Origin of the sequence: Collinsella sp. UBA1693 (genome assembly GCF_002320115.1) — a bacterium.
GTDB lineage: Bacteria > Actinomycetota > Coriobacteriia > Coriobacteriales > Coriobacteriaceae > Collinsella > Collinsella tanakaei.
In genome coordinates, this window is the sequence record NZ_DCJT01000011.1 from 72,652 (window position 1) to 130,059 (window position 57,408).

The 57,408-nt window shown below is 58.3% G+C and carries 55 protein-coding genes and 2 tRNA genes (1 of these 57 only partly in view); 54 read left to right on the forward strand and 3 right to left on the reverse strand.

Annotated elements, in window-relative coordinates; genetic code table 11:
* Window positions 1-245 precede the first annotated feature (245 nt).
* The 21 genes from B3H65_RS07835 (at window position 246) to B3H65_RS07935 (ending at window position 18,372) form a co-directional block, all read left to right on the forward strand.
* The gene (locus B3H65_RS07835) at window positions 246-863 is read left to right on the forward strand and encodes a hypothetical protein (RefSeq protein ID WP_117680417.1); all 618 of its coding nucleotides are present in this window, start codon (window positions 246-248) and stop codon (window positions 861-863) included.
* 54 nt (window positions 864-917) lie between these two features.
* Window positions 918-992, forward strand: a tRNA-Val gene (locus B3H65_RS07840).
* 69 nt (window positions 993-1,061) lie between these two features.
* The gene (locus tag B3H65_RS07845; protein ID WP_286684798.1) at window positions 1,062-3,071 is read left to right on the forward strand and encodes an ABC-F family ATP-binding cassette domain-containing protein; all 2,010 of its coding nucleotides are present in this window, start codon (window positions 1,062-1,064) and stop codon (window positions 3,069-3,071) included.
* Window positions 3,058-3,357: a hypothetical protein gene (locus B3H65_RS07850; protein ID WP_117680419.1), complete on the forward strand. Its 300-nt coding sequence runs from the start codon at window positions 3,058-3,060 to the stop codon at window positions 3,355-3,357. Before B3H65_RS07845 ends, B3H65_RS07850 begins: the two co-directional genes overlap by 14 nt.
* Window positions 3,358-3,372: 15 nt before the next feature.
* Window positions 3,373-4,041: a site-2 protease family protein gene (locus B3H65_RS07855; RefSeq protein ID WP_009140263.1), complete on the forward strand. Its 669-nt coding sequence runs from the start codon at window positions 3,373-3,375 to the stop codon at window positions 4,039-4,041.
* A 92-nt stretch (window positions 4,042-4,133) separates the two neighbouring features.
* A complete protein-coding gene (locus B3H65_RS07860) occupies window positions 4,134-4,934 on the forward strand; it encodes a segregation and condensation protein A (protein WP_117680421.1) in 801 nt (266 codons plus the stop codon).
* Window positions 4,935-4,939: 5 nt separating this feature from the next.
* Window positions 4,940-5,677 carry an SMC-Scp complex subunit ScpB gene (gene scpB, locus B3H65_RS07865; protein ID WP_009140265.1) on the forward strand — a complete coding sequence of 246 codons (738 nt, stop codon included), beginning with the start codon at window positions 4,940-4,942 and terminating at the stop codon, window positions 5,675-5,677.
* A complete protein-coding gene (locus B3H65_RS07870) occupies window positions 5,670-6,452 on the forward strand; it encodes a pseudouridine synthase (protein ID WP_286684799.1) in 783 nt (260 codons plus the stop codon). The genes scpB and B3H65_RS07870 overlap by 8 nt, the downstream gene beginning before the upstream one ends.
* A 98-nt stretch (window positions 6,453-6,550) precedes the next feature.
* Window positions 6,551-7,234 (forward strand): (d)CMP kinase, encoded by a 684-nt coding sequence (cmk, locus tag B3H65_RS07875; RefSeq protein ID WP_286684800.1) that lies wholly within the window; start codon window positions 6,551-6,553, stop codon window positions 7,232-7,234.
* Window positions 7,231-7,959 carry a lysophospholipid acyltransferase family protein gene (locus B3H65_RS07880; protein ID WP_286684801.1) on the forward strand — a complete coding sequence of 243 codons (729 nt, stop codon included), beginning with the start codon at window positions 7,231-7,233 and terminating at the stop codon, window positions 7,957-7,959. Before cmk ends, B3H65_RS07880 begins: the two co-directional genes overlap by 4 nt.
* A 3-nt stretch (window positions 7,960-7,962) precedes the next feature.
* Window positions 7,963-8,814, forward strand: coding sequence for a 4-hydroxy-3-methylbut-2-enyl diphosphate reductase (locus B3H65_RS07885; protein ID WP_286684802.1), 852 nt, complete (start codon window positions 7,963-7,965; stop codon window positions 8,812-8,814).
* On the forward strand, window positions 8,811-10,244 hold the full coding sequence (locus B3H65_RS07890) for a DUF512 domain-containing protein (protein WP_286684803.1): 1,434 nt from the start codon (window positions 8,811-8,813) through the stop codon (window positions 10,242-10,244). The genes B3H65_RS07885 and B3H65_RS07890 overlap by 4 nt, the downstream gene beginning before the upstream one ends.
* A gap of 27 nt (window positions 10,245-10,271) precedes the next feature.
* Window positions 10,272-11,609, forward strand: coding sequence for a ribosome biogenesis GTPase Der (gene der, locus B3H65_RS07895; RefSeq protein ID WP_009140271.1), 1,338 nt, complete (start codon window positions 10,272-10,274; stop codon window positions 11,607-11,609).
* An 8-nt stretch (window positions 11,610-11,617) separates the two neighbouring features.
* On the forward strand, window positions 11,618-12,310 hold the full coding sequence (gene plsY / locus B3H65_RS07900; RefSeq protein ID WP_117680428.1) for a glycerol-3-phosphate 1-O-acyltransferase PlsY: 693 nt from the start codon (window positions 11,618-11,620) through the stop codon (window positions 12,308-12,310).
* A gap of 5 nt (window positions 12,311-12,315) precedes the next feature.
* Window positions 12,316-13,323, forward strand: a complete 1,008-nt coding sequence (locus tag B3H65_RS07905) for an NAD(P)H-dependent glycerol-3-phosphate dehydrogenase (protein ID WP_117680429.1) — start codon at window positions 12,316-12,318, stop codon at window positions 13,321-13,323.
* 13 nt (window positions 13,324-13,336) lie between these two features.
* Window positions 13,337-14,014, forward strand: a complete 678-nt coding sequence (gene rpe, locus B3H65_RS07910; RefSeq protein WP_117680437.1) for a ribulose-phosphate 3-epimerase — start codon at window positions 13,337-13,339, stop codon at window positions 14,012-14,014.
* Between the two features lie 18 nt (window positions 14,015-14,032).
* Window positions 14,033-15,205, forward strand: a complete 1,173-nt coding sequence (locus B3H65_RS07915; protein WP_286684804.1) for a cysteine desulfurase family protein — start codon at window positions 14,033-14,035, stop codon at window positions 15,203-15,205.
* Window positions 15,206-15,208: 3 nt separating this feature from the next.
* The gene (locus tag B3H65_RS07920; protein WP_286684805.1) at window positions 15,209-16,015 is read left to right on the forward strand and encodes a Nif3-like dinuclear metal center hexameric protein; all 807 of its coding nucleotides are present in this window, start codon (window positions 15,209-15,211) and stop codon (window positions 16,013-16,015) included.
* Window positions 16,012-16,728, forward strand: coding sequence for a zinc ribbon domain-containing protein (locus B3H65_RS07925; protein ID WP_286684806.1), 717 nt, complete (start codon window positions 16,012-16,014; stop codon window positions 16,726-16,728). The genes B3H65_RS07920 and B3H65_RS07925 overlap by 4 nt, the downstream gene beginning before the upstream one ends.
* Entirely contained in the window at window positions 16,728-17,984 is a 1,257-nt protein-coding gene (gene coaBC / locus B3H65_RS07930; protein ID WP_286684807.1) for a bifunctional phosphopantothenoylcysteine decarboxylase/phosphopantothenate--cysteine ligase CoaBC, read from the forward strand. The genes B3H65_RS07925 and coaBC overlap by 1 nt, the downstream gene beginning before the upstream one ends.
* A 311-nt stretch (window positions 17,985-18,295) precedes the next feature.
* Window positions 18,296-18,372: transfer RNA gene (locus B3H65_RS07935), tRNA-Pro, on the forward strand.
* A 45-nt stretch (window positions 18,373-18,417) separates the two neighbouring features.
* Here the strand turns inward: B3H65_RS07935 and B3H65_RS07940 are convergent.
* A complete protein-coding gene (locus B3H65_RS07940; RefSeq protein ID WP_286684808.1) occupies window positions 18,418-19,116 on the reverse strand; it encodes a M15 family metallopeptidase in 699 nt (232 codons plus the stop codon).
* 328 nt (window positions 19,117-19,444) lie between these two features.
* Here B3H65_RS07940 and B3H65_RS07945 point away from each other — a divergent pair, with 328 nt between their 5' ends.
* Window positions 19,445-20,140, forward strand: coding sequence for a response regulator transcription factor (locus tag B3H65_RS07945; RefSeq protein ID WP_286684809.1), 696 nt, complete (start codon window positions 19,445-19,447; stop codon window positions 20,138-20,140).
* A gap of 43 nt (window positions 20,141-20,183) precedes the next feature.
* Window positions 20,184-21,404 carry a sensor histidine kinase gene (locus tag B3H65_RS07950; RefSeq protein WP_286684810.1) on the forward strand — a complete coding sequence of 407 codons (1,221 nt, stop codon included), beginning with the start codon at window positions 20,184-20,186 and terminating at the stop codon, window positions 21,402-21,404.
* A 165-nt stretch (window positions 21,405-21,569) separates the two neighbouring features.
* On the opposite strand, the gene rpmB is transcribed toward B3H65_RS07950, so the two are convergent.
* The gene (rpmB, locus tag B3H65_RS07955; RefSeq protein ID WP_009140283.1) at window positions 21,570-21,758 is read right to left on the reverse strand and encodes a 50S ribosomal protein L28; all 189 of its coding nucleotides are present in this window, start codon (window positions 21,756-21,758) and stop codon (window positions 21,570-21,572) included.
* A gap of 527 nt (window positions 21,759-22,285) precedes the next feature.
* On the opposite strand from rpmB, the gene pyrR reads away from it, so the two are divergent.
* The 14 genes from pyrR to B3H65_RS08025 all read left to right on the forward strand — a co-directional run bounded on the left by pyrR (window position 22,286) and on the right by B3H65_RS08025 (window position 35,897).
* Window positions 22,286-22,870, forward strand: a complete 585-nt coding sequence (gene pyrR, locus B3H65_RS07960; protein WP_009140284.1) for a bifunctional pyr operon transcriptional regulator/uracil phosphoribosyltransferase PyrR — start codon at window positions 22,286-22,288, stop codon at window positions 22,868-22,870.
* Window positions 22,871-22,874: 4 nt separating this feature from the next.
* Complete coding sequence (locus B3H65_RS07965) at window positions 22,875-23,819, forward strand: aspartate carbamoyltransferase catalytic subunit (protein ID WP_009140285.1); 945 nt, start codon at window positions 22,875-22,877, stop codon at window positions 23,817-23,819.
* Window positions 23,803-25,092, forward strand: a complete 1,290-nt coding sequence (locus B3H65_RS07970; RefSeq protein WP_286684811.1) for a dihydroorotase — start codon at window positions 23,803-23,805, stop codon at window positions 25,090-25,092. The genes B3H65_RS07965 and B3H65_RS07970 overlap by 17 nt, the downstream gene beginning before the upstream one ends.
* Before the next feature lie 130 nt (window positions 25,093-25,222).
* The gene (locus B3H65_RS07975) at window positions 25,223-26,017 is read left to right on the forward strand and encodes a dihydroorotate dehydrogenase electron transfer subunit (protein ID WP_286684812.1); all 795 of its coding nucleotides are present in this window, start codon (window positions 25,223-25,225) and stop codon (window positions 26,015-26,017) included.
* Window positions 26,011-26,937, forward strand: coding sequence for a dihydroorotate dehydrogenase (locus tag B3H65_RS07980; RefSeq protein WP_117680129.1), 927 nt, complete (start codon window positions 26,011-26,013; stop codon window positions 26,935-26,937). The genes B3H65_RS07975 and B3H65_RS07980 overlap by 7 nt, the downstream gene beginning before the upstream one ends.
* Window positions 26,931-27,656, forward strand: coding sequence for an orotidine-5'-phosphate decarboxylase (gene pyrF, locus B3H65_RS07985; protein ID WP_009140289.1), 726 nt, complete (start codon window positions 26,931-26,933; stop codon window positions 27,654-27,656). Before B3H65_RS07980 ends, pyrF begins: the two co-directional genes overlap by 7 nt.
* A gap of 193 nt (window positions 27,657-27,849) precedes the next feature.
* On the forward strand, window positions 27,850-28,158 hold the full coding sequence (mihF, locus tag B3H65_RS07990) for an integration host factor, actinobacterial type (protein WP_009140290.1): 309 nt from the start codon (window positions 27,850-27,852) through the stop codon (window positions 28,156-28,158).
* Window positions 28,159-28,728 carry a guanylate kinase gene (gene gmk, locus B3H65_RS07995; RefSeq protein WP_040362091.1) on the forward strand — a complete coding sequence of 190 codons (570 nt, stop codon included), beginning with the start codon at window positions 28,159-28,161 and terminating at the stop codon, window positions 28,726-28,728.
* Window positions 28,729-28,733: 5 nt separating this feature from the next.
* Window positions 28,734-29,015: a DNA-directed RNA polymerase subunit omega gene (locus tag B3H65_RS08000; protein WP_117680127.1), complete on the forward strand. Its 282-nt coding sequence runs from the start codon at window positions 28,734-28,736 to the stop codon at window positions 29,013-29,015.
* Between the two features lie 5 nt (window positions 29,016-29,020).
* Complete coding sequence (thiI, locus tag B3H65_RS08005; protein ID WP_117680126.1) at window positions 29,021-30,271, forward strand: tRNA uracil 4-sulfurtransferase ThiI; 1,251 nt, start codon at window positions 29,021-29,023, stop codon at window positions 30,269-30,271.
* 238 nt (window positions 30,272-30,509) lie between these two features.
* Complete coding sequence (locus B3H65_RS08010; RefSeq protein WP_286684813.1) at window positions 30,510-31,199, forward strand: helix-hairpin-helix domain-containing protein; 690 nt, start codon at window positions 30,510-30,512, stop codon at window positions 31,197-31,199.
* A gap of 347 nt (window positions 31,200-31,546) precedes the next feature.
* The gene (locus tag B3H65_RS08015; RefSeq protein ID WP_286684814.1) at window positions 31,547-33,538 is read left to right on the forward strand and encodes a DNA internalization-related competence protein ComEC/Rec2; all 1,992 of its coding nucleotides are present in this window, start codon (window positions 31,547-31,549) and stop codon (window positions 33,536-33,538) included.
* Window positions 33,539-33,582: 44 nt separating this feature from the next.
* A complete protein-coding gene (gene holA / locus B3H65_RS08020; protein ID WP_286684815.1) occupies window positions 33,583-34,539 on the forward strand; it encodes a DNA polymerase III subunit delta in 957 nt (318 codons plus the stop codon).
* 392 nt (window positions 34,540-34,931) lie between these two features.
* On the forward strand, window positions 34,932-35,897 hold the full coding sequence (locus B3H65_RS08025) for a hypothetical protein (RefSeq protein WP_286684816.1): 966 nt from the start codon (window positions 34,932-34,934) through the stop codon (window positions 35,895-35,897).
* Between the two features lie 76 nt (window positions 35,898-35,973).
* Here B3H65_RS08025 and rpsT read toward each other — a convergent pair whose 3' ends face one another.
* A complete protein-coding gene (gene rpsT, locus B3H65_RS08030) occupies window positions 35,974-36,237 on the reverse strand; it encodes a 30S ribosomal protein S20 (RefSeq protein WP_286684817.1) in 264 nt (87 codons plus the stop codon).
* 202 nt (window positions 36,238-36,439) lie between these two features.
* Here rpsT and lepA point away from each other — a divergent pair, with 202 nt between their 5' ends.
* From lepA to B3H65_RS08115, 17 genes are all read left to right on the forward strand, one after another.
* A complete protein-coding gene (lepA, locus tag B3H65_RS08035; protein ID WP_286684818.1) occupies window positions 36,440-38,248 on the forward strand; it encodes a translation elongation factor 4 in 1,809 nt (602 codons plus the stop codon).
* 12 nt (window positions 38,249-38,260) lie between these two features.
* The gene (dusB, locus tag B3H65_RS08040; RefSeq protein WP_286684819.1) at window positions 38,261-39,289 is read left to right on the forward strand and encodes a tRNA dihydrouridine synthase DusB; all 1,029 of its coding nucleotides are present in this window, start codon (window positions 38,261-38,263) and stop codon (window positions 39,287-39,289) included.
* 2 nt (window positions 39,290-39,291) lie between these two features.
* Window positions 39,292-40,530, forward strand: coding sequence for a radical SAM family heme chaperone HemW (gene hemW / locus B3H65_RS08045; RefSeq protein ID WP_286684820.1), 1,239 nt, complete (start codon window positions 39,292-39,294; stop codon window positions 40,528-40,530).
* Window positions 40,531-40,644: 114 nt separating this feature from the next.
* Window positions 40,645-41,745, forward strand: a complete 1,101-nt coding sequence (locus B3H65_RS08050) for a DnaJ domain-containing protein (protein ID WP_181973388.1) — start codon at window positions 40,645-40,647, stop codon at window positions 41,743-41,745.
* Window positions 41,746-41,830: 85 nt separating this feature from the next.
* Window positions 41,831-42,982: a molecular chaperone DnaJ gene (gene dnaJ / locus B3H65_RS08055; RefSeq protein ID WP_117680117.1), complete on the forward strand. Its 1,152-nt coding sequence runs from the start codon at window positions 41,831-41,833 to the stop codon at window positions 42,980-42,982.
* Between the two features lie 9 nt (window positions 42,983-42,991).
* Window positions 42,992-44,341, forward strand: a complete 1,350-nt coding sequence (locus B3H65_RS08060; RefSeq protein WP_286684821.1) for a MiaB/RimO family radical SAM methylthiotransferase — start codon at window positions 42,992-42,994, stop codon at window positions 44,339-44,341.
* Between the two features lie 10 nt (window positions 44,342-44,351).
* Entirely contained in the window at window positions 44,352-45,353 is a 1,002-nt protein-coding gene (locus tag B3H65_RS08065; protein ID WP_117680115.1) for a PhoH family protein, read from the forward strand.
* Entirely contained in the window at window positions 45,337-45,846 is a 510-nt protein-coding gene (gene ybeY, locus B3H65_RS08070) for an rRNA maturation RNase YbeY (RefSeq protein ID WP_286684822.1), read from the forward strand. The genes B3H65_RS08065 and ybeY overlap by 17 nt, the downstream gene beginning before the upstream one ends.
* A gap of 8 nt (window positions 45,847-45,854) precedes the next feature.
* Window positions 45,855-46,232 (forward strand): diacylglycerol kinase family protein, encoded by a 378-nt coding sequence (locus B3H65_RS08075; protein ID WP_009140307.1) that lies wholly within the window; start codon window positions 45,855-45,857, stop codon window positions 46,230-46,232.
* Between the two features lie 12 nt (window positions 46,233-46,244).
* A complete protein-coding gene (era, locus tag B3H65_RS08080; RefSeq protein ID WP_009140308.1) occupies window positions 46,245-47,330 on the forward strand; it encodes a GTPase Era in 1,086 nt (361 codons plus the stop codon).
* An 18-nt stretch (window positions 47,331-47,348) separates the two neighbouring features.
* On the forward strand, window positions 47,349-48,101 hold the full coding sequence (gene recO / locus B3H65_RS08085; protein ID WP_286684823.1) for a DNA repair protein RecO: 753 nt from the start codon (window positions 47,349-47,351) through the stop codon (window positions 48,099-48,101).
* Between the two features lie 149 nt (window positions 48,102-48,250).
* Window positions 48,251-48,529 (forward strand): 30S ribosomal protein S15, encoded by a 279-nt coding sequence (gene rpsO / locus B3H65_RS08090; protein ID WP_286684824.1) that lies wholly within the window; start codon window positions 48,251-48,253, stop codon window positions 48,527-48,529.
* A 137-nt stretch (window positions 48,530-48,666) separates the two neighbouring features.
* Entirely contained in the window at window positions 48,667-50,910 is a 2,244-nt protein-coding gene (locus tag B3H65_RS08095) for a polyribonucleotide nucleotidyltransferase (protein ID WP_286684825.1), read from the forward strand.
* A gap of 266 nt (window positions 50,911-51,176) precedes the next feature.
* Entirely contained in the window at window positions 51,177-52,853 is a 1,677-nt protein-coding gene (locus B3H65_RS08100) for a ribonuclease J (RefSeq protein ID WP_286684826.1), read from the forward strand.
* A 151-nt stretch (window positions 52,854-53,004) separates the two neighbouring features.
* Complete coding sequence (locus B3H65_RS08105; protein ID WP_286684827.1) at window positions 53,005-55,641, forward strand: FtsK/SpoIIIE family DNA translocase; 2,637 nt, start codon at window positions 53,005-53,007, stop codon at window positions 55,639-55,641.
* Window positions 55,641-57,041 (forward strand): helix-turn-helix domain-containing protein, encoded by a 1,401-nt coding sequence (locus B3H65_RS08110; protein WP_286684828.1) that lies wholly within the window; start codon window positions 55,641-55,643, stop codon window positions 57,039-57,041. Before B3H65_RS08105 ends, B3H65_RS08110 begins: the two co-directional genes overlap by 1 nt.
* 38 nt (window positions 57,042-57,079) lie before the next feature.
* A protein-coding gene (locus B3H65_RS08115) for a YajQ family cyclic di-GMP-binding protein (protein ID WP_009140315.1) crosses the window boundary here: on the forward strand, window positions 57,080-57,408 show its 5' portion. The gene runs 169 nt beyond the window's last position; only the first 329 of its 498 coding nucleotides appear in the window; its start codon is at window positions 57,080-57,082; its stop codon lies off the right edge, out of view.

Sequence of the window (57,408 nt, forward strand, 5' to 3'; positions counted from 1 at the left end):
ATCCCCCTCGTCTCCACCCAAGAAATTTCAAGAGTCGGAAGTTCGCTTTCGACTCTTTTTTTGTTGATAAAGATCCTCTACTCGGGCACATTTCGCCTTGCGGCGGATTCTCTTGCATCGCGGCAATCGTCCACGCTTCGTTTGTGTAACCGAGGTGTTCCGTGGCGTGTCTAAAAGGGGAGAACCCGGGGCACTTCTGATAAACTCGATACGATATAAATCAGCAGTCTTTAAAGGGGAAGAACATGGACCCCGCGCCGTCACATGGATACAACACACATTCCGGTGCCCAACAGGTGCTGAGGTTCGTCAGCAAGCTTTATCTTGCTTGGTATGTGCTCTCCGCGTTTGTCGCCATCGTCTTCTTGGCGTTTTACCTGTTGACCGGTTTTGATATCACGGACTTCTCCAGCGCCGTGGCGCCCACGCGACAGGCTGCGCTTGCAAGTGGTGCCGTCTTTCTGGTCGATCTTGTGTTCAACATTGTCCTCGCCATCGCCGCATTGCATTGCGCCGACCATCCCAGGTTCGCCAAGCGCTTCCGTATCCTCGCGATCATCCTTGTGATTCTTAGCGCGGCCTCTTGTGCGCACAATGCGGTGAGTGGGCAGCTTGCCAGCGTTGCCTCTTCGTTGTACAGCCTGTTTATCAACGGGCTATTGCTCTACCTAGTTACGCAGGTAAAGAAAGACCAGCTTGCTGGTACGGCGTTTGACGTATTCGACCTTCAACGTACGCCTACGGGCAAGGTTCTTCGTACCGATCGACAGGTTGCTCGCGCTATCGAGCGCGGCGAGATTCCCGTTGTCAATCCTTCCTCGTCCACAACCTTGTCCACAAACGCGACAAGATTCCAAAAATAGTTGTTGGCGTATTTGGAATCCCATGGTAATATTCTTTCTGCTGAAAAGCGCTAAGGGCGATTGGCTCAGTGGTAGAGCACATCCTTCACACGGATGGGGTCACAAGTTCGAATCTTGTATCGCCCACCAGAACTTAATGGGGACCCGGGAGACCGGGTCCTTTTTTCTTATTGGTCAAAGTGCGAAGGTGATGGATACATGATTCTCCTTGCAGACAAGATCGAGAAAAGCTTTGGCGCCCGCGTGCTGTTCTCCGGCGCCACGCTTCAGATCAATGCCGGCGAGCGCTATGCGCTGGTTGGACCAAATGGTGCCGGCAAGACCACCATGCTCAAAATCATCATGGGCCAGGAGTCTCCCGATTCAGGCTCCGTGCAATATGCCAAGGACGTTAAGGTGGGCTATCTCGAGCAGGAGACCAAGCTTGCCTCCGACACGTCCATCATTCAAGAGGTGATGGCATCGGCCGAGGAGATTCGTCGAATGGGCGAGCGCGCCGAGGAGCTTCAAGTGCGCATCGCAGAGGCTTCTCCAGACGATAATTTGGATGAGATGCTAACCGAGTACGGTCGCGTTCAGGACCGCTTCGAGCATCTTGGCGGATACGAGCTGGAGAGCAACGCTCGTCAGATCCTCGCGGGCTTGGGTTTTCGCGTAGAGGATTTCGATAAGCCGTGCTCTGAATTCTCTGGCGGTTGGCAGATGCGCATCGCGCTGGCGAAGCTCTTCTTGCGCAGGCCGGACCTTCTATTGCTGGACGAGCCGACCAACCACTTGGACCTCGAGAGCGTCCAGTGGCTGCGCGGCTTCATCGCGAACTACGAGGGCGCCGTTCTCATTGTCAGCCACGACCGCGCCTTTATGGACGCCTGCGTGGACCACGTCGCGGCTTTGGAGAACCGCCGCGTAACGGTGTACACGGGCAACTATTCGTCCTATCTTAAGCAGCGCGAGGACAACCTTGAGCAGATGCGCGCCAAGCGAGCCGCCCAGGAGCGCGAGATCGCCCATATGCAGGTCTTCGTGGATAAGTTTCGCTATAAGCCCACCAAGGCGGCGCAGGCTCAAGAGCGTATGCGCCGTATCGAGCAGATCAAAAGCGAGCTTGTCATTTTGCCCGAGGGCCACAAGCATGTAGACTTCAAGTTTCCCGATCCCCCGCGCTCCGGAGACATGGTTGCGGCGCTTGAGGGTGTGAGCAAGTCCTATGGCGACAAGCGTATCTATAGCGGTATAGATCTCAAGCTCTACCGCGGCGACCGCGTGGCCCTGGTTGGCCCCAACGGTGCCGGTAAATCTACGCTCCTCAAGATGCTCGCCGGTGTCGAGGCGCCTTCATCTGGTACCCGCGAGCTTGGTCTTCACGTAGGCGTTGCGTACTACGCCCAGCATCAGCTGGAGGGCTTGAAGGAGTCCAACACGGTGCTGCAGGAGATCGACTCGGTGGCACCTGGCTGGACCGTTCCGCAAGAGCGCAGCCTTTTGGGCGCGTTCCTCTTTAGCGGCGACTCCGTCGACAAGCGCGTAGGCGTACTGTCCGGCGGAGAGCGCGCGCGTTTGGCCCTGGCCAAGATGCTGGTAGCCCCCGAAGCGCTGCTGTGCCTGGACGAGCCTACTAACCACCTTGATATCGATTCGGTCGATATGCTCGAGAATGCGCTGCGCAACTTCCCCGGCACCATCGTCCTCATTAGCCATGACGAGCACCTAGTGCGCGCTGTGGCGAACCGCGTGGTTGATATTCGCGACGGCAAGATGACCGTGATCGACGGTGATTACGATTACTACCTGTATAAACGCGAGGACCTGGCGCAGCGCGCCGCGGCGGAAGAGACCGCATCGCAGCAGGCCAAGCAGCCCGCCCGCGCACCTCGTGTTCACGTTACGGAGCAGACGCCCGTCCGCGAGGGCAAGAAGACCCGCGAGCAGCGCCGTGCCGAGGCAGACGCCCGCGCCGAGCTCAACCGCCGCCTTAAGAAGACCAAGACGCGCTTGGCCGAGGTCGATAGGCTTCTAGAGAAGCATCGCAAGCGCTATGACGAGCTCATGGAGTTGATGGCGTCTGAGGAGCTTTACGCCGATCAGGAGAAATTCAACGCCGCGTTGGTGGAATATAACGGTCTCAAGAAGGAGATTCCCGCGCTCGAGGATGAATGGCTCGAGCTCTCGACAAAGATTGAAGAGGAGACCGCACGTGGACTTGCGTAGAGCCGGGGCTATCGTCCTGAGCATTGTGGCCATCGCGCTGAGGCTATGCGCTATCGCGATGTGCGCCATCACCGTCGTCCTGTGCTTTTCCGGGCTTTCGGCGCGGCTCAACATGGTTGGGTTCGTGGTCGACCTCTCTCGCGCCATGCCCGCCGTCATCGCTGGCTACGGAGTCATCACCACGCCGTTTGGAGGGGTGTTCCGTCTTGATTTCGCCCTGGTCGCCGCAGTCTTGTTCCTTCTTGACTACGTATGCTGCCGCGCGTCTCGCGCCCTGCGCCTTTAGGAGGTATCGCAACCGATGGGTCTAGATATAGAATCGCTGCTTATCAGCGCTCTTGCCGTCATCATCGGCATCGTCATCCATGAGAGCGCGCACGCGCTTGCCGCTTATGCCCTGGGTGATAAGACGGCGCGCTCGCGTGGCAGGGTGTCTCTCAACCCGCTTAACCATATCGATCCGTTCGGCACTATATTGCTGCCGCTGCTCATGATCGCCGCAGGCGGCCCGGTGTTCGCGTTCGCCAAGCCGGTTCCGATCTATTTGGGCAACCTCAAGCATCCCAAGCGCGACGAGCTCTTGATCTCGCTGGCGGGGCCCGCTTCCAACATCGTGCTTGCGTGCCTGGGCGCGCTGCTGCTCTCCGGCGTGGTAAACGGGTCGATGTGGGCCACGGCCGCCGGTTCCATTGTTGCGGAGTTTGCGCTCACGTTTATCTTCGTAAACCTGTCCCTGGCGTTTTTCAACCTTATTCCGCTTCCCCCGCTGGATGGCTCCTCCATCTTGGTGCTGTTTCTCAAGGGCGAGGCGCTCAACACCTACTACCGTATCCAGCAATACGCCATGCCCATCTTGATCGTTGTGCTCTACCTGCTGCCCATGCTCACGGGCATCGACCTCATCGATATCTACTTCGATTTCACGGTGTATCCGCTGGGCGATGCCCTTCTGTCCTTCGCCCTGGCATAAGAGTGCGGTACACTTTTAGCAGTTTGTGCAGATAGACCGCATTCGCCCTGGGTGCCTTGCGGTTTTACGGGTCGAGTCCAAGGAGGCTGGCGTTGTCTTATCGCGTTTCCACGCAGGCTTATTCCGGCCCCTTTGACCTGCTGCTCCAGTTGGTGAGCAGGCAAAAGGTCGATATCGGATCCATCTCCATTTCAGAGGTCGCCGAGCAGTATCTTGCCGAAGTCGAACGAATGCAGGCGCTGGACCTGGATGTTGCGAGCGACTTTTTGCTTGTCGCCGCCACCCTCCTCGATATCAAAGCGGCTTCCCTGGTTCCAGATGAACCCATTAAGGCGTCTTTGGACGAGGACGAGGATGAAGAGCTTGCGGACCTGGACGGCGACGCGCTTCGCGAGGTCCTTATCGCCCGCCTTATCGCGTACAAGCAGTTCAAGGGTGCGGCGGCTGCCCTGGGCGCCCGTATGGAGGCCGAAAGCCGCATGCATCCGCGAGTCGCCGGTCCCGACCCAGAGTTTTTGAACCTTATGCCAGATTACCTGGCCGGCATCACGCTGCGCGGACTGGCGGTGATTTGCGCGGATATCGATGGCCGCCGCGAGAAGTTTCTGCTTGAGGCCGAACATGTCGCCCCGCGCCGCATGCCTATCGAGCTTACCGTTGCCTCCGTTGACCGCGTTACCATTTCTCGTCCTCATACTACGTTTAGGGAGCTGCTCGATGGCGATGCCACCACAGAGCAGGTGGTCGCCACCTTTTTGGCGATTCTCGAGCTTGCCAAGCGCGGTTCGGTCACGCTTGAGCAGGACGAGAATTTCGGCATCATTCGTATCGACCGCGTTGAGGGCGCGCCGGAGTACCGTCTCGGCGAATCGCTTGAAGAAGAAGGGGAGTAGCCCGTATGTCCGACCTTTCTACGTTGGGCCCCTCGTCCATAAAGGGTGCGCTCGAAGCGTTGCTGCTGGTTTCCAGCGATCCGGTAAGCGCCAGCGCGCTCGCGGCTTCGCTTGATGTCGCTCCGGGCGAGGTCGCATCGCTTCTAGCGGAACTCCAGGTTGAGTATGAGGAGGCGAATCGCGGTTTTCAGCTTCGCGAGGTTGCGGGCGGATGGCGCCTGTTCACGCACCCGGCGTTTCACGACCAGGTTGAGGCGTTTGTGCTGTCTTGGGACACCCAGAAGCTCAGCCAGGCGGCGCTCGAGACGCTCGCCGTCATCGCGTACCACCAGCCCGTTACGCGAGAGACCGTCAAGGGCATCCGCGGCGTCAACTCCGACGGCGTCATCTCGTCGCTAGCCGATAAGGGCCTTATCCGCGAGATGGGTCGCGATCCCCAGCGCGGGCAGGCAATTCTCTACGGCACCACGGCGGCATTCTTGGAGAAGTTCGGTCTTCGCAGCGTGCGCGACCTGCCCGATCTTGAGCAGTTTGCACCGGATGAGCAATCGCGCCAGTTTATTCGCGAACGCTTAAGCGGCCGCTCCATCCAGTCTACCTTAGAGGAGACGGAAGAGGACTTGGAGGAGGAGCGCGACCTGCTGGGTACCGAGGATGTTCCGGATGCGGACATGGAACTGATCGGCGGCGTCGCCGATGGCGACGCGGATGTTACGGATATGGAAGGCGGTTCCCATGAGTAGCCCCGCATTCCGCCCCGATGAGCGCCTGGTCCCCATGAGGTTGCAGCGGTTTTTGGCCCGTGCGGGCGTCGCGAGCCGCAGGGGGTCGGAGGATCTTATGACGGCGGGACGCGTCAAGGTGAACGGGCGCATCGCATGCGAGCTGGGAACCAAGGTCGATCCCTTGGTCGATCTTGTCGAGGTTGACGGCGTTGCCGTAGCGCTGTCGCGCGGTAAGGCATACCTCATGCTCAACAAGCCCGCGGGCTATCTCACCACCATGCGCGATCCCCAAGGCAGGCCGTGCGTGGCTGAGCTCGTTCCCGTAGATAAATACCCGGGCCTGTTTCCGGTTGGTAGACTTGATATGGATACCACCGGCTTGTTGCTGTTCACCACTGACGGCGATTTGGGCCAAGATCTCCTGCATCCCTCAAAGCACGTCTGGAAGACCTATGTCGCGTTGGTCGACGGCGATGTGCGCGATGAGGACCTGGAGCCTTTGCGCCGTGGCATAGAGCTGGACGATGGGCCTTGCCAGCCCGCTCGCTGCCGCATCGTTTCTAGGCGGCTCGCCGCTCCGGTGGCCTACGGCAACGTTCCCGCGCATACGGGTTTTGTCGAGGTCCAGATTAGAGAGGGCCGCAAGAATCAGGTCAAGCGCATGCTCGGCCGCGTGCACCATCCCGTGTTGCGCTTGCACCGTTGCCGTTTTGGGGATCTTGATCTGGGTGACCTGGCCTTGGGTTCTTGGCGCGAGCTAGATGAGCGCGAGGTCGCCTTGCTCAGAGGGTAGCGGTTCGCGAGTAGAATACCGCTTCTGCTGGTTCGCTTGTATTGATATGTGTCCCGCCGCCCTCGACGGCGCGCGGCTGAACAGAAAGGAGACCGGCGATGATCGTTGCCATCGATGGCCCCGCTGGTTCTGGAAAGTCCACCATCGCCCGCGAGATCGCGAGGCGCATGGGGTTTGAGAAGCTGGATACCGGGGCCCTGTACCGTACCGTCGCCTTTGCCTGCACGCTGCATGGTGTGGATTTGGACGATGAAGACGGGGTCGTCACCCTTTCTCGCTCTCTTGACATCAGCTTTGATTCTGCGGGCGAGGCTACGCGCATTTCCGTCGATGGGCGCGATGTAAGCGATGATATCCGCACGCCGGCTGTAGACCGCATAGTCTCCAAGGTGTCTGCTTACCCCGGCGTTCGCGAGGCCATGCTGCCCGTGCAACGGCTTTTTGCCCAAGATCGCGATGTCGTCGCAGAGGGGCGCGATATCGGCACCGTGGTGTTCCCCAATGCGCTTGTCAAGGTTTTCCTTACGGCCGATCCCCGCGAGCGAGCGCGGCGTCGCGTGCTGCAGCGTCACCCCGGCGAGCTGTTGAGCGATGAGGCTCTTCAGCGCGAGGTAGATGAGACCCTGGCGGATCTTGAACGTCGCGACAGGCTCGATTCTTCCCGTGAAGCCGCGCCCTTGCGCGCCGCCGACGATGCCGTTCGCATCGATTCGTCCCGTTTCACCATCGACGAGGTCGTCGACCAGATTCGCGACCTTATCTCTAAGAGGCGAGATTCATGAAGCTGTTCCATTCAACTTATGATGAGTACTATGACGCGGGTGTAGGCGAGTTTCCGCTGCCCATTCGCTGCGTTCGCAATGTCGCGCTCGCGATTGTGTGGGCGTTCGCCTTGTGCATGTGGTGTGCCCGCATGGAAGACGAGCGGTATATGCTCGAGCGCTCTGATGGCAAGGGCACCGTCATTATCTGCAACCATACCTCTATGGCAGAGGTGGTCTCCATCTGCACCTACCTGTGGCGCCGCGGCCGCATCTTCCGTCCTATTTTTAAGAGTGAATTTGGGTCGCATCGCATCGTGGAGTGGGTGTTCTCGCGCGCTGGCGGCATTCCCGTCGAGCGCGGCACCGCAGATATGAAAAGTCTTCGACGCGCGCAGCACGCCCTACAGCGCGGCGAGGATGTTCTTATCTTCCCGGAGGGCACGCGCATTCGCACGGATGAGCAGCCGGTCGAGGTCCACGGCGGATTTGCGCTTATGGCGCAGATGGGCAAGACGGATATCACGCCTATGGCCGTGTGCGGTTTTCGCGATATCACCCCTGCCGGTAAAAAGGTTCCTCGTCCAAAAAAGTGCTGGATGAGGGCCGGCGAGCATGTTTCCTTTAACGATGCGCCCGAGGGCATGAAGCGCCGCGAGCGCTCCCAATGGGTCGAGAACCTGGCGGTCTCGCGCATGTACGCGCTTCGCGACCAGCTCCGCGCCGAGCATCCCGGGAGGTTCTAGACCGTGCCTGCATCTGTTATTGAAATCGCTCTGCACGCGGGCGTGTGCTACGGCGTTGAGCGCGCGTTGTCCAAGGCATATGCCGCGGCGCATGATGCCGCCCAACCTGTCCATACGCTCGGCCCTCTTATCCATAACCCCCGCGTTGTTTGCGAGCTTGAGCGCGAGGGGGTTGGGCTTGCCGATTCCGTAGACGATGCGTCTGCGGGCACCTTGGTCATTCGCGCCCACGGCGTGGTGCCGCAGGTTATCGATGAGGCGCGCGATCGCGGCCTGCACGTAATCGACGCCACCTGCCCCTACGTCAAGAAGGTCCACGCCGCCGCGGCCAAGTTGGTCGCCCAGGGTTATCAGCTTATCGTGGTGGGGGAGAGCGGGCATCCTGAGGTCGAGGGCATCCTGGGCCATGCGGGCGGCGCGGCATTTGTTGTAAGCAATGTCGAGGACCTTGATTCCATCGACCTTTGCCGTCGCGTCGGCGTGGTTGTGCAGACCACGCAGACTCCCGAGCGCTTGGCGCAGATTGTCTCCGCTCTTGTACCACGCGTGGCGGAGGTCAATGTTATCAACACAATATGCAAGGCCACCCATGAGCGTCAGGCCAGCGCCGCTGATTTGGCGAGACGTGCCGACGTAATGGTGGTTGTGGGTGGTAAAAACTCAGGCAATACGCGTCGTTTGGCGCAGATCTGCTCTGAGCGCTGTGCATCCACGCACCATATCGAGGACGATGCAGAGATCGACCCCGCTTGGTTTGAGGGCGCCTCGCTAATCGGCATCACGGCCGGGGCCTCTACCCCCGCCGCGCACATCGAGCAAGCTCGCTCCGTTATCGCCCGGGCGGTTGGACTATGAGTGATATAGATGTTGTCGACCTTACAGTCCCCGCTTACGCCTCGCAGGCGTCCAACTATGGTTCGTCTACGCGGCGCGCTCAGGGGGACGGCGCGTTTCATGGCGCGCTGGTAACCGCGGTCCGTCCTGATTCCCCTGCATATGACGCTGGCATCGAGCCCGGCATGTACGTGTCCCGCGTCAACCGCGAGCCATTGACGGATATGATCGTGTGGCTGTGGGAGGCAGATGAGGACGAGGTCGAGCTTGAGGTCTTCGATCCATCCGACAGCACGACGGCCTCCTGCGTGCTCGAGCGCTTCCCCGGAGAGGACTGGGGGCTTACGTTTAACGACGCCGTCTTCGACGGTATGCGCACCTGCGTCAACGCCTGCGTGTTCTGCTTCATGACCATGCTGCCTCGCGAGAGCCGCAAGACGCTTACCATTCGCGATGATGATTATCGGCTTTCATTCCTGCAGGGTAATTTTGTCACGTTGACCAACATGAGCGATGAAGATGTTGAAAACGTCATCTCCAAGAACCTCTCGCCCATGAATGTCTCTATACATGCGGTGACGCCCGAGGTGCGCCGCCGTCTCATCGGTAGGAACGCCGCGCGCGGCATGGAAATTCTCGAGCTGCTCATGGCTGCGGGTATTGAAATCCATGCGCAGATCGTGCTGTGCCCCGGCCTTAACGATGGCGAGGAGCTTGCGCGCACGCTTGAATACTGCGAGGCCCATCCCCAGGTTACAAGCCTGGGTATAGTCCCGCTTGGTTTTACCAAGCACCAAAGCCGTTTTACGTCCTCGTATTCACATGACCCGGCTTTGGCGCGCGCCGTCGTCGAGCAGGTGCGCCCCTACCAAGACCGTGCTTTCGAACGCTTTGGTCGACATACCTTCCAGCTCTCAGATGAGTTCTTCATCGCCGCTCGGCTAGACCCGCCTCCAGCTGATTTCTACGACGGTTATCCGCAGTTTTACGACGGTATCGGAATGATTCGCTCGTATTTGGACGATACCGATGCCGTGTTGCGCAATCCGTCTCGTATGGTTGCCGTTCGCGACATCTTGCGCGAGCGCGGTTTTGAGCTTCTCGTTCTGTCTGGCGAAGCGGCACGTCCCACGGTCGCGCGTTTTATTGAGGACGAGTCCCTTGCGGGCAAGGTTACAGATATTAAGAACCGCTATTTCGGCGGCAACGTCAACGTAACCGGCCTTCTCACCGCTGAGGATATTCTTGAACAGCTGCCCCAAGATTTGGGCGGTGTTATGCTCATTCTGCCCGAAGTGATGTTCAACGCTAGCGGCCTTACGCTGGACGGGTATCATCGTGAGCAGCTTCTTCAATCGCTGGAGAAGCGCGGGGGCGCGGTTCGCGTGGCTCCCACAACCCCGGCGGAGCTTCTCGATTTCCTCGAAGAGGACCCGCTTTTGCAACACTAGAGATTCGGACTGTAGGAGCCTGAATATATGAAACCCATCGTCGCTATCGTCGGTCGCCCCAACGTGGGCAAGTCCACACTTGTCAATCGTATCGCGCAGACCGCCGATGCCATCGTCCACCAGAGCCGCGGCGTCACCCGAGACCGTTCGTATCATGAGGCGGATTGGAACGGACGTAGCTTCACTTTGGTCGATACGGGTGGCATCGAGCCCCTTAAGAGCGAGGACGTCTTCTCCGCCTCTATCCGAGACCAGGCTCTCGCAGCTTGCGAGGAAGCTGCGGTCATCCTGTTCGTCGTCGATGGCACCACCGGCGTCACGGAAGAAGACGAATCGGTCGCCCGCATGCTCAAGCGCGTCAAGGCACCTGTGTTCTTGCTGGTCAATAAACTTGATAACCCTGATCGCGAGGGCGATAACCTGTGGGAGTTCTACTCTCTTGGCGTTGGCGAGCCCATTGCCATCTCCGCCCTGCACGGCCACGGTACCGGCGATTTATTGGACGAGGTTGTCGCGCTGTTCCCCGAAGAGGACGATCTTACCGCGGAGCCTTCGGATCCCAATTCTCTGTCTGTCGCCATCATAGGCCGACCCAACGCTGGCAAGTCCTCGCTATTCAATAAGATTATCGGTTCCGACCGTTCCATCGTATCCGATATCGCGGGTACCACGCGCGACGCCATCGACACCATCGTCGAGCGCGATGGGCGCCGTTATTGCATGGTCGACACCGCCGGTATTCGCAAGAAGAGCACCGTTTACGAGAACATTGAGTATTACTCTATGGTTCGAGGACTGCGCGCTATCGACCGCGCAGACGTCGCGCTCTTGGTGGTTGATTCCACCACGGGCATGACCGAACAGGATCAAAAGGTTGCCAACCTCGCTATCGAGCGCGGTTGCGCACTGGTCATCCTGCTTAATAAATGGGACCTTCTCAAGGACGACCGCGAGCGCGAGCAGGTTATGGAGACGGTCGACCGCCGTCTCACCTTGGCTCCGTGGGCCAGCGTGCTTCGCATCTCTGCTCTTACCGGCCGTTCCGTCGAGAAGATCTGGGCGCTTATCGATGCGGCAGCCGCTGCACGCGCCAGCAAGGTGTCTACATCCCGTTTGAACCAGATGCTTACCGAGATGCGCGAGTTCGGCCATACCGTGGTGGATGGCAAGCGCCGCCTTCGCATGCATTACGTGACGCAGACCGGCACCAAGCCGCCTACGTTCACTTTCTTCGTTAACCATACCGATATGGTGAACGATACGTATCGTCGCTATATCGAAAACCGCATGCGCGCCGCTTTCGATTTCAAAGGTACGCCTATTCGCCTGCGATTCCGTAAGAAAGATTCCAAGAAGGAGGACTAATCCCGCCCATGGATGCTTCAGTATCTCCCATTGTAGTCACGGTTGTTTGCATGGCTGTTTGCTACCTGGTTTGCGGTATTCCCTTCGGCCTCATCATCGGTAGGCTCTCCGGTAACGTTGATATCCGTAAGGCTGGCTCGGGCAATATCGGTACAACCAACGCGCTTCGCGTCGCCGGTCCCAAGGTCGCGGCGCTCACGCTGTTGTTTGACTGCCTCAAGGGCGTTTTGGGGGTCCTTATTGGGCGCTGGGCCATCGCTGCATTTGGCTACTGCGCCGGCGCCTCCATTATGGATCCCGGCGCATCGGGCGATGTGTTGCTGGCGCTCGTGGCATTGTCCTGCCTCTACGGGCACATCTTCTCGCCATACCTTAAATTTCACGGAGGCAAGGGTATCGCGACGGGCGTGGGCGTGCTCTTTGGATTCTGCTGGCCGCTCGCACTTCTTCACCTGGGCATATTCATCATACTGGTGGCCATAACCAAATATGTCTCCGTGGGGTCAATCACCACGGCCGCCCTTGTTCCGGTTACCGTGTATCTTCTGTTCCCCCAGATCAGCCTGTCTGCGCTTGCTATCTGGGCAGTGCTGGGTTGGACCGTTGTTTGGGCGCACCGTGGCAACATCTCTCGCTTGCGCGCCGGCACGGAGTCAAAGCTTTCCTTTACCAAGCGCGCTACCAAGATGGATGGTGAGTAACAGACATGAAGATCGCCCTTATCGGCGCAGGTTCGTGGGGCACGGCCGTAGCCGGCCTTGTCGCCGATTCCGTCGATTCCGTTGCCATGTGGGCTCATAGCCCGCAGACGGCGGACGGAATCAACTCCAATCACGTCAACCCCCGTTACCTTGATGGCTATCGTCTACCTGATAACGTCACCGCCTCTTCGTCCCTGCAAGAAGTCATCGATGGCGCCGAGGGCGTGATCTTTGCCGTGCCCTCTACGCATCTTCGATCCGTTGCTCATGAGGCTGCGGTTTATCTGGACGATTCCGTTCCGGTGCTTTGCCTTACCAAGGGCGTGGAACTTACTTCAGGCTTGTTGATGACCGAGGTCATAGGAGATGAGATAGGTCATCCCGAGCGCATCGCAGCGCTATCTGGCCCTAATCACGCCGAAGAGATTTGTCGCGGGGGCCTATCTGCCGCCGTCATCGCCTCGGAGGATCCGGAGGTGGCCGAGTTCTTTAAGGCGGCTCTTATCTCCCCTGCGTTTCGCGTATACGTCTCTCCCGATGTGGTCGGCGTTGAGATGTGCGGCGCGACCAAAAATATCATCGCCATCGTGTGCGGCATCTCAGCCGGTTCAGGCTATGGCGATAACACGCTCGCTCTCATTATGACTCGCGGCCTAGCAGAGATCAGCCGTCTGGTCCATGCGCGCGGGGGAGACCCCATGACTTGCATGGGCCTTGCAGGAATGGGCGATCTGGTCGCCACCTGCACCTCTGAGCATTCGCGCAACCGTTCTTTCGGCGTCGCGTTCGCCGGCGGCACGTCGCTTGACGAGTACCAGCAGCGCTCCCATATGGTGGTCGAGGGCGCGGCTGCAGCTCGCAGTGTTTCCGAGCTCGCACGCGAGTTGGGCGTGGATGCTCCTCTTACCTTCGCTCTCGAACGTACGCTCTATCATGGCGGTACCTTGGCGGAGGCCCTCGAGTTGCTCACGGACCGTTTTCCCACCCAAGAGTTCTATGGCATGGACGATTAGAAAGGCTGGCACCATGCGCGATTCCGTATTGATTTCCCCCTCGATTCTTTCCGCTGACCTTGCGAACCTTGGTCGCGACCTCAAGATGATCGACAATGCCGACCTCATCCATATCGATGTTATGGACGGCCACTTCACCCAGAACCTCACGTTTGGAGCCGGCGTGGTCGCCGCGGCGAAGCGCTCCTGCGACGTTCCCCTGGATGTCCATATGATGGTTACCAATCCTGACGAGACCATCGACTGGTATATCGATGCCGGCGCGGATTACATCACTGTTCATTACGAGGCCTCCGTGCACCTGCACCGTACGATCAAGCACATCCAAGAGCGCGGTTGCAAGGCCGGCGTTGTCTTGAATCCCGCCACTCCCGTCTGCGTTCTCGAGAGCATTATCGAAGAGCTCGATATGGTCCTGGTCATGAGCGTGAACCCGGGCTTTGGCGGCCAGTCCTACATCGAGAGCACCTACGCCAAGCTGCGCCAGCTCCGCGGTCTTTGCGAGGCGCATGGCGTGTCTCCCCTCATCGAGGTCGACGGAGGCGTTTCGTCCAAAAACATCGAGCAAGTGGTTCGCGCTGGCGCCGACGTTCTGGTCGCGGGTTCGGCAGTCTTTGGTGCCGATGATCCTCGTGCCGAGGTCGATCTGCTTCGCGAGCTCGGTAACCGCGGCCTTGCGGTCAACGCGTAGCGGATAGGGTCGCGCTCAATGGAAAACGCATCCATCAACCGCATCGTCAACCTTGATTACGCCGCTTCGACGCCCTTGCGCGCCGAGGCGGTTTCCGCTCAACTCGCCTACGACTCCTCCGATATCGCCGGCGCAAACCCAAACTCGCTGCACAGCCTTGGACGCAAGGCGCAGGCCGCTCTCGAGTCGGCTCGCAGGGACATCGCCAAAACGTTTGGATCGCGCGTGCGCGCGAGCGAGGTGGTCTTCACAGGCGGCGGTACCGAGTCGAACTATATGGCTCTCATGGGCCTGTCTCAGGCGGCTCGTGCCCGCGATGCCAAGCGGTGCCGCGTGATAGTTTCCGCTATCGAGCATGATTCCATCCTCGATAACCTCGGACAGCTTCGCGCCGCCGGTTTCTCGGTCGACGTGGTTAAACCTTGCCGAAAGGGGTTCATTACCCCGGACGCCCTCGAGGCCTTGCTGGGACGGGACGTCGCGCTTGTCTCCATCATGCTTGCCAACAACGAGACCGGCGTCGTGCAGCCCATCGAGGACCTTGCGCGCGCGGCTCATTCATGCGGCGCGCTCTTTCATACCGACGCCGTGCAGGGCTGGCTCCACATCCCCCTCGATGTGCAACGGCTTGGCGTTGACGCCCTTTCCGTCGCGGGTCACAAGGTTGGGGGACCCGTGGGTATCGGCGCGCTGTATCTCAAGAACCGCACTCAGCTTGCACCGCTGTTCCATGGAGGCGGGCAGGAGAGGGGGCTTCGTCCCGGCACGCAGGACCTTCGAGCCATTCTCGGTTTCGCCGCTGCTGCTCGCACGGTGCACGCTTCCCTTGAGCGCGATCACGCCCTCTTGTTAGAGCTTTCCCGAGCGCTTTACGGGCGACTTGCCTCGTCTGCTCGTATACACGCCACCATGGGCGACCCCGCTGCGGTCGACCGTCTTCCCGGTATCGTTTCGCTTTATGTGGACGGCATCGAGTCTGAAGAGCTCATCCTAAAGCTCGACGTCGCCGGGTTCGAAGTCTCAGCAGCCTCCGCCTGCTCCAGCGGGTCCATGGATGCCAGTCATGTCCTCACCGCCATGGGTATTCCGCGCGAGCGCGCCCTGGGTTCGCTTCGCATCTCGTTCGACGACCGCGTCGATCCAGCGGACCTCGATAGGTTCGCCGACGCGTTGTTGAAGATTGCGGGGTAGATAATGCTTATCTCAGAGCTTCTTGAGGGACTTTTCGAGCTATTTCCTGCTGATACGGCTGAGCCCTGGGACCACGTGGGCCTGTCCGTCGGCCGTCCGGATGATGAGATCCGCGGGGTAACGGTGGCGCTCGATGCGAGTGAGGCGAACGTTCGTCGCGCTGCGGCCGATGGCTCGAACGTCTTGCTTACCCATCACCCTGTCTACATCAAGGCGCCGCAGGCTTTTGTTCCCGCTTCGCCCGCGTACCCGTCGTCTGCGGCCGCCGTGTTCGCGGCTGTCGAGTTCGGCGTCAGCATCATCTCGCTTCATACCAACCTCGATCGCTCCTGCGAGGCGCAGCAACTCCTACCGTCGCTCGTGGGCTTGCAGGCTGTTTCGTCCTTGGAATCCGCCTCCTGTTCTGGGGCGCTCGGGTTGGGTTCGCTTGCGGACGCTTCTTCTAAACTCACCTTGGAACAGCTCGCATCTCGCTGTAGTGAAGCTTTCGGCTGCGATCCGCGCGTATGGGGAGATCCCGATCGGGCTCTTGGGCGCGTTGCTTTTCTGGGCGGCTCCATGGGCGATTTCGGCGAGCTCGCCTTAGCGTGCGGGGCGGACGCGATCGTTACGGGCGAGGGCGGCTATCATGTATGCCAAGACCTCCTCGTCCGCGGATGCAGCGTTATCTTGCTTGGACACGACCGCAGCGAGGAGCCGTTCGTGGATATCTTGGTCGATGCGCTTGCCCGGGTGGGATTTAGCGGTCCAATCGCTACAATAAAGAATCCTCATCAATGGTGGACCTATACAAAAGGAGAGCGCGCATGACCGTCGGATCTACGCTTTTGAAATTGCAGGAACTCGATCTGGCGCTCGAGCGCGACCAGGCCGCGCTCGACGGCATGCCCGAGATTGCCCAGCTTGCTAAAAAGCGCAGGGCTTACCTCAAGCTCAAGGCTGATGCCAACAAGCTCCTTGCTGCACGCAAGGACCTCGAAAACGATCTTGCGGATTTGGACGAGGACGAGGCGTTCTGCAATGCCGCCGTCGACCAGGCGCAAAGCGAGATGCAAAAGCCCGAGAACCACCGTCTCATGAAGGAGTTCGAGCAGCAGCTCGCCGGCATCGCAAAAAAGCTCGACAAGATCAACTTCGCCCGCAAGGACAAGATCGCAGCGCTCGAGAAGGCCAAGTCCAACGAGGCGTATGCCACTGAGTACATCGCTAAGTTCGAGGCGTCCGTGATCGAGGACACGCGAGCTGCCCGCGAAAAAGCTGATGAGATCAGAAACCGCATCGAGGTATCCCGCCATCAGCGCGACGCCCTTATCAAGACCGTCGATTCATCCATTATCGATACCTACAACAAGGCGTCCAAGCGCTTCAATGGCCTGGGCGTCGAGAAGCTCGAGGGCGCTGTTCCCAGCGTTTGCCGCATGTCGCTTTCTCCTTCGTCCATGGACTCCCTTAAGGGCGCGGACGAGGTGGCCGAGTGCCCCTATTGCCATCGCTTGCTGGTCATTTCGGCCGAGGAAGAATAATGGGTGCGGCCCTTTTGCGTTCCGACGGCAGGCAGGCTTGCGCGCTTGTCTGCGTCACGGGTTGCATCGCTGCATATAAATCATGCGAGATCGTCCGTCTACTGCAGAAGGCGGGCGTTCGCGTAAAGGTGCTCATGAGCGAGCATGCGACGCATTTTGTCGGGCCCACCACATTTCGCGCGCTAACGCACGAGACGGTGGCGGTGGGTCTGTTCGATGATCCGCAGGACCCCATCCATCACATCTCGCTTGCTCAGGAGCCCGACGTCGTTCTGGTCGCTCCCGCGACCGCGAACGTTATGGCTAAGATGGCCCATGGCATTGCCGATGACCTGCTGTCAACAACCCTGCTCGCTACCAACCGCCCCATTGTTATCGCTCCTGCGATGAATACCGGGATGTGGGAGGCTGCTGCGACGCAGGAGAACCTCTCGACCCTGATTGCCCGCGGATGCGAGATCGTGCAGCCCGCGTGCGGCAGACTCGCGTGCGGCGACGTTGGATCGGGCAAGCTGGCTTCCGTTGAGGACATCGCCCAGCGTACGCTTGAGGTTTTGGGGCGCACCATTGCCGGCGACGCTAGCGGTAATCTCGCCCAAGAATGCGCGGGCTTGCTTCAGGGCAAGCATGTTGTGGTCACCGCTGGCGGCACGCAGGAGGCCATCGATCCGGTGCGCTACATCGGCAACCGCTCTTCTGGAAAGTTCGGCTATGCTATCGCCTCTGCCGCGCTCGCCATGGGTGCGCGCGTTGTCCTGGTCTCTGGACCAACCAACCTGCCATGTCCCGACGGCGTCCATCGCATCGACGTGGTGAGCGCGGACGATATGTTCCAAGCGGTCGACGCCGCATTCGATGGCGCGGATATTCTGGTATGCGCCGCTGCCGTTGCCGATTACACGCCCGTTCGCAAGGCGGACCATAAGCTTAAGAAGGCCAACGAGCGTCTTGATTGCATCGAGCTGGTCGAGACGCGCGATATCCTAGCCTCTGTGTCTGCGCGTAAGGGCGATAGGGTAGTGGTTGGCTTCGCCGCGGAGACCGATAACCTCATCGAGTACGCCTCGTCCAAATTGGCATCTAAGGGCTGTGATGCCATTGTTGCCAATGACGTCTCCCGTCATGATTCCACGTTTGGGTCCGATACCGACAAGGTGACTTGGATCACGGCAGATGGTGCAGAGGAGCTGCCCTGTATGCCAAAGAATGAGGCTGCGTTTGAGATCCTCAGGCGCGCCGCGCTCCTTTATCGTTAGGGACGGCTATCCCTTATCGCGTTGATCAGCTTTTGCAGTCGCGGCCGGTGCGTTAATTCGTGCTGGCCGTTTGCATGTTCTTGAAGGCGATTCGTATTTTCATATATGAACGCGGGTGTCTTTATGTTGCCTTGTCGTATTCCAGGTCTATAGATTATAGAAAAAGCGCAGGTAATGGGTCGTGGCAATCAAGTGTTGCTAATGCGGAGAAAAGAGATTCAACTTTTTTGAAAAAAGTTCTTGCATAGGTTGGGTGGTCTGGGTTAAAGTATTCCCTGTTGCAAGGCAGAAAGCCAAAAGCAACATTGCTTCGGGACGTGGCGCAGCTTGGTAGCGCACTTGACTGGGGGTCAAGGGGTCGCTGGTTCGAATCCAGTCGTCCCGACCAGAAGCTTCAAGCCCGGCTCTTTGGAGTCGGGTTTTTTTATATCTACTAAGTTCTTGCAAGATACTCCTCCAGCGCCTCGCCCGTTTGGTAGATTTCGCCAGCGGCCTGTTTTCCCACGTAGCGGTAATGCCAGGGCTCATTCGAGATGCCCGTCACATCAACCTTATCAAGCGGGTACCTTAAGATGAATCCGTATTGGTGCGCGTTGCTGGCAAGCCATGTGTACATGCCCTCATCGTCCTCTTCATCATTTATATCCACGGCAAGGCCTAGCTCGTGCTCGCTTGTCCCCGGTGGCGCAACCCATTGTAGTGCGGCGGAAAGCGCGTCTTCCCCGGAGTAGCCGGCTTCGCGGTATAGCTCCACCCGCTCGTTGAGAATCTGCTGCTGTTCATCTCTCGTTCTAAATGAGGAGCGAATGAAGGGATGATATCCCGCTCTTCTGCAATCTTCTAGCATCGCGTTCAGGCTGTCGGCGATTCGCTTGTCTACGCTATGTCCGCCGCCCACATCCGCGGTTTCAACTGAGAAGCCATCTGGCAAAGGGTTTGAGGCGTTTACTAATACAAGGGACCACGTACCCTCGTCCTCATCAAACTGCAGAAAGGTTGCCGCAGCGTTTGGCTCTATCAGAACAACTAGCCGGTTCGCTAGCCCGCTGATGTGTAGCAGCCCGGCTATTGCCACAATGGCGACCAGGACGTTTCTTGCTCGGTTGAATCGCGAGCGCCTCTTGCGGTGCACCTTGGTCCCAAGCGGAGCGGTGGCGGATGCGTGGGACGAGTACACTCTGCGTGCGGGGCGGCATGCGGGGCGATATGCGGGTGCGGCATCTCTCGTGTGGTTATTGCGGTGAGTGCGGTTCATTGGTGTTCCTTTTGGGCTCCGGGAGAGCGCCTGCGCGCGCCTGGTTGCCACATTGCAGCCTTCTGTGTACGCTCTCATACGCTACGCTTGAACCGCCTTATGCATCTCATGGCAATACCTTAGGTTTTTCTGCAGACCCTTAACGATTCCTTATCTCGTTGCAGCCGGGGCATACGTGTTGCGGGCGGCGTTATACAATGGCGTCATGATTGAGAATCCAAACATATTGATCGTTGATGACGAGCGTTCGATCGCTGAGCTGGTAGCCGAGACCCTCCAGGGCGCCGGCATGTTCACCCAGGTGTGCGTGCATGCGGGCGAGGCTTTGCCTATGGTTCGCGAGGGGTCGTTCGACCTGATTATTCTCGATGTCATGATGCCGGGGGTAGACGGTTTTGAGCTCTGCGCGCGCATGCGTGCGGAATCATTTGTCCCCATCATCTTTTTATCAGCCAAGGACGAGGAAGCCGATAAGGTGTTGGGCCTTACGTGCGGGGGAGATGACTATATAACCAAGCCGTTTTTGCCGCGCGAACTTGTCGCCCGCGTTAAATCATGCCTTAGGCGCAGCTCCTATGCCAGCGACGCTGCGTTACAGCGTGTACTTCGCTGTCGCGGTATCGAGCTTGATTCGGCGACCCATGTGGTGTCTCTTCATGGAGAGCGGCTTTCGCTTACGCCAAAGGAGTTCGATCTGCTTGCGGTGCTTCTGCGAGCATCTGGGAGGCCGGTTGCCACCCAAGACCTCTATGAAGCGGTTTGGGAAGATCTGTATATGCCCGCAAGCTCCAATTCCGTTATGGTGCATATTCGCCATTTGCGATCAAAGCTCGCGGCGCTCGACTCCGAGCAGGTGTTTATCGAGACCGTCTGGGGTGTTGGCTACAAGATCGCGCCCTAGTTTAGGCCGAGATGTTTGGGGCGATGCTTAGAAGGGAATCGTTATGAAGATGAGGACCATGCAGGGCGTTTTGTGCCGGCGCCGCGCGTACGCGGGGCTCGCTCTCTCGCTTGTCGCCTATACCCTTGGTTTCATCGCATTGATTTCGCTTTGCCGGGCTCTGTTTGCAGACTCCCTTTCCGTTGTTATCGCCGATGCCGCCTCTACGTGGGTAAGCGTTCCGGATTCCCAGGTTGACCTGTACCGCATGCTTGGGATGCAAGAGGGCTCCATGGCGGATGGACTGCATCAGTTCCGTGACCTCAGCGATTACCATGCGGTTGTTGGCTTTATCGAGGGGCCGTTGGTGTGGTCTGCATACGGCGTGGGCCTCGTTGTTATCGCCGCGTTGCGGATCCACATTGTCGCGTTAGATCTGGACAGCGTTATCTGGGCGCTTTCCCAGGCTTCCACCAATAACGGTTCCCTTGTTGCGCCAAAGCTGCCGGAGCACCTTACACAGGCCCAGCTGGAGCTTGAGCGGCTGGGGGAGCGCGTCGAGAGCGCCTTTCATGCGGCCGAGGCGGCGGAGTCGCGCAAGAACGAGCTTGTGGCGTATCTTGCGCATGATATCAAGACGCCTCTCACCTCTGTAATTGGCTACCTTGCTCTGCTTGCCGAGGAGCCCGACTTGCCTTATGAGAAGCGAGAGCGCTTTGCGTCTGCCGCGCTTGATAGGGCTCGCCGTCTGGATGGCATGATGGACGAGTTTTTCGAGATAACCCGCTACAACCTTGGTTCTATCCCCGTTGAACGCGAACAGGTCGACGCAGTGATGTTGGCTGAACAGGTTGCAGATGAGCTTCTTCCTGCTGCGAGCGGTCGCGGGGTCTCAATTGCCGTCCACGCGCCCGATCGACCTGTTGATTCTTTTATCGACCCCGATAAGATGGCTCGCGTTTTAGGCAACATACTCAAGAACGCCGTGGCGTTTGCGAACCCTTCAACAGAGGTTTTGCTTAATGTTCACATCGAGGGCGAATCGGTTGTGTTTGCGGTCGAGGATACGGGACGAGAAATCTCTCCGGAACACCTTGTCCATATATTCGAGAAGTTCTACCGCGTCGATGGGGCTCGCTCGACTGGTCGCGGGGGTGCCGGGCTTGGCCTTGCCATTTCAAAGGAGATCGTCGCAGCGCATGGGGGCGACATCACGGCGACGAGCGAGTCCGGCCATACGGTGTTCATAATTCGAATTCCTTGCTCTTGCAGTGCTAACAAATAATGATTCGCTGAATCCATTCATACATTAGGTTCGCAGCAAGGGAAGGACTATGTTTAGGTGGCCATGCGGTTCGGTGTCCAATTAGCATAGTTACGAAAAAAGGCTCCCTGAAATCAACAGGGAGCCTTTGCTTGCAAGCAAACGTTTGTCCAAAAAGGGGAGACCTTAGGAGCGAGCCACCTTGGCGGCCTTGAGGCAGCTGGTGCACACGTTCATCTTGCGACGATGACCGTTGACAACAACGTACACGCGCTGGATGTTCGGACGGAACGTACGGTTGGTGACGCGGTGAGAGTGGCTGATGGAGCGACCAGCAACGGGGTGCTTACCGCAGATTTCGCAAACTTTGGACATTTCTTGACCCTCCTTGGGCGGCTAGATTCGGTGCCGCGTGAACAAACAGCAATGAACTATAGCACAGCATGGGCAACATGTGCGTAATCTACATATTGCACATGTTACTTTTTTCTGCACTTGATTCGAGCTTGGGCTCGGTTTCGTGGGAGTCATATTATCGCCTGCTCAAGATGCTCATGCAAGACTCATTTGCTATGGCGCCTATTAAATAATCATTCCGTGCGTATTCTCATCACATTATTAATTTGCAGGGACCGGAAGATGCCTTTGGGCACTCGTATGTGGAAAAGCAAGCGTTCTACAAGTTTCCGTATTCGTGCTCGAAACAAGGTGGAAACATGTGTATACTTACAAAGGACCTTTAAGCGCGTACGAGATACCGCAAGGATACATACCTCTTCGCAACTGTTGTTGCCCTCGAGATCACTCTTGCCGATGTCTCAACCGCGCTAGCGGTCGGGCATCTATTTTTTTGCGGTGTCTCATCAGTGCGATGGCGCCGCGAGGAGCAGGGAAGGAGATCGATGGGCACGTCTTCACCCAAGGCAGTCATCATGGACGAGACTGCTGTGCAGCGCGCGATCACGCGTATTGCGCACGAGATCATCGAGCGCAACGAGGGCTGCAACGACCTTGCCATTGTCGGCATCGTGACCAGGGGAGATATCCTGGCGCGCCAGCTCACAGAGCAGATCAACCAAATCGAAGGTGCGGAGGTTCCGCTGGGAAGCCTTGATATCAGCTTCTATCGCGACGACTTCCTTACCCATATTTCCCCCGAGGTTCACGAGACCAAGATTCCGTTCAATGTTGATGGAAAGCGCATTGTTCTGGTCGACGACGTCCTTTATACCGGCCGCACCATCCGTGCCGCCCTGGACGCCGTTATGGACCTTGGTCGCCCCAAGAGCATCGAGCTCGCCGTCCTTGTTGACCGCGGACATCGCGAGCTTCCCATCAGCCCTGATTTCGTTGGAAAGAACGTTCCCTCGTCCCGCGACGAGAACGTCCGCCTGTATTGCAAGGAAGTAGACGGCCGTACGTCCGTCGAGATCACCGAAGTCGCGCCGGGCGCCCGTGTGGGCTCCGCGCCGCTGGGAGGCGAGTAGAGCCGTGTTCAACAACCATAAGCACCTTATCGACATCTCGGAGTACTCCGATACCGAGCTCATGACGATTCTACAGACCGCCAAGGCGTTCTCCGAGGTCAACGAGCGCGCGATCAAGAAGGTCCCCACCCTTAAGGGTAAGACTATCGTCAACATGTTCAACGAGCCTTCGACGCGCACCCGTAGCTCCTTTGAGCTTGCCGAGAAGCGCCTTTCCGCCGACACTCTTAACTTCGGCGGCTCCTCCACGTCTACCGTCAAGGGCGAGAGCCTCATCGATACCGTTATGACGCTCGATGCTTATAAGATCGACTGCATCGTTGTTCGCGATAAGCACGCCGGCGCCCCTCATATCGTTAGCCAGGCGAGCCCCGCCGTGGTCATCGACGCCGGCGACGGCAAGCACGGCCACCCCACCCAGGCACTGCTCGACCTGTACTCAATTTGGGAGCGCAAGGAGAGCTTCGATGGCCTTAAGGTTGGTATCGTTGGCGATATCGGCCATTCTCGCGTCTGCGGCTCTTTGATCCCCGCCTTGAAGATCATGGGCGCCGAGGTCACCGTCGTTGCCCCCGGAACGCTCATGCCCCCTCGTCCCGATGTTCTCGGCGCCGACCATGTAAGCTATTGCCTGGACGACGTTCTTCCCGAGCTCGACGTGGTCTACATGCTTCGTATCCAGCGCGAGCGCCTCGAGGGTGCTCCGTTCCCGAGCTTGCGCGAGTATCACCAGCTCTTTGGCCTTACGCAGAAGCGCGAGCGCCTTATGAAGCCCGACGCGATTATCTGCCACCCCGGCCCGATCAACCGCGGCGTTGAGTTCGATTCCTACATGGCCGACCATCCCGAGCGCTCGGTCATCCTCGATCAGGTCTATGCCGGCATCTGCGTCCGCATGGCCGCCCTATATCTGCTGCTTGGAGGTGCCGATAATGGCCTTGCTTCTTAAGAATGCCCACGTTGTCGATCCCGCTGCCAACCTTGACGGCGTTCTCGACGTCCTTATCGATGGCGACCGCATCTCCGCGGTGGGTGAAGGTCTCGACTTCGATGGCGCGGAGGTTATCGACCTTACCGGTAAGTACCTAGTCCCCGGTCTCGTCGATATGCACGTGCACCTTCGCGAGCCCGGCTTTGAGCACAAGGGCGACATCGAGTCCGAGACGGCTGCTGCGGCCGCGGGCGGTTTCACCGGCGTCTGCTCCATGCCCAACACCAACCCCGTTGCCGATAACGGCACCGTTATCACCTATATCAAAGCTCGCGCCGCCGAAGCCGGCCATTGCCGCGTTTACCCTGCGGGCGCCATGAGCAAGGGTCTTAAGGGCGAGATCATCTCCGAGATGGGTGATATGGTCGCGTGCGGAGCCGTCGCCTTCACCGATGACGGCCGTGGAATCCAGGGTGCCGGCATGATGCGCCGCTGCATGGACTACGGCAAGATGTTTGACAAGGTGTTCATGAGCCATTGCCAGGACGAAGACCTTGTTGGCGAGGGCCAGGTGAACGAGGGCGTCGCCTCTACGCGCCTGGGTCTTCTCGGCTGGCCTGCGGAGGGCGAGGAGCTGCAGATCTCCCGCGATATCATGCTCGCGGAACTCACCGGCGCCAAGCTGCACATCCAGCACATCTCCACCGCACGCGGCCTCGATATGGTTCGCGCCGCTAAGGCCAAGGGTCTGCCCGTTACCTGCGAGGCCGCCCCGCACCACATGTTCCTCACCGAGGATGCCATCACCGGCGCTTACGAGACCTGCTTCAAGGTCAACCCGCCGCTGCGCACCGCTGAGGACGCGCAGGCGATTATCGAGGGCGTTTTGGACGGCAGCGTCGACGCCATCGTGACCGACCACGCTCCTCACGCGGATTGGGAGAAGGCTCGCGAGTTCGAGCTCGCCCCCTTCGGCATGATCGGTATCGAGGCTTCGCTCGCCCTTATCAACACCAATCTGGTCAAGACCGGCAAGATGGGCTATGGCAAGCTGGTCGAGCTCATGTCCATCAACCCCCGCAAGATTCTGGGTGTCGAGCCTGTGAGCATCGAGGCGGGTTCCCTTGCCGACATCACGGTCTTTGACGCCGATGTCGAGTGGACCGTTGGCGAGGACGGTTACGTCTCCCATGCGAAGAACTGCGGTTTTGCCGGCACCAAGGTGACCGGTCGCGCCACCGACGTCTTCGTGGGCGGCAAGCAGACTCTTAAGAATGGTGCTATCTGCTAGTTTTAGTTAATATAGCTTCATGAGAGGCCGTGGTGCGCGCCCGCGCTCGCGGCCTCTTTACACTTTGTAACAAGGGCAAGGGTTTTCGAGCATGCGCTCGATTTAAATCCGCAACAGGTAAGGAGCATATATGCCTACGCCTTCACCCGCCCGCCTGCACGACTTCACTGTTGTGTCGAACGAGAAGATCGCCGATGGCGTTTTTTCTCTCGTAATCTCGGCACCTCGCCTCGCAGGCTCGCTGAAACCCGGTCAGTTTGTTAACCTTGCGGTTCCCGGCAACGCAATGTCTCTTCTGCGCATTCCGCTGAGCTTCGCCTCCGCGGATGCCGATAAGGGAACCGTTGAGATCTGGTATGCCGTGGTGGGCGAGGGGACCGAGCGTCTCTCGCGGATGCAGCCCGGTTCCACCTCTACGTTGCTCGGCCCCGGCGGTCATGGATGGACCGTTCCGGAGGGATGCAAGAAGGCTCTGCTCGTCGGTGGCGGCATCGGCGTTCCGCCGGTGCTTTGCCTGGCCCGCGACCTTGCTTCCAGCGGCATCGCCTTCGATGTCTGCGTTGGCGCCGCGAGCGCGGATTCCATGGTTGGTGTTGAGGAATTCAATGCCGCCGGCGCGGGAAAGGTTCTCGTCGCTACCGATGACGGCTCCGCCGGCTACCATGGGTTCTGCACGGATCCCGCCGCTGAGCTTCTGGCGGCTGGCGGCTATGACTACGTTGCCACGTGCGGTCCCAGCCCCATGATGAAGAAGGTCGCCGCTTCTGCAGCCGACGCCGGCGCGTTTTGCGAGGCGTCTCTCGAACGCATGATGAGTTGCGGCTTCGGCGCTTGCGCTACGTGTGCCGTCGAGACCGTCGACGGCATGAAGGGCGCCTGCATGTGCGGTCCTGTTTTTGACGCTTCAAAGGTGGTGGCATGGTGAGCAAGGTGAATATGGCCGTCGATTTTGGCGGCGTCAAGATGAAGAACCCCATCAACACGGCTTCCGGCACGTTCGGCTACGGCTGGCAGTTCTCTGAGCTTATGGATGTGTCCCAACTGGGCGCCATCACCACTAAGGGTTGCGCGGCCGAGCCGTGGCCCGGCAACCCCGCTCCGCGAATGGCGGAGGTTCGCGGCGGAATGATGAACTCCGTCGGTCTTCAGAACCCCGGCGTGGCCGCATTCGCCGCTCAGTCCGGTCCTTGGCTGGACGAGCTTTCCCAAAAGGGCACTCAGGTCATCTGCCAGGTCGCAGGCCATTCCACCGAGGAGTACGTGCGCGCCCTCGAGATGTTCTGCGAGCTGTGCCCGTGGGCAGCGGGCTTTGAGATTAACGTCTCCTGCCCCAACATCGCTGCCGGCGGCATCGCTTGCGGTTCAACCCCGGAGGGTGCCGGCGACGTGATGCGCGCATGCCGCAAAGTGACCGACAAGCCGCTTTTCGTCAAGATGGCCCCCGTCCGTATTCCCGAGATCGCCCGCGCCCTTGAGGCGGAGGGTGCAGATGGCCTGTCTGTCATCAACTCCATCCCTGGCATGGCGATCGACGTCCACACGCGTCGTTCCAGGCTGAGCAAGCCTACCGGCGGACTTTCCGGCCCGCTTTGCCATCCCATCGCGGTCCGCATGGTTTGGGAGGCTGCCAATGCCGTCGATATTCCCATCAACGGTGTGGGTGGCGTCATGACGGGCGAGGACGCGGCCGAGTTCATCCTTGCAGGCGCTACGTGTGTTTCCGTTGGCATGGCTAATCTTGTTGACCCGACTGCCTCCGTTCGCATCCTTGCGGAGCTTGAGGCCTGGGCTGAGAGCCAAGGTGTTAACGATATCAACGAGCTGATTGGAGCCTTGGAATGCTAGAGTCGCTCGCTCGCGATCGGGTTATCGTCGCCATCGACTGCGGTAGGGATCGCGCTATCGAGCTTGCTGATGAGCTCAAGGGTCACGCACGGTGGCTCAAGGTGGGTATGACCCTGTACTACGCCGAGGGCCCCTCCATCGTCCGCGAATTCAAAGAGCGCGGCTTCAAGGTATTTCTCGACCTTAAGTTCTACGATATACCTCATCAGGTTCGCGGCGCCGCCCGCTCGGCGGCTTTGGCCGGCGCGGACCTCATGTCCGTGCACGGGATGGGTTCGGGTGCCATGCTTGCCGCATGCCGTGAGGGCGCCGAGGAGGCTGCGGAGGTTACGGGCTCTCGTCCCCAGCTCGTTGCCATCACGGTGCTTACGAGCATGAGCCAGGACTCGCTGACCGAGATCGGCATCGATAGCCCCATCCCCGTCGAGGCTGATCGCTTGGCGAGGCTTGCGCGTGAGAACGGCATCGATGGCGTTGTGTGCTCTCCGCAGGAGGCGGGGGCGATGAGGTCGGTGGTTGGCGAGGATGGACTCGTCGTCACGCCCGGTGTGCGCCCAGCCGGCGCCGCCCTGGGCGATCAGACGCGCGTCGCCACTCCTTCCTCGGCATTCAAAGCTGGTTCCAGCCATATCGTCGTCGGTCGTCCCATCACCGGTGCCGAAAATCCCGTCGATGCGTATGAGGCGATTATCGCTGAACTTTGCGCGATGGACGATTAACGGCCCCTGCATTTTCCTGCGGAATCTTCGCGGTAGTTATATGGATTAGCAACAAAACTGCAAGTAAAGGCATGTGTATGCTTGAACTTTGGAGTTTGTTCGTCTAATCTATATGGCTGTTCAAGGTTCGATTTGCTGAATTAGCAGGTAAAACCAAGTTTTTTGGATTGTAACTACTCATTTGGAGGTACACATGGCTCTTCCTCAGCTCACCGATGAGCAGCGCAAGGCTGCCCTGGAGAAGGCTGCTGCCGCTCGTCACGCTCGCGCTGAGCTTCGCGAGAAGATCAAGAAGGGTGAGGTGACGCTCGAGTCCGTCCTCAACTCCGAGGATCCCATCGCTTCCCGTATGAAGGTTTCCACCCTCATCGAGTCCCTTCCCGGCTATGGCAAGGCTAAGGCCGCTAAGATTATGGACGAGCTGGGCATCTCTGCGACCCGTCGCGTTCAGGGCCTCGGCGTTCGCCAGCGTGAGCAGCTCCTCGAGCAGCTCAACAAGTAAGTGAGCTCCATCGAGCCAAAGCTCTTTGTGATTTCTGGACCGTCGGGTGCAGGTAAGGGCACGTTGGTATCCCGCGTGAGGGAGGCCATGCCTAACCTGGGCCTGACGGTTTCGGCTACTACAAGAGCGCCCCGTGCCGGCGAGGTAGACGGCGTCAACTACCACTTCCTCTCTGAGGATGAATTTTCCCGGCGTATCGCAAACGGCGACTTTGTCGAGTGGGCCCAGGTTCACGACCATCGCTACGGAACCCTGGTTCAAGAAGTCGAGCAGAAATTATCTAGTGGATCTTCGCTCATCCTAGAGATCGACGTTCAGGGTGCCCTAAACGTTAAAGAGCGTTTTCCGGATTCGATTCTCATCTTCATCGAGCCGCCTTCTATGGAGGTGCTTGAACAAAGGCTCGTTGGCAGGGGTTCCGAAACCGAGGAATCTCTTCGTCTTCGACTCGCCAACGCCCGTCATGAGATGAGCCTCGCAGACCGCTACGATGTTCGCTTGGTTAACGACGATCTTGACGCCGCTACCGATGAGCTTTCCAGGGTTCTGCGGGAATATGAAAGGAACTGAACCGTATGTCAGTCATTAAGCCTAAGATCGACGACCTGCTCGATAAGACCGATAACAACCGCTTTCTGCTCGCTTCCGTAGCTTCCAAGCGCGCTTGCGATATCAACAGCATGCTTCGCGAGCAGCACAGCCGCGTTCTCGCTGTTCAGGATATCGACGATATCACCATCGCTATGTCCGGCAAGGATACTATTTCGATGGCCATGGAGGAGATCGTTGATGGCAACATTTCCTTTGAGCATGATAAGTACGAGGCTGCTCTTGGTCACAAGGCTGCCGAGGAGTAGCTCTTATGGCCAGCCGTGTGTGTCTCGTTCATTATCATGAGATCGGACTTAAAGGCAACAATAGAGCGCGTTTCGAACGCATCCTTATGGATAACATCAAGGCGGCTTTGGCCGCCTTTTCCGTTGCCACAATTACCCGCATCTCCGGTCACATTCTAGTGACGTTCTCGGTCTCCGGCGAGGCCGAGCGTGCATTCCCGCTTATCGCCAAAGTTCCCGGGGTCGCTCGCGTCTCTCTTGCGTTTCATACAAACAGAGAGCCGGGAGAATATTGCGCTGCGGCCATTAAGGCGTTGGAAGAGTTTGGCGAATTCAACTCCTTTAAAGTTGTTGCCAGGCGCTCCAACACCGATTATGAACTGACTTCCATGGATCTCAACAAACAGGTTGGCGAGGTCCTGTGCAACGCGTTTCCCGATAAAAAGGTCCTTATGAAGGGCTGCGACGCGCAGGTGCATGTTCTTGTCGTTCAGGGCAGCGTCTATGTGTACGCGCGCTCCGAGCGCGGTGTTGGCGGCCTGCCGCAGGGGAGTGCCGGCAAGGTCGTTACCTTGCTATCTTCGGGTATCGATTCTCCCGTTGCGACGTGGCTGCTTGCACGTCGAGGCGCCGTGCCTGTTCCCGTCCACTTCTCAGGTCGTCCCCAAACGGCGGATACCAGCGAGTATCTTTGCCAGGACATCATCCAGGCGTTGGCGCCGTGCGTTCAAGTGGGACGTCTATATGTCATCCCCTTTGGTGATTGCCAGCGTGAAATCTCCATCGCGTGCCCCAGCGATCTTAGGGTCATCATGTATCGTCGCGTCATGTACGCCGTTGCGGAGCGAATCGCGCAGCTCGAGGGCGCCAAGGCGCTTGTAACCGGTGAGTCCCTGGGCCAGGTTGCCTCACAGACGCTTGAGAATATCATGGCGGTTAACGAAGTCGTTGATATTCCCGTCTTCAGACCGCTTATCGGTTCCGATAAGCAAGAGATTATCGCTCGCGCCGAGCAAATCGGCACCTATGACATTTCGACCCAGACCGCTCCGGATTGCTGCACGTTGTTCATGCCTCGTCGTCCCGAGACTCATGCGAAGCTCGATGAGGTTCATGCGGCATGGGAGATGTTCGATCACGAAGCCATGATTCAGCAGCTTGTTGATGCTGCCGAGTACATCGATTTCAGCGCTCCCACGTATAAGCCGCCGCGTTGTATGCGCGAGCGCCATGACGAGCTTGAGATTCGTTATCAGCGGAAGAGCGCTGAAGGTTAAGCTCCGCAGCCTCTTTTGATATCCTTTATAACGTATAACAATCTCAGTTTATGCAAACATATTGATATCTTTTGAGCCGGTTTCCTGCTGTGGGAGATCGGCTCATTTCATTTGCACCCTGCTACCTGCCCAATCTAAATTAGGACGATATTTTTGGAAGACGGCCTTTCACTTCTTCATTTTGTCGAACACCTGGCAGCATCCTCTTTAGACAATTAGATATGGGGAGTGATGAGGTATGCAAGAACACGATGACATTACGCCGGCGGCATGGAGGCTGGCATCCCTTTTGCGGTCGCATCCTTGGAGGGTCATTGCCGTAATCGCTTCGGTCATGCTGGTTTTGGGGACAGCTCTTGCCGGAATCGTCAACGCGAATACGAGCAGCAGCGACATCGTCGTTTCAACTGATGATGCCAATCAGGACGAGGGTACATCTCGCAAGGGTGGCGACGGCGATTCCCGCGCATACGAGGACGATGTCGAAAATGGGAAGGCAATTGCTGTGACAGTCGATGTCGATGGTGCGGTTGTGAATCCCAATGTTATCGAGCTGCCAGAAGGATCGCGTGTCCAAGACGCTATAGAAGCATGCGGCGGGCTTGCTACCGACGCTGACGTGAGCGGCATAAACAGAGCCTCCATTCTTCAAGACGGGCAAAAGGTCTACGTTCCCAAGGTGGGCGAAGCGCCGCAGACGTCCGGATCCGCAACGGGTACGGCCGCAACGGGAGGAACGCTCGTCAACATCAATACCGCTACGGTTGAAGACCTGGACGGGCTTCCGGGTGTAGGCGAGGCGACGGCGCAAGCTATCGTAGACGATAGGGAGGCAAATGGTGCGTTCGCCTCGATTGAGGACCTTATGCGCGTGTCTGGGATAGGGGAGAAGAAGTTCGAGAAGCTTCGTGACCTTATATGCGTATAGGGGACGACGTTCAAGAGCATTCTGCCGTCGCCTCCGGAGCGGGCGCTGAAGACGCCAAGCCCATTCGACCATTACTGCCTGATTTCTGGTGCGCAACTGTCGCTCTCCTGGCAACATGCTTGCTACTCACCCAGGTAGGCTGGCTTGCCCAGATAGATGTTATTCCCAAGGGGCTGCCGATCGTCCTCATGGTTGTCATCGCAGTCCTTGGTTTTGCTCTTTGCATTGCAGGGCGCCATGCATCCATGCGAGCCAGGGGACTGCTATATCGGGCCTCAGTAGGTATTCTTGTCGCCGTGTTGTGCTGCTTTGTGTCGAGCGCGCGATCCATCGCAGCTTCGTTCAGGGTGGCTAGCGTCACCGTCTCATCTTGTTGCCTCGATCCCGTTGAGGACCCAAAGATCGGCACTTCATCGATATCCACCATCTGTAACGTGTGCCGTGTTGATGGCGCCGTTTTGGGGAAGGTCCTTGTTCAAACCGATGACGTTCTCGATCCCGGCAGGCTCTATCAAGTTGCAGGCTCTCTCGAGCCTTTGGACGATAGCTCATGGCATCGATATCTTTATATGAAGGGATGCGTTGCGATCGTTAACGCACATGCCGTTATCTCCAGTTCACCTAAACCCGCTAACCCTGTTCGCATGGTAAGGACTTGGCTGCTGGATGCGATATCACCGTCATCTAGTCCCTCAAGAGCGCTTATCGCGGGCGTGATCTGCGGTAGAACCACCGAGCTTTCTCAAACTCAAGCGCAGACGGCGTTCAGCCTTACCGGACTCACGCATCTTGTCGCCGTTTCCGGTAGCCATCTGGCGTATATAGCGATGTTGATTGAATCTTTGCTGCTCGCGCTGGGGTGCCCGGTGCGGACCCGTTCGGTAGTCGTGGCCTGCATCATGGGATCTTACGTTGTATTTACCGGTTGTGCGGCATCTGCGATGCGCAGCTTCCTTATGGTTGGATGCAGCTCTTTGACGCTCGCGGTGCGTAGGCGCCCCCATGCCCTGTCCGGTCTGGCCCTGTCGTGTATGCTTCTGTGCGCCTTCAATCCAAAATCGGCTTGGGATCTGGGGTTTCAGCTATCCGCAGCGAGTGTATTGTTCCTTAACCTGTTTTGCACGTATGTAGCCTGGACTATAGAGCGCGCAGGCGCGCCAAGGATGGTTTCCCAGCAGCTTTCCATGACGCTTACCGCGCAATGGGCCACCCTACCGTTAACGGTTCCTGTATTTGGTTCCATCTCAATAGTATCCCTTGCAGCGAACCTGGTGGTTGGTCCGTTGATGACGGCGTTGCTCGCCGCGGGACTGGTTCTAGTCCCCATTTCCGCCCTCGCGCCCCTTCGTGCCGTCGCTATGATTCCATTGGATGGACTCGCGAACGCCTCGATATTCTTCGCAGATGCGCTCTCTAAGATACCCTTTGCAACCATTATGGCAGACGGTGCCGCCCCATACCTTCCGCTGCTATATCTTGTCGCCCTTGCGGTATACGCGCTATGGCCGGTTATTCCTAGGCTGGGGACTGTGATCGCCTTCATGCTTGCCGGCGTTGCCTTTACCTGCCACGTTATCTTCTGGTCATATTTTGTGCCTCCTTCCATCACGGTTATGGATGTGGGTCAGGGCGACTCTATCATCATCAGAGAGGGCTCTTCATCGCTCTTGGTCGATGCGGGGGTGGACGAGGCCGCGCTCGAGGCGCTCGTCCGAAACAACGTGGTCGCGCTCGACGGGGTGGTTATAACGCATTGGGATAAAGATCATTGGGGCGGTTTGCCGGCTATATTGCAGCGTATTCCCGTTAGGCGGCTCTTTGTCGCAAAGGGAGCGGTTGACGCCATGCCAAAGGACATCGATGCGTCTTCATTCGAAGATATCGTTGAATTGGGGTTGGGAGACTCTATAGCAATTGGCAGTTTTACCTGTGATGTCGTATGGCCCCAAGAAGACGTTTCGGGAGAGGAGAATGGAGATTCCACGTGTCTGGTTGTCACTTACGACCACGGGGGGAGAAGCCTTCGCTGTCTGCTCACGGGAGATACCGAGCTCGATCAAGAGCTCGCATATCAACGTGACGTTGGGAACATCGACGTTCTTAAGCTTGGCCATCATGGGTCGGGATTATCGGTTGACGGCGATCTTCTCAAGGCGATAGATCCAGAGGTTTCGATTGCAAGCGCGGGAAGGGGAAACTCATACGGGCATCCCTCTCAGGAATGCGTTGACTGCGTGCGCAGCTACGGCTCGCAGTTCTATTGCACCATAGACTATGGGGACGTCTGCATCGAGCCATGGCAAGGTGCTGTTAAGATAAGATGCTCTAGAAACCTTTGAGCGCGCGTCGTCGCGCCTCGTTCAAGTTAGTGGAAGGGGCCATTATGTCGAGTACAGAGTTGCTTCCCGGCTATCTGGTTGTCGGCGCCGATGAATTCAAGCGTTCTAAAGTCGTCGCGAAGATGAAAGCGCGCTTGGATGCCACCGGCATGGCTGATTTCAATTTGGACGAGCGCGATTTGACGAAGGATCCGCAAATCGACGACATAATCGCCTCGCTCAATACGCTTCCCATGGGTTCGGATTTTCGTTTGGTCATCCTCGAGGGCTGCGACAGGCTTAACAAGGCCGTCAGCGAGCCGCTTGTCGCGTATTTTGATAACCCGTCTCCTTCTACCGTCTGTTTGGTGGTTGCGGAGAAACTTGCAAAAAGCACTCGTCTTCATAAAGCGATTAGCAAGCTTGGCGCTAAGGCGGTTATCGATTGCGCTCCTAAAAAGGCTTGGGAAATGCCCAAGCAGGTTGTTGCGATGGCGAAAGCCCATGGAGCCACCATTACGCTGCGCGCTGCCGAGGAGCTGGTTAGCAGGGCCGGTGAGAATTCACGCATGCTCGATAACGAGTTGAAAAAGCTCGTCGAAATGGTTGGTACCTCTATCGATCTTCCGGACATCGAGCGTCACATCGCGAGAACGGCCGAGGCGAAACCATGGGATCTGTTGAATGCCATGTCCGCCCGAAATATGGAGAAGACGTTGCAGCTTCTGGCTTTGCAGCCCGATAAGAGCGAAGTGAGGCTCTATATGCTTCTCGTGGGTCGTCTGCGTGAGCTCATTATGGCCAAGGCGCTTGATCGTCGTGGTCAGGGCAGGGAGCTGGCGGCCAAGCTCGGCGTCCAATCTTGGCAGGTAAAAAATCATCTCAACTGGGCCCGCAACTACTCTATGGAAGAGTTGCTTCGCGCTCTTGCGCGCGCGGAAGATCTCGAGCTTGCCCTTAAGGGGTCCCGTGATTCCGCTCTCGCGCTTCGCCTTTGGCTGGTCGATTTCATCGAACATTAGCGCGCCGTCGCCATTTGTGTTCATTTTCCGTGCGCTCTTCGTGTATCGAGGGGCTTATTTGGTTTTGCCCATTTATTACGATGTGCTTTTCCAGTGCCGATATAAACCTTGGAAGATTTATTCGATAGCGAGGCGATAGTTTCGAGAGATTAACCGCTGCTTCAACGCTCCTCCTCAGCCATACGATGTGGTTCCCTTTTCGAGGTCTGGAGGAAAATATGGACAACGTGTATGCAGGCAGAGATCCACTTTTTTTTGGAGGGGAGACCGCAGTCGAGTACTGGCGGCGAGCCAGTAGGCGGGGAGTGAGGCCTAAGCCCGTTACGGGCATCACGCTTAAGAGTGCTCCAGACCTGAAGCATCTCGCCGAGTCGTCATATAACGTTCGAGCAATGGCAAACCTTCGAGGGATGCTGCATGTCTACGTGTCAAATACTGGTTGCGTTCCCAATGGCAAGTTTGGGGTGCCCTTTAACGCTAAACTCCCTGACCCCAGATTCGCCCACCATGGTTCGGGTGCCGCGATGTGCGGCGATCTTGATTCGTATCGTTATGAAACCGTTACCGCGAAGATGATCGCGCATAGGCTGTCGACGGACTCGAGTGTCGGATCGTATTGCTTCGTGGCTCCAGACGTTTACGTCGCGTCTCCAACGCTTGCGCTTCTGCAATGCGCTGGGAGCCTGCCGCTGCCTTCGCTGATGCAACTCGCTTACGAGTTTTGCGGCATGTTTTCAGTTGATGTCCTGAACCCGAAAGGCTATATAGAGCGCTTGCCCCTTACCGACAGCTCAAGCTTGTCGGCGACTATCAACCAATTTGTGAAGACAGGCCCGGTAAGGGGCTCGGGCGCACTCAAAATAGTTTCCGATAGGCTGATTGATGGCATCCGTTGTCCGTCTGCCGCCGCGCTCTGCTCTTTGTTCTGCGCGCCTGCGGGCAGCGGCGGATACGCGCTTCCAACGCCGCGTGCAGGCGTGCTGCATCGGCTTGCTTCCGAGGAAATCGATGATGGGATACCCTGCAGAATACTCATTGACTTGCTGTGGACTAAATGGCCCGATAGGCCGGATATGGATTGGTCCTGTGGTCAGAGCATCGGCGTGATAGTCTGCGACGGGGGAATGAAGTCGAGTAAGCGGATCATAGAGCTTCACGAGTCGGTGCCCAACAGCAGGAACATTGCTCTTGTCTGTCTCAGCGCTTCCGATCTGCAGTCGCGCGCTACCTGCAATTCGGTTGCCAAGATGATAAGGGGGGTCGTTGGCGGTAAAAGGCCAAAGCCGGTGGGCGATTACGACTTGCGCAACGAATTGATGCGTAGCGATCTGTTTGAGTCCGTCTCAATAGCTTCATAGTGAATAGATACAACAAAAGGCCCCGTGAATCACGGGGCCTTTACGCGTAAATATGCTTGGAAGATCCAAGTAATGGTTAAGCGATGGTGTTAACCAGGTTCTGAACGCCGGACTTACGGTTAGAAGCCTGGTTCTTGTGGATAACGCCCTTGGCGGCAGCCTTGTCCAGCGCGCGGTAAACGCGGGTGGCAGCTGCGGAAGCGGCCTCCTTATCGCCAGCCTCGACGGCGGCGCGGACGTGCTTGACGAGGGTCTTGAGCTCGGAGCGAATCGCCTTGTTGCGAACGCGAGCGATCTCATTGGTGCGGATGCGCTTCTTCTGAGACTTGATGTTTGCCACTTGTAGTTTTCCTTTCGAGTTCTTCTAAAAAAGCCTGACTATCCGGCCTCTGAGACACGGTTGAGGTCATACAGTCAAGTGAGTATAGCACTCGCCCATGCAGAGGTGAAGGGGTAACCCTGTGGATTACACGTGAATCTCCGCTGTTTCTGCACGTTTTGGCTCTCGCGCTAGGGGCGAATCATGCGGTATCATAACTCGCATGAATACTATAGATACCTCACATATCAGGAATTTCTCGATTATCGCTCATATCGACCACGGCAAGTCGACTATCAGCGACCGAATTCTTGAACTCACCCGAACCGTAGACGAACGCGATATGGCATCGCAGCTGCTCGATACCATGGATATCGAACGCGAGCGCGGCATCACTATTAAAAGCAACGCCGTGCGCGTCATGTATGACGCCGATGATGGCGAGACTTACCAGTTTAACCTTATCGACACCCCCGGCCACGTAGACTTCACCTACGAGGTCTCGCGTTCCCTTGCCGCCTGCGAAGGCGCCGTTCTGGTCGTGGACGCGACGCAGGGCGTCGAGGCGCAGACCGTATCGAATGCCAACCTGGCGATGAACGCCGATCTGGATATCGTTCCTGCCATCAACAAGATCGACCTTCCCTCTGCGCACCCGGACGAGGTCAAGACGGAGATCGAAGACGAGCTCGCCATTCCGGCGGATGACGCGGTATGCGTTTCCGGCAAGACGGGCGAGGGCATCCATGACCTACTCGAGGCAATCGTATTTCTCGTCTCTCCTCCCAAGGGCGATCCGTCGGCTCCCTTGAAGGCGCTCATTCTCGATTCGTATTTCGACGAGTATCGCGGCGTGGTGGCAACGGTTCGCGTGTTCGACGGTTCTATCAAAAAAGGCGATATCTTGCGCATGATGCAGGGCGGCGAGGACTTCCTCGTCGATGGCGTTGGCGTCAAGCATCCTGCTGAGGCCCTTGTTGAATCTATCGGCGTCGGCGAGGTCGGTTTCGTAGTCACCGGCCTGAAAGATCCCGAGGCCGTCCATGTGGGCGATACCCTTACCATGCGCGATGAGCCATGCGATGCGCCCCTACCCGGCTACCGCGAGGCCAAGCCCATGGTCTATACCGGCATATTCCCCATCGATAACAAGGATTACGAGAATCTGCGCGACGCTCTCGACAAGCTCCACGTCAACGATCCGTCGCTTACGTGGACCCCTGAGACATCCGTAGCGTTGGGCTTCGGTTTCCGCGTGGGATTTTTGGGACTGCTCCATATGGAGGTTGTCAAGGAGCGCCTCGAGCGCGAGTTCGGTCTTGCCTTGATAGCCACCAGCCCTTCGGTGGACTACCACGTGTATAAGACCGATGGCACCATGGTCGAGGTTCGCAGTCCGCAGGACCTTCCCGACGCAACGCGCATCGATCGCATCGAGGAGCCCTACCTCAAAGCCAAGATTATCGTTCCTCCGGAGTATACGGGAGCGGTCATGCAGCTCGCTATCGAGCATCGCGGTATCACCACCGACATGATCCATCTCTCTCAGAAATCCGTTGAGATGCGGTTCGACATGCCCTTGGCTGAGCTCATCCTCGATTTCTTCGACCAGCTCAAGAGCCGTACAAAGGGCTATGCGTCGCTTGATTACGAGTTCTCCGACTATCGTGCGAGCGATCTGGTGAAACTCGATATCCTGCTTTCCGGTGACGAGGTGGACGCATTGTCCTTCATCGTCCACAAAGACAAGGCGTATGCGCTGGCGCGTGGCTTGTGCGATAAGCTGAAGGAGATCATCCCCAGGCAGCTCTTCGAAGTTCCCATCCAGGGCGCTATCGGTAACAAGATCATCTCCCGCTCGACGGTGAAGGCGCGCCGTAAAGACGTGCTCGCCAAGTGCTACGGCGGCGATATCTCGCGTAAGCGCAAGCTTTTGGAAAAGCAGAAAGAGGGAAAGAAGCGCATGAAGGCGATTGGTTCCGTCGAGGTTCCGCAAGAGGCCTTCATGGCTATTCTCAAGGTTGACGAGTAGGTTATCTGCCTCATGGACAATGCCGACGTTTTGAAGAAGCGGTTTAGCGCTCATCCATATCTGCTGGCTCCCATGGCTGGCGTGACCGATGCCGCTTATAGAATCATGTGCAGGCGCCGTGGCGCCTCTATGGCATATAGCGAGATGGTGAGCGTCGCGGGGTTGGCATATGCTAGCGAAAAGACATGGGACCTGGTTCTTCCTCAAGACGAGGAGTCCCAGATTTGCGTGCAGCTGTTTGGCTCCAAACCGGAGCAGTTCGCTGGCGCCGCTCGTGCGGTGAGCGAGCGCGTGGGGTCTAAGCTCGACGCCATAGACATCAACATGGCATGCCCCGCGCGAAAGGTGATTACAAAGGGCGAGGGCTCGGCGCTTCTCGAGCAACCTGAGCTCGCCGAGAAAATCGTTGCCGCCTGCGTCTCCAACTGCAGCGTGCCGGTGACGGTGAAGATCCGTAAGGATTTTAAGTCCGGAAAGCTTTTGGCGCCAGATTTTGCTGCCCGTATGGAGCAAGCCGGCGCCTCCGCAGTGGCCGTGCATGGAAGGTCGGCGGGACAGCTTTACTCTGGATCTGCAGACTGGTCGGTAATCGATGCCGTGGCAGACCGCGTCTCCATCCCCGTTATTGGAACGGGGGACGTCTTTTGCGCTCAGGACGCAGCGAACATGCTCGCCCAGACGGCTGCCAGCGCAGTGTTTATCGCCCGCGGCACCTATGGCAACCCGTGGATCTTCCAAGACGCCGCCGCCCTGAGCGCTGGATCGCCGCTGCCAGTCCACGATGCTTACGAGCGCCTTGCCGCTCTTCGTGAGCATGTAGAGCTTCTTGACTCGTTGGGCGGCCACATGGCTAAGGCGCGTACGTTTGCCACGTGGTATCTCAAGGGGATTCCCCATGCGGCGTTCTGGCGCGGAAGGTCGGTTCGCTATTCCACTACTGAAGAGTTTCTCGACCTTGCGGACGCCATCGAGCGCGACCTCGCATGCTGTGAGGAGCTGGCTGGCAAGGGCCTCCCCATTCCGCACGACCCCTTTATCTAGCCATGTCCGTCGAGTCCCTCTACATCCATATCCCGTTTTGCCATGCCCGCTGCACGTATTGCGACTTCGATACCAAGGCGGCGTGCGGCAGCCAGTTGCTCTCCCAAGGCGACGCATATGTCCAAAAGCTCTTGCGCCGGCTGCGTGATGCGGATCGGGCAGGAGTCCTAGAGCGAGTGGAGACGGTCTATATAGGCGGCGGCACCCCCACCGTTTTGGGCGAGCGCCTGGTGGACATCGTCCGCGAAATCCGCGGCTATTGCAATCCTGTTGAGTTTACCTGTGAGGCTAATCCCGAGTCCTTTACTCCCGAGCTCGCATTCGCTCTGGCTCATGCCGGAGTTACCAGGGTTTCTCTTGGCGTGCAGTCTTTGGACGATGATGAGCTCGCGCTGCTTGGCAGAATTCATTCATCTTCCCAGGCGGAGCGCGCCGTAGGTCTCGCCCGGTCATGCGGGTTCTCCACGTCTGTCGACCTTATCTGCGGTCTATCGGGTCAGACCATGGCGTCGTGGGAAAAGACGCTTGATCGAGCGTGCGCGCTCGAGACCGACCACGTCTCCGTCTATCCCCTTATGATCGAGGACGGCACGCCGCTGAGCCGGGCGATCGAAGCCGGTAGGGTTGCTGAACCCGATGAGGACCTTCAAGCGGAGATGATGGACGTGGCGAGGTCCGTGTTGACGGGCCGCGGGCTTGAGCGATATGAGGTTGCGAGCTATGCGCGCGCCGGTAAAGAATGCCGCCATAACATCGCCTACTGGACGGGGAAGAGCTATCTGGGATTGGGGAGGTCTGCCGCCTCGATGCTCTCGTCCAAAGATTACGGGGCGTGTGCCAAGCTGTTCGATGCGCTCGACGTTCCCAGCGGCGCTTCGAGGATCCGCATAGTCCAGCTTGATGATGAGGGTACCGCCTTTGACGTCGAGACGCTCTCTTCTTGCGAGGCGCTTGCTGAAGACCTTATGCTGGGCGCTCGGATGAGTCGGGGCATCTCGTATGACTTGCTGCGCCGTGCGGCCGCGGTGATCCCCCCTTCGCGCCTCTTGGGAACTTTGAAAGAGGCCGTAGACTTGGGTTTACTGAGCTTGAGCGATTCTTGGGATTCGCTTGAGGCGGCGCTGTCTTGCGATGTTTCGCGGTCGGGGCCATGCGCTATGCCAACCAGGCAGGGCTGGCTTATGGGCAACCAGTTGTACGGCATGCTGTGGGACCTGCACAAGGACGCTCGCTTCTGTTGACGGTGCGTCTTATAGCCCATTGATGGGTTTGCGGTGCATCAAATAATCTTGTCAGCACCATCACATATACTTACAAAAACCTATTCGCTTTCGCACAGGAGGTCGTTGCCCCATATGGCGACAATGAACGAAAAAGATTACTACGCCATTTTGGGCGTCCCCAAGGATGCTTCGGCGAAAGATATCCAAAAGGCTTTCCAGCAAAAGGCCCGCAAGCTTCATCCCGACATCAATAAGGCGCCCGATGCCGAGGAGCGCTTCAAAGAGGTGTCAGAGGCGTATGCCGTGCTTTCCGATGACGCCAAGCGCGCACGCTACGATGCCATGCGTTCCGGCTCTCCCTTTGCCGGGGCCCCGTCGCAGCCCGGTTCATCCGCCGGCTCATATGGCGGGGGTTTTGGCGGCTTTCCGTTTGGTGGATTTCCCTTTGACGCCGGCTTTGGCCAGTCTAGGCGGGCTGCCTCTGCCTATAACCCCGAGGAAGGCGCTAACGTGGTGGTCGAGGTCGACCTTACTGCGGCTCAGGCTAAAGAGGGGGCTAAAAGGGCCGTTACCTATCGCAGGTACGAGAGCTGCTCGCATTGCCATGGCTCCGGCTCGGTCTCGACCGACCATGCTAAAACGTGCCCCACGTGTGGCGGAACCGGCTCGATCGACGTGGATATGGCATCCCTTTTTGGTATGGGCGTACTCAAGATGGTCTGCCCCGAATGCGCGGGTTCGGGTCGAGTTGTCGCCGATCCCTGTCCGCAGTGCGGGGGTTCGGGCCGCACCGCGGTGACTTCCGAGGCCGTTATCGAGTTCCCGGCGGGAACGCATGACGGCGACGTGGTGCGCATCAAGGGTATGGGCCATGCGGGAACCAACGGTGCCGCTGGCGGCGACCTGGTTGGTAGAGCGCGCGTCTCTTCGGAGCGCCTTGAGGGGCGCGCGGCCAACGGGTTCTACACGGTTGGCGTGATGCTGCCGTTCCTGCTGTTCTCTGCGTTTACGGGCGTCTTTTCGTTGTTTGCGCTCATTTGTCTGGTTCCGCTTGTTATGGGCATAGGCATGATCGCGTCGGACGATGCTCTGCATAGGCCCTCCCTGTGGTGGAAGCGCGGTCTTTCCCAGCTTCTTAACGGCGCGGTCAACGGCCTGTTCTTCGCCCTCATCATGGTTTGGTTTACCAGCTGCACCAACGGGTTATTTCTCAGCCCTTATAGAATGATGTGATGGTTAGCCCGCTGATGTACGGGGCATAATGACAAGCGGAAAATGACGGCGGGTCGCACCCGCTTAGATCGGGAGGTTCTTTCTCGTGGCGGAGAAGAGAGATTATTACGAGGTTCTTGGCGTCGATCGCGATGCTGATCAGCGTGCTATTAAGCGGGCATTCCTGAAGAAAGCGCGTGAGGTGCATCCTGATGTTTCAGATGACCCTAATGCCGAGGAGCTTTTTAAAGAGGTAAACGAGGCATATTCCGTTTTGTCCGATGAACAGAAGCGCGCCAACTACGATCGTTTTGGCACGGCTGACGGTCCGGGTATGGGAAGCGGTTACGTCGACTTCTCCGACATCTTTGGCGGTATGGGCGTCGATGACATCTTCTCGTCTTTCTTTGGCGGCGGGCGCTCCGGTGGGTCCGCGCGCAATCGTCAGGCTCGTCGCCAGGGCCGTGACATGGCCATCAACCTCACTATCTCTCTTGAAGAGGCGGCGACTGGTTGCACCAAGACCATCAGCTACGATCGTCTGGCTCCGTGTGAGGACTGCAACGGTTCCGGCCTGTCCGAGGGCGCCCAGGAGAAGCAGTGCGACCATTGTCATGGAACGGGTTATGTAACAACTTACCAACGCTCCATTTTTGGCGATGTTCAGTCTACGGCACCCTGTCCGGATTGCCAGGGAGAGGGCACCGTTATCGATCATCCCTGCGAGATGTGCAACGGCCAAGGTCGTACGCCCACTCATGAGAAGCTTGACGTGCAGATTCCTGCTGGCGTGGCAACGGGCAGGCAGTTGCGCGTCTCCGGGTACGGCGAGGCGGGCTATCGCGGCGCGGAGTCCGGCAATCTCATCGTCACGGTTCAGGTTTCTGACAATGAGCGTTTCCAGCGAGGTGGAGACGACCTCTATACCGATGTGACCGTCTCCATGGTTCAGGCCGCGCTTGGTTGCTCGGTCACCGTAGACGGCATTCTTCCGGACGAGAAGATCGAGGTCAAGGTTCCCGCCGGCACGCAGTATGGCACCGCTATCCCCGTCGAGGGCTACGGCATGCCCCGCATGGGCAGGTCTGGTCGCGGCAGGCTGGTGGCGCGCGTCCTCGTCCATATTCCCGAGCACCTTTCTTCTGAGGCGCGCCAGGCGCTGGAGCGCTACGAGGACGCGGTGGGCGAGGATTACGAGAAGCAGCACAAGACGGTGGGCGATCGAATTCGCGACGCCATCGATGACATCCTTGATTAGGCGGGCAACGTGCGTAAAACCACTGCTTCCGTTATCAATCTTGGATGCCGCGTCAACCGGGTGGAATCCGATAAAATCGCCGTCGGTCTCATCTCGCACGGTTTCGAGCTTGTGGATGAGGATGAAGCGCAGCTGATCGTGATCAACACCTGCGCCGTCACCGGCGAAGCGGAGGCCAAGACGCGTAAAGCCGTTCGCAAGGCGGCCGGACGTCCTTTGGAGCCCATTGTTATCGTTACCGGATGCGTTGTTAACCTCAACCCCGGGGAGCTCACTTCTATTTCTGATCGCGTGATCGCCGAGCCTTCAAAGGCGGATGTGGTTTCGCGAGCTCTGCACGCTATCGGACGCGTGGCGGATTCATCAGAGGGCCGGCACCTCGATGACCGCGAGTCTTCGACCATGCTTTCGGTCTCCTCTGGTGAGGCCCATGTGGACGAGGACCCCCATGCCATCTCTGATCTATTGGGACGTTCTCGCTATGGAATCAAGATACAGGACGGATGTAACCACCGTTGCACGTATTGTATTGTGTGGAAAGCGAGAGGGCCCGAGCGTTCCGTTCCCCTAGACAGCGTGATACGCGATGTTCGCTCCGCTGAGCTCGCCGGGGTGCCCGAAGTGGTCCTTACCGGTGTCAACCTTGGCGCCTACCGTTATGAACTGGCTGACGGTACGGTTGTCGGTATCGCGCGCCTGCTCCAAGAGATACTCGACCAAACCGAAATTCCCCAGGTCCGCCTCTCGTCCATAGAGCCTATGGACGTCGATTTGGACCTAGTGCGCGTTATGTCTTGCAATCAGGTCCGTGTGGCGCCCTTTTTACACCTTCCCATTCAGTCTGGCTGCACGCAAACCTTGAGGCGTATGGGACGGCCATATTCTGCTGAGACGTTGCTTGCGAACGTGGATGCTATTCGCGACATCTTGCCCTCTGTCTCGATTTCCTGCGACCTCATCGTTGGCTTCCCAGGTGAGACGGACGAGGAGTTCGCTCGCACGCTGGAGGCATGTCGCAAGATAGGGTTCTCGAGGATGCACGTCTTTCGATACAGCAAACGGCCCGGTACCCCGGCCGCCACGGCGCCCAACCAGGTCGACCCCAAGGTTATGGCCGCGCGTTCCGCCCGGGTGAGGCGCCTGGCCGAGCAGATGGCGCGGCAAGATGCCGCGTCGCGCATCGGTTCGGTTGAAAACGCCGTCTTCGAGTACGAGGACAAGGGAACGCTGGGGTCGTTTCACAAGGTCATTATCGAGGACGCTCCGGCGGGTATGCGAGGAGCAATCGCCCCTGTCCGCATCGTGAGCCTCGATGATGACGGATACCTACATGCCCGTCTTGTAGATTATCAGAGCTAGGAGCACCAATATGGATGCCGCAAAGGTTCGCCTTACCATTCCCCAGGGTATCGACCCTGCTTTGGTTACCGGCGCGGGGGATTGCATCCTGCGCGCGGTAGACGCTATGAAGTGCGGCGAGGCGTTGGTGAGGGGTGACTCCATCCAGCTTTCAGGCTCTCCAGATGAGGTCGAAAAGCTTACGCGCCTGTTTACCCAGCTCATCAAGATGGCATCTGCCGGTCAGGTGCCATCTAGCGATGACGCCGATCGCATCATGGAGGCCCTTCGTCATCAAGATTTCGCCGGTGCGGGTTTTGCTGACGATATCATCCTTACGTATCGCGGTCGCGCCATTCGTCCTAAAACCGCCGGCCAGAAAGCGTATATAGACGCCATCCGGTCCAATACGGTCACGTTTTGCCTGGGGCCTGCGGGTACGGGTAAAACCTATCTTGCCATGGCTATGGCGATCGCCGCGCTCAAGCGTCGCGAGGTCAGCCGTATCGTCCTCACCAGGCCGGTCGTCGAGGCCGGAGAGAGCCTTGGCTTTCTTCCCGGTACGCTGCAGGAGAAGATCGACCCCTATATTCGTCCGTTATTCGATGCGTTGTTCGACCTTACTGATATGGAGCGCGCCAATGAATACATCGAGCGCGGAACCATCGAGATCGCGCCGCTTGCGTATATGAGGGGGCGCACCTTGAACGACGCCTTCGTTTTACTTGACGAGGCCCAAAACACCACGCCCGAGCAGATGAAGATGTTCCTGACGCGCCTGGGCTTTAATTCGAAGTTTATTATCACCGGTGATGCCACCCAGCGAGACCTTCCCATCAAGCGTGGCGGGCTCACCGACATCGAGGATATTCTGGCGGACGTCGCAGACGTCAGCTTTATCCATTTGGGAAGGTCCGATGTCGTCCGTCACCAGCTGGTTGGTCGGATCGTCGAGGCATATGACGCATTCGAGACCGCTCGCGACGCGCGGGCGCGCGCGAAGAAAGGGGAGCGCCATGAGCGTGCTCATTAGTAACGACGGGGGCATCCAGGTTCCCATCGACGCAGATGAAATAGTCCAGGTCATCCAAGCGGTCCTGTCTGCTGAAGCGGTGGAGCGTGAATGCAGCGTTTCCGTCTCCATTGTGGACGAGGATGAGATCCAGTCCCTGAACGCCATGTGGCGCCAGATCGACGCCCCCACCGACGTGCTTTCTTTTGAGTGCGACTCGCCGTTTGGCGACGAGGTTCCCGATGGTGAAGTGGTCGAGCTGGGCGATGTCATTTTATGTCCCGCCGTCATCGCCGCGCAGGCGCCCGACTTCAACACCACGCCTGCCGATGAGTTCCGCCTTATGCTGGTCCATGGCATGCTGCATCTGCTTGGGTACGACCACATCGACCCCGATGATGCGATGCGTATGGAGGATCGAGAGCTTGTGATTCTGCGCAGTCTTGCTCAAGTGCGCGGCATCGACCCCCAATCGATTGTAATCGGTCCAACCACCAGCCATCTGGATGATTAGGAGCCGCCATGATACCCGGTTCGGATAGGGACCATCCCACTTTTGTCCAGTCATTTCGCTATGCCATCGAAGGTCTCTTCACGGCGATCAGAACCGAGAGAAACATCAACGTGATGCTTGTCCTGGGGGTGGTCACCGTTGTTGCCGGCATTGCGGTGGGGCTCGACCCCGTCTCTTGGTGCCTCATCGTCATTTGCTGCGGACTTGTCATCTTTGCTGAGCTTTGCAACACCGCAATGGAAGCGATCGTCGACCTCGCTACGCAAGAACTTCATCCCCTGGCAAAGCGTGCGAAGGATATCGCTGCGGCCAGCGTTTACGTTCTCTCGCTCACGGCTGCGGTTGTGGGCGTCATCGTCTTTTCCCACGCCCTCGGTGTTATTTAAGAAGGAGTTGCCATGAGCGACCAATCTATCAATTCACATAGCGCTCTCAATGACGTCGATGACCGCAGCCTGCTAGAGGACGCGGACGGCGACCTTTTCGATGTCGAGCAGGATTTCGATCCCTTTGCAGAGCTGGACGATGATGAGCTCGATGCGATGCTCGCCAAGGCTGAAGGCGGCTTCGATGCTACCGCTTCCGGCGTACCGGAGGGGTTCCGCAGCGGCTTCGTGGCTCTTGTGGGGCGTCCCAACGCTGGTAAATCCACTTTGCTCAACGCATGCTTCGGCCAGAAGGTCGCCATCACATCACCCGTCGCGCAGACTACGCGTCGCCGCATGAGGGCCGTGATCAATCGCGAGGGCTGCCAGATCGTCATCGTCGATACACCGGGCCTGCACAAGCCTAAGGACTCGCTTGGCTCCGAGCTTAACAAGAGCGCGCTTTCCGAGATTGGCGACGTGGACGTCGTGGCATTTCTGGTCGACGCCACCAAGCCCATCGGCAGGGGAGACGCCTGGGTCGCAGAGCATGTTGCGGCGTCCAGGGCTACAAAGATTCTCGTCCTTACCAAAGCCGATATCGCCAATCCCCAACAGGTGACCTCTCAGCTTGAAGAGGCGAGGAAGCTTGTCGATTTCGACGAGGAGCTCGTTGTCTCGTCCACCGAAGGGTTCAACGTGGAGGCGTTTGTCTCCGTTGTGGCTAGCTATCTTCCCGAGGGACCCAAATGGTTCCCCGACGACATGGGCGTCGATGCTTCCGATGAGACGCTTGTTTCCGAATTTGTGCGCGAAAAGGTCCTCCTTCACACGCGCGAGGAGATTCCCCATGCCGTGGGCGTTCTGTGCGACGGTTTTGAGTACAAGCGCGACCTGTTGAAGCTTCATGCCACCATCTACGTTGAGCGCGAGGGCCAGAAGGGCATTCTCATTGGCAAGCGCGGCGAGATGATCAAGAGGATAGGTATCGAGGCGCGACGCGACTTGGAGCGCATTTTCGACACCCGCGTCTACCTTGAGCTTGATGTTAAGGTTAAGCAGGGCTGGCGTGAGGACCAGGGCCAGATTAGGCGATTTGGCTATTCCGCGGACGAGTAGCAGGGGCGCGTGCGCGGTATGGCGGGCTCGAGAACTTATAGAACCTGCGCCATCGTTTTGGATAAGACCAAGCTCAAGGAGACCGATCTTATCCTTACGCTGCTAGCGCGAGATGGACGCGAGATCAGGGCGGTTGCGAAAGGCGCGAGAAAGCCGGGAAGCCGCCTGGCTGCTCGTTGCGAGTTGTTCTGCACGGTCGACCTGCTGCTTGCTAAGGGGCGGTCGCTCGACGTAGTCTCGCAGGCAGACCTTGTGGGGGCCCCGATGGGCGCCGCCCCCACATATGAGGCCATGCAGCGCGCCTCTGTTATCGCGGAGGTGGCCTCGCTATGTTGTTTTGAGGATGCCACGGATTCCTTCGTCTTCAGCATCAGTGCGAAGGCTCTTCGTGTTTTGGGCTCTTTACAGGGTGATTGTCCGCATATGGACCTTTTGGTCGCCGCGTACGTTTTCAAGCTTTTGAGCCACGTTGGTTATCGCCCGGATTTATCGTCCTGCGTTGCCTGCGGGGATCCGGCGTTGGCGTTTTTCTCCGCCTCCGCTGGAGGCCTTCTATGTTCCTCGTGCGCGTCCAGCGTCGCGGGGGCCGAGGCGGTGGATGCGGAGGCCGTTAACTGGCTGAGGGCGTTGCTGCCGCTCACCTTTGACGAGCTGGTGCTTCAGCATGTCGATACGGGTACGTCCAACCTATTGCTCGCCCTGTCCCATGCCTGGGCCGCCACCCATCTTGATGCGAGGCTGCGGGCGATGGAGTTCCTGCTGGGCAGATAGGGTGTCTTGTGTTCATCCTGCGTTGATGCGTTGGTTGTGGTACTATATCGAGCTGTTGGTACCCCGACCTTGGATGCGCGCTTTCACCGGCGGCTTCCCAGTACGGGGCGAACAGAGTCCTTATGGACCATAGAAGAAAGGTGATCAACATGACGATCTCCAAGGAGCGCAAGGCCGAGCTCACCGCTCAGTTCGGCAAGAACGCACAGGACACCGGTAACTCCAAGGTCCAGGTCGCTATCCTGACCGAGCGCATCCGCGAGCTCACCGAGCACATGAAGTCTCACCAGAAGGACTTCCACACCCGCCGCGGCCTGCTCATGCTCGTTGGTAAGCGTCGTCGTCTTCTTTCCTACATCAAGAAGAACGACATCAACGAGTACCGTGAGCTTATCGGTCAGCTCGGTATCCGCGACAACATCCAGTAATATGGCATTTGGGAGCGCTACGGCGCTCCTTCTTGTGTGAGGGCACCGCGACCGCGGCCCCGACACCCGTCCGAAACGGTTTTTCGGACATGAAGACGCCCGTGCGCAATGTGGCGTACGGAGATGAAAGAGGAAAAATGACTCTCGTATCCAAGACCTTCGAACTCTACGGCAAGACCTACACGCTTGAGTCCGGCGAGCTCGCCAAGCAGGCTACCGGCTCCGTGCTGGTGAAGCAGGGCGACACCACCGCCAACGTGACCGTCGTCGTTTCCAAGGAGCGTAAAAACTACGACTTCTTCCCCCTGACGGTCGACTTCATCGAGAAGATGTATGCCGTGGGCCGCATCCCCGGCGGATATCTCAAGCGCGAAGGTCGTCCCAGCGACAAGGCTACTCTTACCGCCCGCATGATCGACCGCCCCATCCGCCCCAGCTTCCCTGACGGTTTCCGTAACGAGGTTCACGTCGTCGCTACCTCTCTCGTTGCCGATCAGGTGAATCCCATCGATGTCATCTGCACCATGGGTGCCTCGCTTGCTATGACCTTGGGCGGCGTTCCGTTCGAGGGCCCGCTGGCTTGCGTCCGCATCGGTCGCGATCGCGAGACCGGCGAGTTTATCGTCAATCCCACCTACGAGGAGCGCGACAACTCCGATCTGGACCTGGAACTCGCTGGCACTCGCGACTTCATCTCCATGGTCGAGGCTGGCGCGGACGAGATCTCCGAAGAGGACATGCTCGCCGCCATGCAGTTTGGCCAGGAGGCCATCGGCGCCTTCTGCGATGCCCAGCTCGACTTCGTTGAGGAGTGGGAGCGCGTCAACGGCGAGATCGTGGTGAAGGAGTATCCGCTCGATCAGCCCAACGAGGAAGTCCACGATCGCATCTTCGCTCACTACGACGAGATGTCCGCCGCTCTTCGCGACGCCGACAAGCTCTCTCGCATCGGCAAGGTCGAGGCTCTGAAGGAAGCCATCAAGGCCGAATTCAGCGAGGACGAGCAGCTGCTGTGGGAGCGCGAGATCCCCGTCAACCTCAAGAAGCTCGAGAAGCAGGCAATGCGCACCATGGTTGTCGAGACCGGTGAGCGCGTCGACGGTCGCGCTGCCGACGAGATCCGCCCCATCATGGTGAAAGACAACTACCTGCCCCTGGTTCATGGCTCCGGCCTGTTCCAGCGCGGTCAGACCCAGGTACTCTCCGTGCTTTCCCTGGGCATGCTCAACGAGGGGCAGCGTCTCGATACCATCGAGCCCGTCGAGGGCAAGCGCTATATGCACCAGTACAACTTCCCGCCTTACTGCACCGGAGAGGTTGGCCGCATGGGCTCTCCTAAGCGCCGCGAAATCGGCCACGGCAACCTTGCCGAGCGCGCGCTCCTTCCCATGCTTCCCTCTGAGGACGAGTTCCCCTACGCCATCCGCGTGGTTTCCGAGGTTATGGAGTCCAATGGTTCCTCGTCCATGGCTTCCACCTGCGCGAGCACCTTGGCGCTTATGGACGGCGGCGTACCCATTAAGCGCCCCGTTTCCGGGATCGCCATGGGCCTGATTCAGGAGGAGGGCAAGACCGTTGTCCTGTCCGATATCCAGGGCCTTGAGGACTTCCTGGGCGACATGGACTTCAAGGTTACCGGTACCGAGCGCGGCATCACCGCCCTGCAGATGGACAACAAGGCCACGGGCCTTACGTTCGATATCCTTCGCACCGCTCTCGAGCAGGCAAAGGTTGGACGTGCCTTCATCCTGGACAAGATGCTTCAGGTCATTCCGCAGACTCGACCCGAGACCCGCCCCTCCGCTCCGCGCATCGTCTCCATCTCCGTTCCGGTCGACAAGATTCGCGACGTCATCGGCACCGGCGGAAAGGTTATCCGCGGTATCCAGGACGAGACCGGTGCTTCCGTGGACATCCAGGAAGACGGTACCGTTTACGTCGGCGGCACCGGCGAGTCCGTCGAGCAGGCCGTCGAGCGCATCCAGCTTATCATCAAGGTTCCCGAGCCGGGCGAGGAGTACACCGGTCGCGTCGTTTCCGTCCAGCCCTTCGGCGCCTTCGTTTCCCTGCTTCCCGGTAAGGACGGTTTGCTTCACATCTCCCGCGTCGCCCAGGGTCGCGTCGATAAGGTCGAAGACGTCCTCAACGTAGGCGACGAGGTCAAGGTGCGTGTTCTCGAGGTCGATGAACGCGGCAAGATCTCCCTCGACCGCATCGATAAGCCCGAGGCTCCCGCCGGATCTGGTAACGACGGTGGAGAGGGCGAGCGTCACGAGCGCTCCGATCGTCCCCGTCGCAACCGCTCTGAGCGCTCCGATCGTCCCCGTCGCGCACCCGGTGATAATGGTGGCCGCACCCCGCGCCGCCATCATGAGGGTTAATCCTCGATTGCCAAATCGTTCGACTGACAGCTTGCTTTAAGTACGTGGCCCCGTTGGTTTCGGCGGGGCCATTTTTTTCTACTTTGTTTTGGGTGATTTCAATTGTTTATTCGGTAAGGAAGAGTTATGGTGAATCGCTGCAGTCTTTTCCCTGCTATCATTTAAAAACCTGTGTTTGGGTAGAGATAATACCCATATGAATTGATGCGGCGATTGTTCGCCGTGCATATATCTGTACGACTATCTGAAAGGATTGCATTCCGTTTATGGCAACAACTAAAGGTAAAACCGCGCCGCTGAAGGTCATCCCCCTCGGTGGCCTTGATGGCATTGGCAAGAACATGACCGTTATCGAGTGCGGTCCCGATATGATGCTGGTCGATGCTGGCCTTATGTTTCCGGATGACTCCCAGCCCGGTATCGATTTGGTGCTTCCGGATTACACGTACGTGCTCGAGAACGAGGACAAGCTTCGCGGCATTATTATCACGCATGGTCATGAAGACCATACCGGTGCTCTTCCGTACCTGCTGCAGGACCTCAACAACAAGGTACCCATCTTCTCCAGCAAGCTCACTTTAGGCTTTATCGAGGGCAAGCTTTCCGAATTCCGCATTCGCGCACCCAAGTTCCGTGAGGTAAAGGGTGGTAGCCATGTAAATCTGGGCTGCCTTTCCGTCGACTTCTTTTCCATGACGCACTCTATCCCCGGAGCACTCGGCATCTTTGTCAAGTCTCCGCAGGGTACCGTTATGCATACAGGAGACTTCAAGCTCGATCAGACTCCTATCGACGGCGTCACCCCTGACTATGCCGCGATCACCCGGTTTGGCAAGTCCGGCGTCGACCTTCTTTTGTCGGACTCCACTAATGCCACCGTCCCTGGCTTCACCAAGTCCGAGGCCGAAGTCGGTCACTCGCTGTACGATGCCATCAAGAACGCCGAGGGCCGCGTTTTTGTCGCGTCCTTCTCCAGTCACATCCATCGTCTTCAGCAGATCTGCGATGCTGCTAAGGCGTGTGGCCGTAAAATCGTAGTTACTGGTCGCTCAATGCTCACCAATACGCGCGTTGCGCGCGAGCTTGGCTACCTTAAGATCGATGAAAACGATCTGGTCGATGCTTACGAGCTCAACGGCATTCCCGAGAACAAGGTTGTCGTCATGTGCACCGGCTCACAGGGCGAGCCCCTCTCCGCGCTTTCCCGTATGGCCAACGGTGAGCATAAGACGCTTTCGATTCACGATGGCGATACCGTCATTATCTCCGCCACCCCCGTTCCCGGCAACGAGAAGGCCGTTCAGCAGGTTGTCAACAGCCTCGCTAAGCTTGGTTGCGACGTGTATGACAAACATCGCTGCCTGGTTCATGTGTCCGGTCACGGCAGCCAAGAAGAGCTCAAGCTCATGCTCGCCATGGCTCGCCCCACCTACTTCATGCCCGTTCACGGCGAGGCGGTCCATCTGCGCGCCCACGCAAAGCTGGGTGAAAAGATGGGCATTCCACGTGACAATATCTTTGTCATCGACAACGGTGATTCCCTTGAGATGCGCGCCGGTAAGGTCAAGCGCGGCCGAGCCGTCGAGAGCGGCGTGGTCTACGTTGACGGCCTTCGCATCGGTGATACCGACCCCATCGTTTTGCGCGACCGTCAAAAGCTCGCCAACGACGGCATGGTGACCGTCGTAGCCACCATGTCGACCAAGCGCAAGAAAATCGATGCTATCGAGGTGTCTGGTCGCGGCGTCTCGTTCACCATCGATGATGAGTTCACTTCCGATGCCTCCGACTCGATCATGAAGATGATCGAGAAGGGTTCCTTCAACTTTACCAGCAGCGGTACGGACGCTCTTCGCAAGGCCGTTCGCGATTCGCTTTCCAACTTTATTTGGAACCGTACGCATACTCGACCCATGATCATCCCGGTTGTCATGGAGGTCTAGCGTGGCTAGAAGCGGGGGACAGGCCAAAAAGGGGACTGCGACGACTAAGTCAGATCAATCTAAAAAGGCGCGGAGTGCTTCGGCGGCTCCGCGCCCCTTGCGCGCTAACGCTAAGCATGAAGAGGAGCTGTATCAGGACGTCCCTCCTTTGATGGGGGAGTCTGTTAATCGCGATATCGCAGGGGTCGTGCTTGCCGTTATCGCCGTCGCCTCTATGATCGCGGTGGTTGCCCCTGCTTCTGCACCGGTTACCAGCGCGGTCTCTTCCTTCTATCATCTTGGGTTCGGCTTGGGAGCATATGTGTTGCCCGTCGCGATGCTCGCGGTGGCCGCGTTGCTGTTCTTGCGCGACCGCGCTCCTGTCAACGCCCGAACCACCGTCGGCATAGCCGTTATTTTTGTTTTCATCTGCAGCGCGCTGTCTTTGATGGTCCCCAACACCGACCTTTCCACCGTTGCCATGTTCGAGTCCCATAACCTCGCTTCTAGCGGTGGCTATTTGGGCGCTTTCGTAGCGTCCGCTTTGCAAAATGCGCTTGGTAAGTCCATTGCAATGGTGCTTTGTGTAGGCGGCGTCATCCTCGGCATGGTCATCATCGGCTTCTCTGTGAGCCAGTTTGTGCAGGGCGCTGCAGCTCGTGCGGCGCAGATTGCACAGAAGCGCAAAGTCGATCTTAACGATAATCCTTGGGGCGAAGCCGTTCCCGCCGCCGCTCTCCAGCACCGGCAGGACGCGCCTGTTGCCGCAGCCGGCAAGCAGCAGTCGCTCTTCGATGACATCCCTGCGCCCGAGACCACGTTTTTGGGCAACCGCGAGACCACCGTTCTTCCTCGTCCAGATGATGATGAGGACGATGGTGATCCCTTTGTCGATGTGAAGGACGAGTATGAGGGCGAGAGCGCTAAGACCACGCTTATTCCCGCTAAAGAGCGCTTTGCTAAGGCCGTAACCGCTGCCGCTTCCAAACCTAAGCGCGGCAAGGCCCTGGACGTCATCGCGGACGCAACGGATTCGCTCGAGGCAACCTCTGCAGCCGAGCCCGCTATGGATACGCCGCCCTGGATCGCCGCAAATGACGCTGCGTCTGTCGAGAAGCGACCGCTTCCGGATTTCCTGCAGTCCTCGCCCGCCCGTGCCCAGCAGACTTCCGCCGATCGCGATGCCGATGCGTATGCCGATGAGCACGCCCAGGCGTCGTCGCAGCAGGGGAGAGCCAAGGCAGAGCCTAAGCCCGAAGATATCAAGGTGAAGCCCGCGAGCGGTGTCGACGATTCTGATGATGAGCGCCAGCTGCCGCCCTCGTCCATGCTTAAGCACAGTCCCAAGGCCGCTGCCTCCTCATATTCCGAAAAAGAGCTTGAGCAGACGGCTGCGGCTCTTCAGTCCACCCTGCAGGAGTTTGGCCTTCACTCGCGCGTGGTTGGATGGATCTCCGGCCCCACGGTCACCACCTTTAAGGTGCAGCCCGGCGAGGGCGAGCGCGTGAGCCGTATCTCCAACCTTGAAGACGATATCGCCCTGTCGCTTGCTACCGATTCGGTGCGTATCTTCGCCCCCATTCCGGGGACGTCGCTGGTTGGTATCGAGATTCCCAATAGAAGCAGGCAAAACGTTTCCTTTGGCGACATTTTGCCCTACGTCAAGGGCGGTCCTTTGGAGTTCGCCCTTGGTCGCGATGCCGAGGGTACGCCCATGGTCGCGGACCTGGCCAAGATGCCGCACCTGCTTATTGCCGGCACCACCGGTTCGGGTAAGTCCGTGGTCATCAGCTCCATCCTTATGTCGCTGCTCATGAGGACGTTCCCCGAAGACGTGCGCCTGATCATGATCGATCCTAAGCGCGTCGAGTTCGCGCCCTATGACGGGCTGCCGCACCTGTACGTGCCCGTGGTGACCGAGCCCAAGCAGGCCGCGAGCGCACTGCAGTGGGCGGTTTCCGAGATGGAGCGTCGTCTTAAGATCTTCGAGCGCATTGGCGTTCGTAAGATAGCGACCTTCAACGAGAAGCAGGCCGCCGGCGAATTCGACCATTACGACAACCCTCCAACCAAGATGCCCTATCTGGTCATCGTTATCGACGAGCTCTCCGACCTCATGATGGTTGCGGGCAAGGACGTCGAGGCCTCCATCGTCCGAATCGCGCAGCTTGGTCGCGCCGCAGGTATCCATATGATCGTGGCTACGCAGCGTCCTTCCTCTAACGTTGTTACCGGCCTCATCAAGGCGAATATCACCAACCGCATCGGCCTTACGGTCGCTACCGGTATCGACTCGCGCGTCATTTTGGACCAAACGGGTGCCGAGAAGCTCTTGGGCCAGGGTGATATGCTTTTTAGCCGCGTCGATTGGGGCAAGCCCAAGCGCATCCAGGGCTGTTATGTTTCGGACGAGGAGATTGTCGACGTCGTGGGCTTTGTTAAGGAGCAAAGCGCCGCCGACTACCATGAGGAGATCTTGTCCGCCGTCACGCCGGCTCTTGTTGGAGGGGCTGGCGCGGGGCCTGCCGGTATGGGTTCGTCCGAGCCTTCTGAGGACGATCCCTTGCTGTGGGATGCCGCGCGCATAGTTGTTGATTCCCAGCTTGGTTCCACGTCCGGCCTGCAGCGCCGCCTTAAGGTGGGTTATGCTCGTGCTGGTCGTATTATGGATATGCTCGAGGAAAAAGGTGTTGTGGGACCGCCCGACGGCTCTAAGCCGCGTGAGGTCCTGCTCGACGCAGAGGGTCTTGCCGAGCTGGAAGCCGTAGAGGCGCAGCTCGCTGCCGAAGATGAGTTTGGAGGGTTCTGATGTCCGCCCGATTTGGAGAGATGCTGCTCACTCGCCGTCGCGAGCGCGGTATGTCTATCCAGCAGGTATCGAACGCTATAAAGATCCGTCCCCAGATTATCGAGTACTTCGAGACCGGTAACTTTGCCTCCATGCCGCCGCGCGGCTATGCGCAGGGCATGATTTCGAGCTACGCGCGTTTTTTGGGGTTGAACCCTCGCACCGTTGTTGACGCGTATTTCGACGAGCTTCATACGTATGAGCGCGTCAACAATACCGGAGCCGGCAGGTTCCAGGATTCCGTTGCCGAGGCAAGTCCGCACAACGTGAATCCTGAGGGCCGCTTCCTCATGGTCAACGGACCCGTGCCCAACTCTCGGTATGGGCAGAGGCCTCCCCAGGCGGGATACGTTTCCGAGTCGGTGTCTCCGCATGAGCCCATGTCTACCAGCACTCTTCGGTACGGGCAGGCAAACCGCGGCGGTAGGCAGCGCGCGTTGCCGCAAGGTGGTGGATACGGTCCTTCCGGTCAGTCTCGCTATGGGCAGGGCCCTCGTCCTGCTCGCGGCGACCAGTATCCGTCCCGCGGCGGCCGTTCTACGGATTCCCGCTACAGGGGGTCGGCGCCCTCTGCAGGCAGACCTCGTCCCCAAGGTTCCATGCAAAACGGTTACCGCTCCGCTTCCGGGCGCCCCAGCCAGCAGAACCCCGGTCGATACCAGCAGTCGCGCGGTAGGTCCTCTCAGCCTCCCTTGCCGTTTTCCGATAATAGGATTCTTATGCTGCTGGGTTCAGCCGTAATCATCATCTTGCTGCTTTTGCTCCTGCTGTTCTTTAGGGGTTGCGCGCCTTCGTCTGACGCGTCCGCTCAGGGCAGTACGCAGACCTCGCAGTCTCAATCCTCCACATCTTCTTCCAATAAGGATGATGATTTGGACGATGACTCTGCTGACGATGGAAGCGATGACGCCGCGACTACCTCCTCGCAGGATGGCTCATCTACCGCTGCTTCCAACACGACCAGCCAGCAGAACGAGCCTACTGAGACCAAGGTTAAGATCAGCATCGCCAAGGGCAAGACGTCTTGGCTCGAGATCAAGCTTGATGGCAAGTCTGTCTACGGCGATACCGTTGTTGGGCCTTTTGAGCAGGAATATACGGTCACGCAGTCGATGGAGATCACCGTCGATAAGCCCGCCGACGTCACCATCACCAAGAATGGTGAGAAGGTGCGCTATGACAGCAAGAGCGCAGGCGTCGCGCGCGTTACCATCACCGCTCCCCAGACTGACTCCACACAGGACGGTACGGACGCCGATGGCACCGCGCAAGATGCGGACGGCACGCAAGATGCAACCCAGGCGGCGACGGATCAAAAAACCGCTACCGGCCAGCAAACCATCCAATCAAACGGCGACTAGGGCGTTTCGATTGGTTCTACGTACGAAAGGAGCCCAACATGGCTAAAGATTCAAGCTTTGATGTAGTGTCTCAGGTCGATATGCAGGAGGTCGATAACGCCTACCAGCAAACCGCGCGCGAACTCACGCAGCGCTACGACCTTAAGGATTCCGGCGCCACCATCGATCTGTCTAAAACGGACAAGACGTTCACCATCAGCGCCCCTGCGGATTTTGTCTCGAGGCAGATCATCGACGTTCTCAATAGCAAGCTCATCAAGCGCGGTGTTGACATCAAGTCCGTCAAGTGGGATGCCCCCCAGGCCGCTTCCGGCGGCACCGTGCGCGTGATCGGCCGCATTATCGAGGGCATCGACCAGCCCACCGC

Coding starts and splice junctions, on each gene's coding strand:
- B3H65_RS07925 (WP_286684806.1), top strand. CDS start 16,012: ATGACCGTCGGATCTACGCTTTTGAAATTGCAGGAACTCGATCTGGCG.
- B3H65_RS08110 (WP_286684828.1), top strand. CDS start 55,641: ATGTCCGCCCGATTTGGAGAGATGCTGCTCACTCGCCGTCGCGAGCGC.
- rpmB (WP_009140283.1), bottom strand. CDS start 21,758: ATGTCCAAAGTTTGCGAAATCTGCGGTAAGCACCCCGTTGCTGGTCGC.
- plsY (WP_117680428.1), top strand. CDS start 11,618: ATGGATGCTTCAGTATCTCCCATTGTAGTCACGGTTGTTTGCATGGCT.
- B3H65_RS07915 (WP_286684804.1), top strand. CDS start 14,033: ATGGAAAACGCATCCATCAACCGCATCGTCAACCTTGATTACGCCGCT.
- B3H65_RS07880 (WP_286684801.1), top strand. CDS start 7,231: ATGAAGCTGTTCCATTCAACTTATGATGAGTACTATGACGCGGGTGTA.
- pyrF (WP_009140289.1), top strand. CDS start 26,931: ATGCTAGAGTCGCTCGCTCGCGATCGGGTTATCGTCGCCATCGACTGC.
- rpsO (WP_286684824.1), top strand. CDS start 48,251: ATGACGATCTCCAAGGAGCGCAAGGCCGAGCTCACCGCTCAGTTCGGC.
- B3H65_RS07920 (WP_286684805.1), top strand. CDS start 15,209: ATGCTTATCTCAGAGCTTCTTGAGGGACTTTTCGAGCTATTTCCTGCT.
- B3H65_RS08000 (WP_117680127.1), top strand. CDS start 28,734: ATGTCAGTCATTAAGCCTAAGATCGACGACCTGCTCGATAAGACCGAT.
- dusB (WP_286684819.1), top strand. CDS start 38,261: ATGGACAATGCCGACGTTTTGAAGAAGCGGTTTAGCGCTCATCCATAT.
- B3H65_RS08100 (WP_286684826.1), top strand. CDS start 51,177: ATGGCAACAACTAAAGGTAAAACCGCGCCGCTGAAGGTCATCCCCCTC.
- scpB (WP_009140265.1), top strand. CDS start 4,940: ATGTCCGACCTTTCTACGTTGGGCCCCTCGTCCATAAAGGGTGCGCTC.
- der (WP_009140271.1), top strand. CDS start 10,272: ATGAAACCCATCGTCGCTATCGTCGGTCGCCCCAACGTGGGCAAGTCC.
- holA (WP_286684815.1), top strand. CDS start 33,583: ATGTCGAGTACAGAGTTGCTTCCCGGCTATCTGGTTGTCGGCGCCGAT.
- B3H65_RS08010 (WP_286684813.1), top strand. CDS start 30,510: ATGCAAGAACACGATGACATTACGCCGGCGGCATGGAGGCTGGCATCC.
- B3H65_RS07905 (WP_117680429.1), top strand. CDS start 12,316: ATGAAGATCGCCCTTATCGGCGCAGGTTCGTGGGGCACGGCCGTAGCC.
- B3H65_RS08065 (WP_117680115.1), top strand. CDS start 44,352: ATGGATGCCGCAAAGGTTCGCCTTACCATTCCCCAGGGTATCGACCCT.
- B3H65_RS07845 (WP_286684798.1), top strand. CDS start 1,062: ATGATTCTCCTTGCAGACAAGATCGAGAAAAGCTTTGGCGCCCGCGTG.
- B3H65_RS07975 (WP_286684812.1), top strand. CDS start 25,223: ATGCCTACGCCTTCACCCGCCCGCCTGCACGACTTCACTGTTGTGTCG.
- B3H65_RS08105 (WP_286684827.1), top strand. CDS start 53,005: ATGGGGGAGTCTGTTAATCGCGATATCGCAGGGGTCGTGCTTGCCGTT.
- B3H65_RS07980 (WP_117680129.1), top strand. CDS start 26,011: ATGGTGAGCAAGGTGAATATGGCCGTCGATTTTGGCGGCGTCAAGATG.
- mihF (WP_009140290.1), top strand. CDS start 27,850: ATGGCTCTTCCTCAGCTCACCGATGAGCAGCGCAAGGCTGCCCTGGAG.
- B3H65_RS07870 (WP_286684799.1), top strand. CDS start 5,670: ATGAGTAGCCCCGCATTCCGCCCCGATGAGCGCCTGGTCCCCATGAGG.
- B3H65_RS07970 (WP_286684811.1), top strand. CDS start 23,803: ATGGCCTTGCTTCTTAAGAATGCCCACGTTGTCGATCCCGCTGCCAAC.
- ybeY (WP_286684822.1), top strand. CDS start 45,337: ATGAGCGTGCTCATTAGTAACGACGGGGGCATCCAGGTTCCCATCGAC.
- recO (WP_286684823.1), top strand. CDS start 47,349: ATGGCGGGCTCGAGAACTTATAGAACCTGCGCCATCGTTTTGGATAAG.
- rpe (WP_117680437.1), top strand. CDS start 13,337: ATGCGCGATTCCGTATTGATTTCCCCCTCGATTCTTTCCGCTGACCTT.
- B3H65_RS08075 (WP_009140307.1), top strand. CDS start 45,855: ATGATACCCGGTTCGGATAGGGACCATCCCACTTTTGTCCAGTCATTT.
- cmk (WP_286684800.1), top strand. CDS start 6,551: ATGATCGTTGCCATCGATGGCCCCGCTGGTTCTGGAAAGTCCACCATC.
- pyrR (WP_009140284.1), top strand. CDS start 22,286: ATGGGCACGTCTTCACCCAAGGCAGTCATCATGGACGAGACTGCTGTG.
- B3H65_RS07950 (WP_286684810.1), top strand. CDS start 20,184: ATGAAGATGAGGACCATGCAGGGCGTTTTGTGCCGGCGCCGCGCGTAC.
- B3H65_RS08050 (WP_181973388.1), top strand. CDS start 40,645: ATGGCGACAATGAACGAAAAAGATTACTACGCCATTTTGGGCGTCCCC.
- B3H65_RS08095 (WP_286684825.1), top strand. CDS start 48,667: ATGACTCTCGTATCCAAGACCTTCGAACTCTACGGCAAGACCTACACG.
- coaBC (WP_286684807.1), top strand. CDS start 16,728: ATGGGTGCGGCCCTTTTGCGTTCCGACGGCAGGCAGGCTTGCGCGCTT.
- B3H65_RS08025 (WP_286684816.1), top strand. CDS start 34,932: ATGGCAAACCTTCGAGGGATGCTGCATGTCTACGTGTCAAATACTGGT.
- B3H65_RS07945 (WP_286684809.1), top strand. CDS start 19,445: ATGATTGAGAATCCAAACATATTGATCGTTGATGACGAGCGTTCGATC.
- lepA (WP_286684818.1), top strand. CDS start 36,440: ATGAATACTATAGATACCTCACATATCAGGAATTTCTCGATTATCGCT.
- era (WP_009140308.1), top strand. CDS start 46,245: ATGAGCGACCAATCTATCAATTCACATAGCGCTCTCAATGACGTCGAT.
- hemW (WP_286684820.1), top strand. CDS start 39,292: ATGTCCGTCGAGTCCCTCTACATCCATATCCCGTTTTGCCATGCCCGC.
- B3H65_RS07835 (WP_117680417.1), top strand. CDS start 246: ATGGACCCCGCGCCGTCACATGGATACAACACACATTCCGGTGCCCAA.
- B3H65_RS07890 (WP_286684803.1), top strand. CDS start 8,811: ATGAGTGATATAGATGTTGTCGACCTTACAGTCCCCGCTTACGCCTCG.
- B3H65_RS07855 (WP_009140263.1), top strand. CDS start 3,373: ATGGGTCTAGATATAGAATCGCTGCTTATCAGCGCTCTTGCCGTCATC.
- thiI (WP_117680126.1), top strand. CDS start 29,021: ATGGCCAGCCGTGTGTGTCTCGTTCATTATCATGAGATCGGACTTAAA.